49 protein-coding genes, 1 pseudogene and 1 riboswitch (2 of these 51 only partly in view) are annotated in these 55,613 nt (G+C 67.3%); of the genes and pseudogenes, 29 read left to right on the top strand and 21 right to left on the bottom strand.

Going from position 1 to position 55,613, the window contains the following annotated elements; translation table 11 throughout:
- Positions 1 to 516: the 5' portion of an NAD(P)/FAD-dependent oxidoreductase gene (locus ACYJSS_RS17065; RefSeq protein ID WP_111260973.1), read on the bottom strand. The gene continues 474 nt to the left of window position 1, outside the view; 516 of the gene's 990 nt are visible here — the first part of the coding sequence; the start codon lies at positions 514 to 516; its stop codon lies beyond the left edge, outside the window.
- A 200-nt stretch (positions 517 to 716) separates the two neighbouring features.
- On the opposite strand from ACYJSS_RS17065, the gene ACYJSS_RS17060 reads away from it, so the two are divergent.
- The 3 genes from ACYJSS_RS17060 to ACYJSS_RS17050 all read left to right on the top strand — a co-directional run bounded on the left by ACYJSS_RS17060 (position 717) and on the right by ACYJSS_RS17050 (position 4,134).
- The gene (locus ACYJSS_RS17060) at positions 717 to 1,628 is read left to right on the top strand and encodes a TIGR01777 family oxidoreductase (protein ID WP_111260972.1); all 912 of its coding nucleotides are present in this window, start codon (positions 717 to 719) and stop codon (positions 1,626 to 1,628) included.
- Positions 1,625 to 2,650 (top strand): ferrochelatase, encoded by a 1,026-nt coding sequence (gene hemH / locus ACYJSS_RS17055; protein WP_236205798.1) that lies wholly within the window; start codon positions 1,625 to 1,627, stop codon positions 2,648 to 2,650. Before ACYJSS_RS17060 ends, hemH begins: the two co-directional genes overlap by 4 nt.
- A 125-nt stretch (positions 2,651 to 2,775) precedes the next feature.
- The gene (locus tag ACYJSS_RS17050) at positions 2,776 to 4,134 is read left to right on the top strand and encodes a spinster family MFS transporter (RefSeq protein ID WP_111260970.1); all 1,359 of its coding nucleotides are present in this window, start codon (positions 2,776 to 2,778) and stop codon (positions 4,132 to 4,134) included.
- Positions 4,135 to 4,190: 56 nt separating this feature from the next.
- On the opposite strand, the gene ACYJSS_RS17045 is transcribed toward ACYJSS_RS17050, so the two are convergent.
- Positions 4,191 to 5,468, bottom strand: a complete 1,278-nt coding sequence (locus ACYJSS_RS17045) for a uracil-xanthine permease family protein (RefSeq protein WP_111260969.1) — start codon at positions 5,466 to 5,468, stop codon at positions 4,191 to 4,193.
- 3 nt (positions 5,469 to 5,471) lie between these two features.
- Complete coding sequence (gene upp / locus ACYJSS_RS17040; protein WP_236205797.1) at positions 5,472 to 6,110, bottom strand: uracil phosphoribosyltransferase; 639 nt, start codon at positions 6,108 to 6,110, stop codon at positions 5,472 to 5,474.
- 269 nt (positions 6,111 to 6,379) lie between these two features.
- Here upp and ACYJSS_RS17035 point away from each other — a divergent pair, with 269 nt between their 5' ends.
- Complete coding sequence (locus tag ACYJSS_RS17035) at positions 6,380 to 6,937, top strand: hypoxanthine-guanine phosphoribosyltransferase (protein WP_021222255.1); 558 nt, start codon at positions 6,380 to 6,382, stop codon at positions 6,935 to 6,937.
- Between the two features lie 4 nt (positions 6,938 to 6,941).
- A complete protein-coding gene (locus tag ACYJSS_RS17030; protein ID WP_236205796.1) occupies positions 6,942 to 7,412 on the top strand; it encodes a WbuC family cupin fold metalloprotein in 471 nt (156 codons plus the stop codon).
- Here the strand turns inward: ACYJSS_RS17030 and dauA are convergent.
- On the bottom strand, positions 7,400 to 9,124 hold the full coding sequence (gene dauA, locus ACYJSS_RS17025; protein ID WP_111260966.1) for a C4-dicarboxylic acid transporter DauA: 1,725 nt from the start codon (positions 9,122 to 9,124) through the stop codon (positions 7,400 to 7,402). The genes ACYJSS_RS17030 and dauA overlap by 13 nt on opposite strands.
- Before the next feature lie 129 nt (positions 9,125 to 9,253).
- Between dauA and ACYJSS_RS17020 the strand changes: the two genes are divergently transcribed.
- From ACYJSS_RS17020 to ACYJSS_RS17010, 3 genes are all read left to right on the top strand, one after another.
- Positions 9,254 to 9,775, top strand: a complete 522-nt coding sequence (locus ACYJSS_RS17020; RefSeq protein ID WP_236205795.1) for a hypothetical protein — start codon at positions 9,254 to 9,256, stop codon at positions 9,773 to 9,775.
- Between the two features lie 63 nt (positions 9,776 to 9,838).
- Complete coding sequence (locus tag ACYJSS_RS17015; protein WP_111260964.1) at positions 9,839 to 10,126, top strand: PA4642 family protein; 288 nt, start codon at positions 9,839 to 9,841, stop codon at positions 10,124 to 10,126.
- Positions 10,127 to 10,226: 100 nt separating this feature from the next.
- Entirely contained in the window at positions 10,227 to 11,534 is a 1,308-nt protein-coding gene (locus ACYJSS_RS17010; RefSeq protein ID WP_111260963.1) for a WD40 repeat domain-containing protein, read from the top strand.
- A gap of 137 nt (positions 11,535 to 11,671) precedes the next feature.
- Here the strand turns inward: ACYJSS_RS17010 and mqo are convergent, their stop codons facing one another.
- Positions 11,672 to 13,195 carry a malate dehydrogenase (quinone) gene (gene mqo / locus ACYJSS_RS17005; protein WP_111260962.1) on the bottom strand — a complete coding sequence of 508 codons (1,524 nt, stop codon included), beginning with the start codon at positions 13,193 to 13,195 and terminating at the stop codon, positions 11,672 to 11,674.
- Positions 13,196 to 13,536: 341 nt separating this feature from the next.
- Positions 13,537 to 13,773 (bottom strand): hypothetical protein, encoded by a 237-nt coding sequence (locus ACYJSS_RS17000; protein ID WP_309296188.1) that lies wholly within the window; start codon positions 13,771 to 13,773, stop codon positions 13,537 to 13,539.
- A 170-nt stretch (positions 13,774 to 13,943) separates the two neighbouring features.
- Here ACYJSS_RS17000 and ACYJSS_RS16995 point away from each other — a divergent pair, with 170 nt between their 5' ends.
- On the top strand, positions 13,944 to 14,528 hold the full coding sequence (locus tag ACYJSS_RS16995; RefSeq protein ID WP_111260961.1) for a YajG family lipoprotein: 585 nt from the start codon (positions 13,944 to 13,946) through the stop codon (positions 14,526 to 14,528).
- Between the two features lie 179 nt (positions 14,529 to 14,707).
- Positions 14,708 to 14,995 carry a hypothetical protein gene (locus ACYJSS_RS16990; protein WP_111260960.1) on the top strand — a complete coding sequence of 96 codons (288 nt, stop codon included), beginning with the start codon at positions 14,708 to 14,710 and terminating at the stop codon, positions 14,993 to 14,995.
- A 75-nt stretch (positions 14,996 to 15,070) separates the two neighbouring features.
- Here the strand turns inward: ACYJSS_RS16990 and ACYJSS_RS16985 are convergent, their stop codons facing one another.
- Positions 15,071 to 16,234 carry a 1-acyl-sn-glycerol-3-phosphate acyltransferase gene (locus ACYJSS_RS16985; RefSeq protein ID WP_111260959.1) on the bottom strand — a complete coding sequence of 388 codons (1,164 nt, stop codon included), beginning with the start codon at positions 16,232 to 16,234 and terminating at the stop codon, positions 15,071 to 15,073.
- 104 nt (positions 16,235 to 16,338) lie between these two features.
- Here ACYJSS_RS16985 and ACYJSS_RS16980 point away from each other — a divergent pair, with 104 nt between their 5' ends.
- Genes ACYJSS_RS16980 through ACYJSS_RS16970 form a run of 3 tightly spaced genes read left to right on the top strand, consistent with a single transcriptional unit; the run spans position 16,339 to position 17,418 of the window.
- A complete protein-coding gene (locus tag ACYJSS_RS16980) occupies positions 16,339 to 16,521 on the top strand; it encodes a CPXCG motif-containing cysteine-rich protein (RefSeq protein WP_021222266.1) in 183 nt (60 codons plus the stop codon).
- Entirely contained in the window at positions 16,521 to 16,781 is a 261-nt protein-coding gene (locus ACYJSS_RS16975; RefSeq protein WP_021222267.1) for a putative signal transducing protein, read from the top strand. The genes ACYJSS_RS16980 and ACYJSS_RS16975 overlap by 1 nt, the downstream gene beginning before the upstream one ends.
- Before the next feature lie 22 nt (positions 16,782 to 16,803).
- Positions 16,804 to 17,418 (top strand): SOS response-associated peptidase, encoded by a 615-nt coding sequence (locus tag ACYJSS_RS16970; protein ID WP_236205794.1) that lies wholly within the window; start codon positions 16,804 to 16,806, stop codon positions 17,416 to 17,418.
- A gap of 201 nt (positions 17,419 to 17,619) precedes the next feature.
- On the opposite strand, the gene ACYJSS_RS16965 is transcribed toward ACYJSS_RS16970, so the two are convergent.
- Both ACYJSS_RS16965 and ACYJSS_RS16960 read right to left on the bottom strand, forming a co-directional pair.
- The gene (locus tag ACYJSS_RS16965; RefSeq protein ID WP_371877108.1) at positions 17,620 to 18,462 is read right to left on the bottom strand and encodes a methyl-accepting chemotaxis protein; all 843 of its coding nucleotides are present in this window, start codon (positions 18,460 to 18,462) and stop codon (positions 17,620 to 17,622) included.
- A 15-nt stretch (positions 18,463 to 18,477) separates the two neighbouring features.
- Positions 18,478 to 18,678 (bottom strand): annotated as a pseudogene (locus ACYJSS_RS16960) (HAMP domain-containing protein); the annotation flags it as partial.
- Between the two features lie 1,250 nt (positions 18,679 to 19,928).
- Here ACYJSS_RS16960 and ACYJSS_RS16955 point away from each other — a divergent pair.
- Both ACYJSS_RS16955 and ACYJSS_RS16950 read left to right on the top strand, forming a co-directional pair.
- Positions 19,929 to 20,744, top strand: a complete 816-nt coding sequence (locus ACYJSS_RS16955) for a M48 family metallopeptidase (protein WP_236205792.1) — start codon at positions 19,929 to 19,931, stop codon at positions 20,742 to 20,744.
- Positions 20,745 to 20,829: 85 nt separating this feature from the next.
- Positions 20,830 to 21,813: an NAD-dependent epimerase/dehydratase family protein gene (locus tag ACYJSS_RS16950; protein ID WP_236205791.1), complete on the top strand. Its 984-nt coding sequence runs from the start codon at positions 20,830 to 20,832 to the stop codon at positions 21,811 to 21,813.
- A gap of 41 nt (positions 21,814 to 21,854) precedes the next feature.
- Here the strand turns inward: ACYJSS_RS16950 and ACYJSS_RS16945 are convergent, their stop codons facing one another.
- From ACYJSS_RS16945 to ACYJSS_RS16925, 5 genes are all read right to left on the bottom strand, one after another.
- The gene (locus tag ACYJSS_RS16945) at positions 21,855 to 22,301 is read right to left on the bottom strand and encodes a ketosteroid isomerase-related protein (protein WP_111260954.1); all 447 of its coding nucleotides are present in this window, start codon (positions 22,299 to 22,301) and stop codon (positions 21,855 to 21,857) included.
- 113 nt (positions 22,302 to 22,414) lie between these two features.
- Positions 22,415 to 22,993 carry a TMEM165/GDT1 family protein gene (locus ACYJSS_RS16940; RefSeq protein ID WP_236205838.1) on the bottom strand — a complete coding sequence of 193 codons (579 nt, stop codon included), beginning with the start codon at positions 22,991 to 22,993 and terminating at the stop codon, positions 22,415 to 22,417.
- A gap of 93 nt (positions 22,994 to 23,086) precedes the next feature.
- A riboswitch (yybP-ykoY riboswitch) is annotated at positions 23,087 to 23,206 on the bottom strand.
- Positions 23,207 to 23,256: 50 nt separating this feature from the next.
- Positions 23,257 to 24,729: an amino acid permease gene (locus ACYJSS_RS16935; protein WP_236205790.1), complete on the bottom strand. Its 1,473-nt coding sequence runs from the start codon at positions 24,727 to 24,729 to the stop codon at positions 23,257 to 23,259.
- A gap of 88 nt (positions 24,730 to 24,817) precedes the next feature.
- Positions 24,818 to 25,813, bottom strand: a complete 996-nt coding sequence (locus ACYJSS_RS16930; protein ID WP_236205789.1) for a class I SAM-dependent methyltransferase — start codon at positions 25,811 to 25,813, stop codon at positions 24,818 to 24,820.
- Between the two features lie 49 nt (positions 25,814 to 25,862).
- A complete protein-coding gene (locus ACYJSS_RS16925; RefSeq protein ID WP_236205788.1) occupies positions 25,863 to 26,828 on the bottom strand; it encodes a 2-hydroxyacid dehydrogenase in 966 nt (321 codons plus the stop codon).
- A 77-nt stretch (positions 26,829 to 26,905) separates the two neighbouring features.
- Here ACYJSS_RS16925 and ACYJSS_RS16920 point away from each other — a divergent pair, with 77 nt between their 5' ends.
- On the top strand, positions 26,906 to 27,535 hold the full coding sequence (locus ACYJSS_RS16920; RefSeq protein ID WP_236205787.1) for a LysE family translocator: 630 nt from the start codon (positions 26,906 to 26,908) through the stop codon (positions 27,533 to 27,535).
- A gap of 78 nt (positions 27,536 to 27,613) precedes the next feature.
- On the opposite strand, the gene ACYJSS_RS16915 is transcribed toward ACYJSS_RS16920, so the two are convergent.
- On the bottom strand, positions 27,614 to 28,396 hold the full coding sequence (locus ACYJSS_RS16915; protein ID WP_236205786.1) for an AraC family transcriptional regulator: 783 nt from the start codon (positions 28,394 to 28,396) through the stop codon (positions 27,614 to 27,616).
- Between the two features lie 89 nt (positions 28,397 to 28,485).
- On the opposite strand from ACYJSS_RS16915, the gene ACYJSS_RS16910 reads away from it, so the two are divergent.
- Entirely contained in the window at positions 28,486 to 29,670 is a 1,185-nt protein-coding gene (locus tag ACYJSS_RS16910) for an MFS transporter (RefSeq protein ID WP_236205785.1), read from the top strand.
- Positions 29,671 to 29,746: 76 nt separating this feature from the next.
- Here ACYJSS_RS16910 and ACYJSS_RS16905 read toward each other — a convergent pair whose 3' ends face one another.
- Positions 29,747 to 30,922, bottom strand: a complete 1,176-nt coding sequence (locus ACYJSS_RS16905; RefSeq protein ID WP_236205784.1) for an acetyl-CoA C-acyltransferase — start codon at positions 30,920 to 30,922, stop codon at positions 29,747 to 29,749.
- A gap of 181 nt (positions 30,923 to 31,103) precedes the next feature.
- Here ACYJSS_RS16905 and ACYJSS_RS16900 point away from each other — a divergent pair, with 181 nt between their 5' ends.
- The 4 genes from ACYJSS_RS16900 to ACYJSS_RS16885 all read left to right on the top strand — a co-directional run bounded on the left by ACYJSS_RS16900 (position 31,104) and on the right by ACYJSS_RS16885 (position 39,179).
- The gene (locus ACYJSS_RS16900) at positions 31,104 to 32,786 is read left to right on the top strand and encodes a fatty acid--CoA ligase (protein ID WP_111260946.1); all 1,683 of its coding nucleotides are present in this window, start codon (positions 31,104 to 31,106) and stop codon (positions 32,784 to 32,786) included.
- Positions 32,787 to 33,030: 244 nt separating this feature from the next.
- On the top strand, positions 33,031 to 34,899 hold the full coding sequence (locus ACYJSS_RS16895; protein WP_111260945.1) for a DUF1302 domain-containing protein: 1,869 nt from the start codon (positions 33,031 to 33,033) through the stop codon (positions 34,897 to 34,899).
- 25 nt (positions 34,900 to 34,924) lie between these two features.
- Positions 34,925 to 36,292: a DUF1329 domain-containing protein gene (locus tag ACYJSS_RS16890; protein WP_236205783.1), complete on the top strand. Its 1,368-nt coding sequence runs from the start codon at positions 34,925 to 34,927 to the stop codon at positions 36,290 to 36,292.
- A 148-nt stretch (positions 36,293 to 36,440) separates the two neighbouring features.
- Positions 36,441 to 39,179, top strand: a complete 2,739-nt coding sequence (locus ACYJSS_RS16885) for a LuxR C-terminal-related transcriptional regulator (protein ID WP_459480190.1) — start codon at positions 36,441 to 36,443, stop codon at positions 39,177 to 39,179.
- Between the two features lie 4 nt (positions 39,180 to 39,183).
- On the opposite strand, the gene ACYJSS_RS16880 is transcribed toward ACYJSS_RS16885, so the two are convergent.
- Positions 39,184 to 40,038, bottom strand: a complete 855-nt coding sequence (locus ACYJSS_RS16880) for a hypothetical protein (RefSeq protein ID WP_236205781.1) — start codon at positions 40,036 to 40,038, stop codon at positions 39,184 to 39,186.
- An 89-nt stretch (positions 40,039 to 40,127) separates the two neighbouring features.
- Between ACYJSS_RS16880 and ACYJSS_RS16875 the strand changes: the two genes are divergently transcribed.
- A complete protein-coding gene (locus tag ACYJSS_RS16875) occupies positions 40,128 to 40,793 on the top strand; it encodes a TetR/AcrR family transcriptional regulator (RefSeq protein ID WP_236205780.1) in 666 nt (221 codons plus the stop codon).
- Between the two features lie 70 nt (positions 40,794 to 40,863).
- Positions 40,864 to 41,805 (top strand): alpha/beta fold hydrolase, encoded by a 942-nt coding sequence (locus tag ACYJSS_RS16870; RefSeq protein WP_111260940.1) that lies wholly within the window; start codon positions 40,864 to 40,866, stop codon positions 41,803 to 41,805.
- A 391-nt stretch (positions 41,806 to 42,196) separates the two neighbouring features.
- Here ACYJSS_RS16870 and ACYJSS_RS16865 read toward each other — a convergent pair whose 3' ends face one another.
- Complete coding sequence (locus ACYJSS_RS16865; RefSeq protein ID WP_111260008.1) at positions 42,197 to 43,030, bottom strand: metal-dependent hydrolase; 834 nt, start codon at positions 43,028 to 43,030, stop codon at positions 42,197 to 42,199.
- Between the two features lie 123 nt (positions 43,031 to 43,153).
- Here ACYJSS_RS16865 and ACYJSS_RS16860 point away from each other — a divergent pair, with 123 nt between their 5' ends.
- The 6 genes from ACYJSS_RS16860 to ACYJSS_RS16835 all read left to right on the top strand — a co-directional run bounded on the left by ACYJSS_RS16860 (position 43,154) and on the right by ACYJSS_RS16835 (position 52,164).
- The gene (locus ACYJSS_RS16860) at positions 43,154 to 44,173 is read left to right on the top strand and encodes an AraC family transcriptional regulator (RefSeq protein ID WP_111260009.1); all 1,020 of its coding nucleotides are present in this window, start codon (positions 43,154 to 43,156) and stop codon (positions 44,171 to 44,173) included.
- Positions 44,174 to 44,221: 48 nt separating this feature from the next.
- Positions 44,222 to 44,866, top strand: coding sequence for an MBL fold metallo-hydrolase (locus ACYJSS_RS16855; protein WP_236205779.1), 645 nt, complete (start codon positions 44,222 to 44,224; stop codon positions 44,864 to 44,866).
- A gap of 82 nt (positions 44,867 to 44,948) precedes the next feature.
- Positions 44,949 to 45,653 (top strand): OmpA family protein, encoded by a 705-nt coding sequence (locus ACYJSS_RS16850; protein ID WP_111260013.1) that lies wholly within the window; start codon positions 44,949 to 44,951, stop codon positions 45,651 to 45,653.
- Positions 45,654 to 45,846: 193 nt separating this feature from the next.
- A complete protein-coding gene (locus tag ACYJSS_RS16845) occupies positions 45,847 to 49,593 on the top strand; it encodes a response regulator (protein WP_111260014.1) in 3,747 nt (1,248 codons plus the stop codon).
- Positions 49,574 to 51,709, top strand: coding sequence for a putative bifunctional diguanylate cyclase/phosphodiesterase (locus tag ACYJSS_RS16840; RefSeq protein ID WP_111260015.1), 2,136 nt, complete (start codon positions 49,574 to 49,576; stop codon positions 51,707 to 51,709). Before ACYJSS_RS16845 ends, ACYJSS_RS16840 begins: the two co-directional genes overlap by 20 nt.
- A gap of 143 nt (positions 51,710 to 51,852) precedes the next feature.
- Entirely contained in the window at positions 51,853 to 52,164 is a 312-nt protein-coding gene (locus ACYJSS_RS16835; protein WP_236205778.1) for an EthD family reductase, read from the top strand.
- A 223-nt stretch (positions 52,165 to 52,387) separates the two neighbouring features.
- Here ACYJSS_RS16835 and ACYJSS_RS16830 read toward each other — a convergent pair whose 3' ends face one another.
- The 3 genes from ACYJSS_RS16830 to ACYJSS_RS16820 form a co-directional block, all read right to left on the bottom strand.
- Positions 52,388 to 53,296, bottom strand: coding sequence for an acyltransferase (locus ACYJSS_RS16830; RefSeq protein WP_236205777.1), 909 nt, complete (start codon positions 53,294 to 53,296; stop codon positions 52,388 to 52,390).
- A 164-nt stretch (positions 53,297 to 53,460) separates the two neighbouring features.
- Positions 53,461 to 55,539, bottom strand: a complete 2,079-nt coding sequence (pta, locus tag ACYJSS_RS16825) for a phosphate acetyltransferase (RefSeq protein ID WP_459480184.1) — start codon at positions 55,537 to 55,539, stop codon at positions 53,461 to 53,463.
- Positions 55,540 to 55,548: 9 nt separating this feature from the next.
- Positions 55,549 to 55,613, bottom strand: partial view of an acetate kinase gene (locus tag ACYJSS_RS16820; RefSeq protein WP_111260019.1) — the 3' portion only. It continues 1,120 nt past the right edge of the window; 65 of the gene's 1,185 nt are visible here — the last part of the coding sequence; its start codon lies off the right edge, out of view; the stop codon is at positions 55,549 to 55,551.

The raw sequence follows: 55,613 nt of genomic DNA, 5'->3' as shown, positions 1-55,613 counted from the left end.
CTTGGGGGCCGCTGCCAGCAGGGCCGTGGCCTGGGGCGCGGGGGTGGCGATGATGACGTGGCTGAAGGGCCCGTGGCTCAGCCCCTCGGCATCCTGCAGGCCCCAGTGCTGCTCGCCACGGAAGACCTCGGTGATGCGGCAGGCGAAGTTGACCGGCAAGGCGCCGAGCAGGGCACGGGTGATGGCACTCATGCGCGGCGTGCCGACCCAGCGCACCTGCTCGTCCGGCGAGGGCGTCAGGCCGCCGTTGCGGAAGTTGTACAGGGTGGGCGTCCACTCGGCGACCCAGCCGCGGTCGCGCCATTGCTGGACGACTTCGGTGAAGCGGCGGTCGCGGGCGGTGAAATACTGCGCGCCGAGATCGAGCGAACCGGCGTCGCTGCGCTTGCTGGCCATACGACCGCCACTGCCGCGGCTCTTGTCGAAGAGCTGCACGGCATGCCCGGCGGCATGCAGCGCCTGGGCGGCGGAAAGGCCCGCGAGGCCGGTTCCGATGATGGCGATGGGAGTGCTCATGGTTACCTCTTTACCTTGTGCTGTGGCGACTGCTGATCAGGTGTTCGATAAACCTATACACTTTTGTTGCGTTGTACAGGGCTATCGGTTCCAATTCGAGTGCCGCTCATAAAGGTGTGACCATGGCGGACTCAACCCGTGCCCTGTCTTGATTCAGACTAGGGCGATATCTCCACTTAGCACCATGCGAGGAGGATGCCATGCACATATTGCTGACCGGCGGTACTGGCCTGATCGGTCGCGAACTCTGCCGGCTGTGGAGTGGGCAGGGCCACCAGGTCACCGTGCTCAGCCGCACACCGCAGCGTGTGGCCGGGCTGTGCGGGCCCGCAGTGCGGGCCATCGGCAGTGTCCATGAATATGGCGACGGCCCGCTGGACGCCCTGGTCAACATGGCCGGCGAACCGGTGGCCGGTGGGCTCTGGACCCGCGCCCGCAAGGCGAAGATCCTCGACAGCCGGGTAGCCTTCACCGAGCGCCTGCTGGCCTGGCTCGAGACCCGCGAGCAACGCCCGGCGCTGTTGCTGTCCGGCTCGGCGGTGGGCTGGTACGGCGATGCCGGCGAGCGCGAGGTGCGCGAGGATTCGGCTCCCGGCAACGGCGATTTCGCCAGCGCGCTGTGCATCGCCTGGGAGGAGACCGCGCAACGTGCCGAGGCATTGGGCATCCGCGTGGTGCTGCTGCGCACCGGCCTGGTGCTCGCCGAGCACGATGGCTTCCTGAGGGACATGCTCCGGCCCTTCCGCCTAGGCCTGGGTGGGCGCCTGGGCAGCGGCCGCCAGTGGATGCCGTGGATTCACCTGCAGGATCAAATCGCCGCGATGGATTTTCTTTTGCATCAGGAGGGGGCCAGCGGTCCCTATAATGCGTGCGCTCCGCACCCCGCGCGCAATCGTGACTTCACCCGCAGCCTGGGCCGCGCGCTCGGCCGTCCGGCCATCCTGCCGGCACCGGCATTCGCCCTGCGCCTGTTGCTGGGGGAGATGTCGATCCTCCTGCTGGGTGGCCAGCGCGCCTTGCCGACGCGTTTGCTGGAGGCGGGATTCACCTTTCGTTTCACCGATCTGGATACGGCGCTCGCCGATGTGCTGAGGCCTAAGGACGTTGCATGACTGATCACGCGCTGCTGCTCGCCAACCTGGGTTCTCCGTCGTCCACTTCGGTTGAGGACGTGCGTCGCTACCTGAACCAGTTCCTCATGGACCCCTACGTCATCGACCTGCCCTGGCCGCTGCGTCGCCTGCTGGTCTCGCTGATCCTGATCAAGCGTCCGGCGCAGTCGGCCCATGCCTACGCCTCCATCTGGTGGCCCGAAGGCTCGCCGCTGGTCGCTCTCAGCCGCCGCCTGCAGACCGCCACCCAGCCATTCTGGCCCCACGGGCCGGTGGCCCTGGCGATGCGTTACGGCGAGCCCTCCATCGAGAACACCCTGCAGGAGCTGGTGCGCCAGGGCGTCAAGCGCGTGACGCTGGCACCGCTCTACCCGCAGTTCGCCGACAGCACCACCACCACCGTCGAGCAGGAGACGCGCCGGGTCATCGCCGCCCACGGCCTCAAGCTCCAGGTGCAGGTGCTCGACCCCTTCTACGACCAGCCCGAGTACCTCGACGCCCTGGTGGCCAGCGCCCGCCCGCACCTGGAGCAGGGCTTCGACCACCTCTTGATGAGCTACCACGGGCTGCCCGAGCGTCACCTGCACAAGGCCGACACCAGTGGCAGCCACTGCCTCAAGGGCGCGGACTGCTGCCAGCGTGCCGAGGGCCAGGTGCTCGCCCGCTGCTACCGTGCCCAGTGCTACCGCACCAGCGAAGGCTTCGCCGCGCGCATGGGGCTGCAGCCGGGGCAGTGGTCGGTGTCCTTCCAGTCGCGCCTGGGGCGCGCCAAGTGGATCGAGCCCTACACCGAGAGCCGCCTCGACGAGCTGGCGGCCCAGGGGGTGAAGAAACTGCTGGTGATGTGCCCGGCCTTCGTCGCCGACTGCATCGAGACCCTGGAGGAGATCGGCGACCGCGGGCGCGAGCAGTTCATCGCCGCTGGCGGCGAGGACCTGGTACTGGTGCCCTGCATGAACGACCACCCGCAATGGGCCCAGGCCCTGGCCAGCCTTTCCGGCAAGGCCCAGCGCCTGCTCTGAGCATCAGCCCGGGGACAGCCCGGGCATTCGCCTGGCCTATAAAGCCGCTGCTTCACCCCGCCTGCACCTAAGCTGGGCGCTTCTTCCACCGTCGTGCGCCGCACCGGCGGCGCCGAGGAGAGCCCATGCAGAACAACAACAATGGCTATCCCTCGGGCCTGCGAGCCTGGACCACCGTCGCCATCCTGATGGTGGCCTACGTGCTTTCATTCATCGATCGGCAGATTCTCAACCTGCTGGTGGAGCCCATCCGCCGCGACCTGGTCATCAGCGACACGCAGATGAGCCTGCTGATGGGCCTGTCCTTCGCACTGTTCTACACCGTCTGCGGCATCCCCCTCGGGCGCCTGGCCGATACCCGCAGCCGCCGCGGGCTGATCGCCATCGGCGTGCTGTTCTGGAGCGCCGCCACCGCCGCCTGCGGCATGGCCAAGCTGTACTGGCAGTTCCTCGTCTGCCGCATCGGCGTGGGTGTGGGCGAGGCGGCATTGTCGCCGGCGGCCTATTCGCTGATCGCCGACAGCTTCCCCCAGGAGCGCCGCGCCACTGCCATCAGCGTCTATTCCATGGGGGTCTACCTGGGTTCCGGCCTGGCCTTCCTGCTCGGCGGGCTGGTGATCAAGTTCGCCTCCGCCCAGGGCGACGTGCACCTGCCGCTGCTGGGTGACGTGCGCCCCTGGCAATTGATCTTCCTCATCCTCGGCGGTGCCGGCGTGCTCTTCACCCTGCTGATGCTGGCGGTGCGCGAGCCGGCCCGGCGCGGCGTGGGCGCCGGTGTCGCGGTGCCTTTCTCTGAAGTGGGGCGCTACATCCGCGCCAACCGCCGCACCGTGCTCTGCCACAACTTCGGCTTCGCCGGCCTGGCTTTCGCCGGCTATGGCAGTGCGGCGTGGATACCCACCTTCTTCATCCGCACCTATGGCTGGGATGCCGGCCACGTGGGCGTGGTCTACGGCAGCATCGTCGCGGTGTTCGGCTGCCTCGGCATCGTCTTCGGCGGCCGCCTGGCGGACCGCATGGCCAGGCGCGGGCGCTGCGACGCCAACATGCGGGTCGGGCTCATCGCCGCGCTCGGCGCGCTGCCGCTGGTGCTGGTGTTCCCGCTGCTGGACAACGCCAACTGGGTGACCGTGCTGATGGCACCGACGGTGTTCTTCCTCAGCATGCCTTTCGGCGTGGCGCCGGCGGCGATCCAGGAAATCATGCCCAACTCCATGCGCGGCCAGGCCTCGGCCATCTACCTGTTCGTCATCACCCTGATCGGCCTGGGCCTCGGCCCCACCGCCGTGGCGCTGGTGACCGACTACGTGTTCGCCGACGACAAGGCGCTGCGCTATTCGCTGCTGATCGTCACGTCGCTGGCGGTGGCAAGCTCGGTGGTGCTGCTGTGGATGGGCCTCAAGCCGTATCGCGAGAGCGTCGAGCGCCTGAAGCAGTGGGTGGCGCCGAGCCCGCTGACGGGCGCCAAGCTGGTGGATGCCTAATCGGCGGCACCAATGAAAAAGCCCCGCGATCGCGGGGCTTTTTCGTGGAGCGGGACTCAGATGTCCGGCGCGTCGTCCGCCGCCTTGTGCTTCCAGGCGTCGTGGCCGGGAAGGATCAGGTTGAGGGCGATGGCGACGATGGCGCAGAGGGCGATGCCCTTGAGGCCGAAGTCGTCCGGGCCGGTGCCGGTGCCGATCAGCACGCCGCCGATACCGAATACCAGGGTCACCGAGACGATCACCAGGTTGCGCGCCTCGGCCAGGTCGACCTTGTGGCGGATCATGGTGTTCATGCCCACGGCGGCGATGGAGCCGAACAGCAGGCAGAGGATGCCGCCCATGACCGGTACCGGGATGCTCTGCAGGATGGCGCCGAACTTGCCGATGAAGGCCAGGCCGATGGCGAACACCGCTGCCCAGGTCATGATCTTGGGGTTGTAGTTCTTGGTCAGCATCACCGCGCCGGTGACTTCGGCATAGGTGGTGTTCGGCGGGCCGCCGAACAGGCCGGCGGCCGAGGTGGCCAGGCCGTCGCCCAGCAGGGTGCGATGCAGGCCAGGGGTCTTCAGGTAGTTCTTGCCGGTGACGCTGCCCACCGCGATCACGCCGCCGATGTGCTCGATGGCCGGAGCCAGGGCCACGGGGACGATGAACAGGATGGCCTGCCAGTTGAACTCGGGGGCGGTGAAGGCCGGCAGTTCCAGCCAGGGCGCGGCGAGGATCCTGGCGGTGTCGACCACGCCGAACCAGAACGACAGGGCGAAGCCCACCAGCACGCCGGAGATGATCGGCACCAGGCGGAAGATGCCCTTGCCGAACACCGCCACCACCAGGGTGGTCAGCAGCGCGGGCATGGAGATCCACATGGCGGTGGCGTAGGGGATCAGCTCAGTGCCGTCGCCGGCCTTGCCCATGGCCATGTTGGCGGCGATGGGGGCCATGGCCAGGCCGATGGAGATGATCACCGGGCCGATCACCACCGGGGGCAGCAGGCGGTCGATGAAGCCGGTGCCCTTGATCTTCACCGCCAGGCCCAGGAAGGTGTAGACGAAGCCCGCCGCCACCACGCCGCCCATGGTCGCCGCCAGGCCGAACTGGCCCTTGGCGAGGATGATGGGGGTGATGAAGGCAAAGCTCGATGCCAGGAACACCGGCACCTGGCGCCCGGTCACCAGCTGGAACAGCAGGGTGCCGACACCGGCGGTGAACAGCGCCACGTTCGGGTCCAGGCCGGTGATCAGCGGCATCAGCACCAGGGCGCCGAAGGCCACGAAGAGCATCTGCGCGCCGGACAGCACCTGGCGCCAGAGCGGATCGTTGTAGTCATCGCTCATCGATCAGGTGTCCTTCTGCTTGGTGCCGAAGATCTTGTCACCGGCATCGCCCAGGCCCGGGATGATGTAGCCGTGTTCGTTGAGCTTTTCGTCGATCGAGGCGGTGAAGATCATCACGTCCGGGTGGGCGTCGTTGACCACCTTGATGCCTTCGGGCGCCGCCACCAGCACCATGGCGCGGATCTCCTTGCAGCCGGCGCGCTTGAGCAGCTCGATGGTGGCGACCATGGAGCCGCCGGTGGCCAGCATCGGGTCGATGATCAGCGCCAGGCGCTCATCGATCTCGGGGGCCAGCTTCTCCAGGTAGGTGTGCGCCTCGAGCGTCTCCTCGTTGCGGGCCACGCCCACGGCGCTGACCTTGGCGCCGGGGACCAGGCTGAGCACGCCGTCGAGCATGCCGATGCCGGCGCGCAGGATGGGCACCACGGTGATCTTCTTGCCGGCGATCTTCTCCACCTGCACCGGGCCCGCCCAGCCCTGAATCTCGTAGTTTTCCAGGGGCAGGTCGTTGGTCGCTTCATAGGTGAGCAGGGCGCCCACTTCCTGAGCCAGTTCGCGGAAGTTCTTCGTGCTGATGTCGGCGCGGCGCATCAGGCCGATTTTGTGGCGGATCAGCGGGTGGCGGATCTCTCGGATAGGCATGGGGTGTTACTCCGGCGGGCTGGCAAAAAAATTGCGTTAGATTAAAGCATTGCCCGTGCCATGTCGTGACTGACTGGCGGGTCGCACGACGTTCGGGGCGGCACATCAGCAGGCTCCCGGCGCTGCGACAAACTATCCTCCGACACTCGTCCGGCGGGGCTTGCTCCGGGACAAGCGGATGAGTACCTTTGCCGACTTTTATCTTGACGCCCCGATCAACTTCCCTCGGGAAGACAGGGCCAACGCCGCTCAAAAACAGAGGAAAAGCCATGCCCGCCGATCTCGCCCACATCCGCCAGGTAATGGCCGAAGCCGACTGCCTGTACACCGATGCCCAGGTCGAAGCCGCCATCGACCAGATCGCCGGCGCCATCAATGGCGAGCTGGCCGAGCGCAACCCCGTGGTCTTCTGCGTGATGAACGGCGGCCTGATCTTCGCCGGCAAGCTGCTGCCGAAGCTGGATTTCCCGCTGGAGCTGTCCTACCTGCACGCCACCCGCTACCGCAACGAAACCAGCGGCGGCGAGCTGTTCTGGAAGGCCAAGCCGGAGATCTCCTTCATCGACCGTGACGTGCTGATCATCGACGACATCCTCGACGAAGGGCACACCCTCGCCGCCATCATCGACTTCTGCAAGCACGCCGGCGCCGCCCACGTGCACACCGCCGTGCTGATCGACAAGACCCACGACCGCAAGGCCCGCCCGGACCTGAAGGCCGACTACGTGGGCCTGCCCTGCGTGGACCGCTACATCTTCGGCTACGGCATGGACTACAAGGGCTACTGGCGCAACGCCGCCGGCATCTTCGCCGTCAAGGGACTCTGAGCCCGTGGCCGCGCGCTTCCTCGACCAGTCGCTGTTCACCGAACTGGCCGCAGGGGCCGCAGCCAGCCCGCGCCAGCGGCTGCACCACAACTTCCACGAGATGGAAGAGCCCTGCCACCGCATGGCGGTGGGGCTGCAGCCCGGCACCTACCTCGCGCCCCATCGCCATCTCTCTGCCGACAAGGCCGAGACCCTGTTGGTCCTGCAGGGCCGCCTGGGCCTGCTGCTGTTCGCCGACGACGGCGAGCTGGAGGCGACCCGTGAACTGGTCGCCGGGGGCGAATGCGTCGGTGTCGATCTCCCGCCCGGGCAGTACCACGCCCTGGTGGTGCTGGCGGCCGACAGCCTGCTCTTCGAATGCAAGGCCGGCCCCTATCGTGCGCTCGTCGAGGCTGAGTACGCGCCCTGGGCGCCACGCGAAGGCGAGCCCGCCGCCCTCGACTACCTGGCCTGGATGCGCGCTCAGTTCGACTGAGGCTCCAGCCAGCGCAGGGCCTTGGCGCGCGCCTGCTCCAGGTCGCGCACATAGGCCAGGCGCCCTTCCTCGCGGAGGATGCCGGCGCGGCGCAGCTTCAGCCGCACCCGCGTGGTGGTGCCCACCAGGACCAGGCCGATCCCCTGCCTGCGGTAGTCACCCAACAGGTTCTCGATGGCCGCCAGGGCGGTCATGTCCAGCAGCGGCACCGCGCTGATCTCGACGATCACCACCTTCACCTGCGGGTTGAGCCGGCGCAGCACGCTCAATGCCTTCTCCGCCACGCCGAAGAACAGCGGGCCGCGGATCACGTAGGGCATCACCTGTTCCGGCAGGCCGTCCAGCGCCTGGTGGAAGCGCGGCGGCAGCGGCAGGGCGTCGGTCAGGTCGCTCATGCGCTTGATGAACAGGGCGGCGGCCAGCAACAGGCCGACGCCCACCGCCAGCACCATGTCGAAGAGCACCGTCAGTACCAGGCAGGTGAGCAGCACCAGCACGTCGTTGCGCGGGGCGATGCGCAGCGTGTGGGCGACGTGGCGCGCCTCGCTCATGTTCCACGCCACCATCAGCAGCAACGCCGCCAGGGCGGCCATCGGCAGGTAGCTGAACAGCGGCGCGAGCAGCAACATGGCCAGCAGCACCACGCCGGCGTGGATCACCGACGCGATGGGCGATACGGCACCGGCGCGCACGTTGGCGGCGCTGCGGGCGATGGCGGCGGTGGCGGTGATGCCGCCGAACAGCGGGGCGACCAGGTTGCCCAGGCCCTGGCCCAGCAGCTCGGCGTTGGGGTCGTGGCGGGTGCCGGCCATGCCGTCTGAAACCACGGCGCAGAGCAGCGATTCGATGGCGCCGAGCATGGCGATGGCGAAGGCCGGTGCGAGCAGCTGGCGCACCAGTTCGAAGGACAGCACCAGCGGCGCGCCGCTGGCCCCTGGCAGTTGCCAGGGCCAGGCGAAGCTCGGCAGGAATGGCGGGATGCCCGGGTGCACCACGCCGTCCAGTTCGTAGGTGAAGCGTTCGCCCAGGGTGGCCACCGGCAGGCCCATGCCTTCGAGGGCGAGGCCCAGCAGGGCGCCGACCGCCAGGGCTACCAGGTGCCCCGGCACCTTGGGCACCAGGCGCGGCCACAGCAGCAGGACGCCGAGGCAGGCCAGGGCCACCAGTGCATCGCCAAGGTGCGCACCGGGCAGCGCCCGGGCCAGCAGGCCGATCTGCTCGACGTAGTTCTGCGGCGGGTGCGCCAGTTGCAGGCCCAGCAGGTCCTTGACCTGCAGGGTGGCGATGACGATGCCGATGCCGGCGGTGAAGCCCAGGGTCACCGGGTAGGGGATGAACTGGATCAACCGGCCGAAGCGCGCCAGGCCCATGGCGATGAGGATCATCCCGGCCATCATGGTGCACAGCAGCAGGCCGCCGAGGCCGAACTGCTGGGTGATCGGCAGGAGGATGACCACGAAGGCGGCGGTGGGGCCGGAGACGTTGAAGCGCGAGCCGCCGGTGAGGGCGATCAGCGGGGCGGCCACCAGCACCGTGTAGAGGCCGTGCTGCGGGGCGACCCCAACGGCGATGGCCAGGGCCATGGCCAGCGGGATGGCGACTATACCCACCGTCAGCCCGGCACCCAGGTCGTTGCGCAGGGATCTCCAGGAATAACCGCTGCGCAGGCTCTGGCGCAGGGCGGCGAACAAGGGCGGCAGGGGTAGTGACATGGCGGGCTCCTCGGCGGAAGGCACCGAGTATAAGGGCTGCACGGCGCCAGGCACCTTGACCTGAGTCCAATGACCAAGGGCCAGGAGCCCGTGCTAGAGTGCTGCGCTCGTTCGTACCGGGAGTTGCCGATGTCTCGCCGTAGCCGTTTCGCCGCCGTCCTCCTGCTCGCCGCCAGCCTGCCCCTGGCTGCCGCCCCGGGCGAGGCGCCCAAGGGCACAGCCACGCCATTGCACGCCGAGTTCCTGCCGCCGGACGAGCAGGGCCTGCGCCAGGAACAGCCCGAACAGGTGGTGCTGCTGAAGGTGGCCAGCTACCGCGTCACCCTGGGCAACCAGCGCCAGTCCAACCAGCAGCCGATCCCGATCACCACGCCGATGCTGATCCAGCTGCGTGCCACGCCCGTAGGCAAGGCGGTCGGCAAGGGCTCGGAGGCGGTCGATGTACAGATCGATTTCGAGGTCGACGGCAAGAGCCTGAAGAAGGCGACCTACGACGAGGCCGCCCGCAAGCTGACGCTGCACTATCCACAGTCCCAGTACCGCGCGGTGCTCGATCTGCTGCGCAACGGCGCGGTGTTCTGCCAGTTCGCCGCCTACCCCAATGGCCATGTCTGGGCCGACCTGCACCAGGGGCCCGTACGCCTGCGTTGAGCCGCGTCGGCCTGCGGGGGTAAACTTCGGGCCCCGTGTGTTCCGGCCAGAGAGTAGTGAGCGATGCGCAAAGACAAGAAGCAGGTGATCGGCGAAGAGATCACCGAGGACTCGATCAAGCTGTTCCTCGAGGTGGAGCCGGCCGATGACACGCCGCCGTCCCTGCACAAGCTGGTCAAGGCCTACCGTGGCCTGCGCATCGACGACTTCGAGCGTTTCCTGCAGTTCTTCCTCGAGGCCGGCTACGACCTCGCTGCCAAGGACGCCCAGGGCAACGACTTCATCGCCCTGATCAAGGACCAGCGCCTGGCCGAGCCCTACATCGAGGCGGTACAGGCCGCCCGGGGCTGATCCGGCACGAACCCATCCACAGGAACCCGCCTTCGAGCGGGTTTCTGCTTTTCTGGGCCTGGCGAAAACAGTGACCCAGCGCACGCACGAGGAGGTGCACATGAGCAAGGAAGACGCATCGCAACGCTGGCAGCGGCAGACCATCGCCTATGCCCGCGCGATCAACGCCTATGTCGAGAAAGGCCTGCGCGAGGGCTGGGACAACGTGGGCGACGAACCCAGTTCCGCCGGGCGCGAGAAGCTGGTCCCGGCGCTGCTGGAGGCGCTGCGCGAGGCCAACCGCAACGGCCGGCTGGACGGGCTGCAGGCGACCTGGCCGCCGGCCCATGCGCCACTGCACGAGGTGCTCGACGAGAAGGGCCAGGCGATCCCCCTGCTGGCGCTGCTCGATGATGGCTCCATCGTCGCGCGCATCGGCGCCACCTGGGAGCCGGGGCGGGTGGTGCGCATCGTCGGTGATCGGGTCGAGGAGGTGCCTGGCCTGGCGTTCTTCGGTGCCTGCCCCAACCGCCGTTTCTACGCGCTGGCGCGGGAGACGGGTGTGGAGGTGCATGACGGCTGGGACGGCCCGGTCGTGCTGCGCTGCCCCTGGCCGCGAGGTGATGAGGACGCGCCCGAGGGCGTGGCGCTGGAAGCCTTTGCCGAGACGCCGCGCCCCACGCGCCTGCAGCCCTTCCCGGACGGCCGCCGGGTGCTGCTGGTGAGCGGCTCCGGCATCTTCGTGCTGGAGCCGGAAGGCGCGCGCCGCCTGTACCCGGACAACGCATCGCTCAGGGAATACGCCGAGAGCACCGACTACGAGCCGCCGTATTCCACCGGCCTGAGCATGGAGCACGGCGCGGTATCGGCGGACGGACGCTGGATCGCGGTGGGCGCCCAGGACGGACGTCATCACTTGTTCGATGCCGACCTGCAGCCCGTCGCGGCCATCGGCCCCCATGGCGAGTACCCGCACTTCGCGCTGTTCAGCGGTGATGGCCGCAGCGTCGCCTTCAACGCCTGTCACTTCTACAACGGCGGCACCATCGCCGTGGACCTGGCCCGGGCGCCGGGCCTGGATTCGGACCACTACGAGGAGGTGGACGGGGTGACGCTGGTGGAGGCGGGCGCGCGGGTCTACGCCGGCGCCTCCCAGGGTGACCGATTCATCCTTGGCGACGCCTACGGCTACCTGCGCTGCGTCGATGCGGCGGGTAACCCCGTCTGGCAGCACTTCCTCGGCTCGACCCTCTGCGCCATCGACCTGTCCGCCGATGGCCGCACCCTGGTGGCCTCCAGCTACGCCGGGATCATCGCCATCATCGACCTGGACGCCGGCCGCCCCGAATGGCAGATCGGCACCGGCGAACACCACGAGCGCCGGCGCTGGCTGTTCTGGAAGGGCGAGGAAACACCGTTGGCCTGGTGAGTGGCGTTGTGGGGGCGAATTCATTCGCGATCAGGGTGCCCGGACCTTCGCGGTTGAAACCGCTCCCACATGGCCTGGAGGCTCAGCCCAGAACGAAAAAACCGCCCCGAGGGGCGGTTCTTTCATGGCGCTGAAGCTCAGCCCGCAGTGGCGGCGCTGGCTTCGGCCGGCTTGGCGGTCGCGATACCCAGGCGGGCGTCCGACTCCTGGCTGACACGGTGGTAGAGCTCGGCGTCGACTTCCAGCTCCTTCTCCCGGGCGGGGAAGATTTCCTTCAGCTTGGCGCTCCACTCGGCCGAGCGGGCCTGCTCGGCGAAGCAGCGTTCGATCAGGTTGAGCATGATCGAGACGGTCACCGAGGCACCCGGCGATGCGCCGAGCAGGGCGGCGATGCTGCCGTCCTCGGCGGCCACCAGCTCGGTGCCGAACTGCAGGATGCCGCCTTTCTTGGCGTCCTTCTTGATGATCTGCACGCGCTGGCCGGCCACTTCCAGGCGCCAGTCGGCCGGATCGAGCTCCGGGTAGAACTTGCGCAGGGCATCGAGGCGCTGTTCCTGGGACTGCATCACTTCCTTGATCAGGTAGCGGGTCAGGTCCATGTTGTCGCGCGCCACGGCCAGCATCGGGCCGAGGTTGCTCGGGCGGACCGACAGCGGCAGGTCGAGGAAGGAGCCGTGCTTGAGGAACTTGGTGGTGAAGCCGGCGTAGGGTCCGAACAGCAGGGACTTCTTGCCGTCGACCACGCGGGTGTCCAGGTGCGGCACGGACATCGGCGGGGCACCCACTTCGGCCTGGCTGTAGACCTTGGCCTGGTGGTGCTTGACCACCTCGGGGTTGTCGCAGCGCAGCCACTGGCCGCTCACCGGGAAGCCGCCGAAGCCCTTGCCTTCCGGGATGCCCGACAGCTGCAGCAGCGGCAGCGCGCCGCCGCCGGCGCCGAGGAACACGAAGCGCGCGGAGACTTCACGGCTGGCGCCGCTCTGGGTGTTCTTGATGCTGACCTTCCAGCCCTCGTCGGTGCGCTTGAGGTCGGTGACCTTCTGGAAGTAGCTGACGCGGGTATCCGCCTGGGTGGCGAGGTACTGCAGCAGCTGGTTGGTCAGGGCGCCGAAGTTGACGTCGGTGCCATTGGCCGCGCGGGTGGCGGCGACCGCTTCGTCCGCAGGGCGGCCGGGCATCATCAGCGGCATCCATTCGGCCAGGGTGGCTCGGTCTTCCGAGTACTCCATGTGGGCGAAGGCGTGGTGCTTGGTGATGGCCTCGAAGCGCGTCTTGAGGAAGGGGATGTCCTTGCCGCGCACGAAGGACAGGTGCGGCACGGCGTTGATGAAGTCACGCGGCGAACCGAAGCCTGGCTTGCCGCTCAGGTAGGACCAGAACTGCTTGGAGACTTCGAACTGGGTATTGATGAGGACCGCTTTCTTGATGTCGATGGAGCCATCGGCGGCCTGGGGGGTGTAGTTCAGCTCGCACAGGCCGGCATGGCCGGTGCCCGCGTTGTTCCAGGGGTTGGAGCTCTCGATGGCACCGGATTCGCGGAGTTCCGCGATTTCCAGCTTGATGCCCGGGTCGAGTTCCTTCAGCAGGACCGCCAGTGTGGCGCTCATGATGCCGGCCCCGACCAGCAACACGTCCACTGCTTGGTAATCGTCTTGCGCCATTTGCTCGCCACTCTCTCGTGAAGTAGTGAAAAACCGTCATCTCACGCTCTTTTGGAGACGTGAACCTCAAAAGAATCGCCTACCGGGGGCAGGCCGCTTCCATCAGCGCGGAGTTGCGCTGCGTCCATGCAAAAGAATTGCACTTCGGGCGGAAGGTGCGGCAGGCCAGCAATGGCAGCGCGAAAGTGGACGGCTCTCTGTGGGGCTGTGCGGGTGCCGAGCGAGTGCATCGGCCGGTGTTGCGAGGCCCGATCAGGAGACGACCTTATAATCGGGGGGCGATTGTAGCGAAGAAATCGTGGGAAATGAGCGTTTGTACGTGACTTTTATTCATCCATCGGTCAGGCCGCCAACGCTCGCGCTCCGCGCGCCTGCCGGACGACCCGCTTGAGCGGGGCGGCGGCCGGAAGGGGCTGGCCGATCCAGGACAGGCGAGGCTCGCGGACCTCGACCCAGTTGCCACGGGCGGGGGCTTCGGCGCTCTGGTGGAAGCCACGGCAGGCGCCCTTGTCGTCGAGCAGGGCGAAGCAGCGGATCTTGGGGCGGGGGGCGAACAGGGACCAGAGCAACATCATCATGGCTTTCTCCTTGGTTACGCCGCTTTATCCCACCCCCGCGTGACAGGGGCATTACAGGAACCCGGCAAGCTTCCCGGCGGTCTCAATCCAGGCCACCGGCAGCGCTCTGTCAGTAGGCGTGCCGGCTGGTTATACTCCCGGCCTTCCGCGTCCAACCTGGAGAAACAAGCATGCTGAATCGCGCGTTGCTCGGCCTGCTGGCCGGCCTCAGCCTGACCCTGGTCGGCTGTGCCCTCAGCCCGCAACAACTCAGCCCGCAACCCAAGCTCACCGGCCCGCTGACCCCCGTCGGCCAAGGCCAGCCGGTGGTGGTTCGTGTCGCCGATGGCCGTTCCTCGCCCATCCTCGGCACCCGTGGTGGCCTCTATGCGGACACCAGCAACATCACCGTGCAGGGCCAGGACATCCTGCCGCGCCTGCAGACCGAGGCCGAAGCCGCCGTGCGCCTGCTGGGCTTCACGCCGTCGCCCAACGCCTTCAACGCCCCGCAGCTGACCCTGACCCTGGCCGACCTGAAATACCAGTCGCCCAAGGAAGGTGTCTACGTGACCAAGGCCGACATCAGCGCCACCTTCCGCGTCGACGTGCAGAACGCCAGCCGTCGCTACAGCGGCCGCTACAGCGCCTCGCTGGCCCAGCAGTTCGGCACTGCGCCGAACCAGGAAACCAACACCAAGCTGGTTTCCGGCGTGCTCAGCGATGCCCTGACCCGCGCCTTCAAGGACCCGACCATCGGGCAGATGCTGGCGCAGTAAGGCGCTTCCCGTTGTGAAGGAGCCCGGCCCTCGCGCCGGGCTTTTTCTTGCCCGCGCGATTCGTCGGAAACGCAGCAGGGAGGCGGGGTGCTCGGGTAGACTCGCCGCCGAATCCGGATGGCCCGCTCCCCGCGCGGCCGTATTTCCACCTCGCAGGCCGCGCCTGCTCGGAGTTGAAGATGTCCCTGCAGGACCTCTGGTCTGCCTACCTCGTCCATCCCCACCAGGTGGTCAACGCCCTGGCGCTGTTCTTCGCCCTGGTCGGTGCGTGGCTGCTGGTCGCCACCCGCCTGCGCGAACAGCGTGTCGCCGGCCGCCTGGCTGCCGACAGCGAACTGGAGGACGTGGCGCAGCCAACGCTGATGCCGGACGAGTCCACCCTGCGGCTCAACCGCTTCTTCTACGCCTTCGGCTATTTCAGCCTGGCGGTGGCACTGGGCGTTTCCTGGGCCAGCACCCAGCTCTGAGGCCAAAGCGGGCAATGCCCCGATGCACATGAAAACGGCGACCCTGGGGTCGCCGTTTTGCATGGCGCGGAACGATCAGAGCGGCAGGCCTGCCTTGATGCGGTACTGGTTGCGCACGGGCGTCGCGTACTGCAGCACCAGCCAGGGGCGCTGTTCCTCGGGGCAGGCATCAAGGCGCTTCTGCCATTCGGCACGGGCGCGGGCGATCTCGTCGCTGCCGAACAGGCTTTCCAGTTTCGGCACCGCCAGCGCCGGGTCGCGCTCGCTCCACAAGGCATAGGCCAGGTAGTGCACGGGGAACAGGCGATAGCCGCCCAGGATGCGGCGATCCATCTCCGCGGCCAGCAGCTTGGCGTCGCCGATGTCCTCGCGGATCTCGTCGTTGAAGGCGATGTGTACCCGGCCTTTGTAGCCGGTGATGCCCAGGGCGATGCTGGTGTCGTCCTCGCCCGGTGCCTTCTCGTAGCTGCCGGTGGTGGCGCGGATGTAGAGCTCGCGAGCCTTGGCCAGGTCGCAGGGGTCGTATTCGTAGCTGATCGACACCGGCACCACGTGCAGGTCGTGGATCACCGCCGCGAAGGGCTCGTCCTTGCGGCTCATGTGGAACATCTTGAGGATCGCCGAGTCGGTGCGGTCGTCGCCGTCCTTCGCGCGGCCCTCGGCCTGGGCGATCCAGATCGACTGGCCGTCCACGCGGATCGAATGATTGATGTAGGCGGACAGCAGCTGGAAGGCCGCCAGCTTCTCGCGCCGGCCCGCCAGGTTGCGGTGCACGATGAAGCTCTTGTTCAGGCGCATGAGGTCGCTGACGAAGGGCTTCTGCAGCAGGTTGTCACCGATGGCGATGCGCGGCGTGGGCACCCCGGCGTGGTACACGGCGTAGTTGACGAAGGCCGGGTCCATGACGATGTCGCGGTGGTTGGCGACGAACAGGTAGGGGCTGCCCGGTGTGAGCTTGTCCACGCCCGAGTAGGTCACGCCGTCGGTGGCGCGCTCGATGGTGCGGTCGACATAGGGTTCGATCTTGTCCTGCAGCGCGGTGACCGAGGCGATGCCACGAAACTCGCGGCGCAGGCGATGAGCTATAACAGGCTTGAGCAGCCAGCCGAGCGGGCCTGCCAGGCGGGGGAAACGAAAACGGGTGAGGGCGCCGAGAAAGGCCGGGTCGGCGGACAGGCGCGCGAGCACCTCGGCCACCTCGGCATCGTCGTAGGGTCGGATGGCTTCGAATTCGCCCATCGTGTTCTCTTGTTGTGCTGCGGCTGGAGATAAGGGTGGAGCCCCGAATCACGGGGCCTGAAATAGACCGGCGATTATACAGCCAAGTCACACGGGAGTTTCGCATGCTGGAAACCCAGGCCTATGAATGCCCCTATTGCGGCGAACCGGTGGAAGCGCTGCTCGACCTTTCCGCGGGCGACCAGCAGTACATCGAGGATTGCCCGGTGTGCTGCCGGCCCATCGTCTTCGCGCTGGCCACCGACGGCGAGGACTGGAGCCTGGACGTGCGCCGGGAGGACGACTGATGCAGCGCATCTACGAGCCGGGTGATCTGATCGAGGCGCAGCTGCTGCTGGGCATGCTCGCCAGCGAAGGCGTCGAGGCCCACCTGGCGGGCGGGCACCTGCTGGGCGGTATCGGCGAACTGCCGCTGATGGGGCTGCTGGGCCTGCTGGTAGAGGACGAGGACGCCGAGCGGGCACGGCTGCTGATCGCCGCGTACAATGCCGCGCAACCCGTGCCGGGCGACGAGCCCGACAGCTACCCCGGCACCCTGCTGTGCTGAACCTGCCCGAGTCCCTCGCCCCATGTCCGGACGCTTCGCCCTGTTCCGCTGGTCGCCCGCTTTCGCCGCGCTGCCCGGCTTCCCTGCCGAGCAGCAGCCGCACTGGAACCTGGCGCCCGGCGCGCGGGTGCTGATGCTGCGCGAGCAGGCCGGCGAGCGCCGCCTGGACCTGGCCCGCTGGGGCCTGACCCCGGCCTGGCTCACCGATCTTTCGAAGACCCCCGCCCACGCCCGCGCCGAAACCCTGGTCGAGCAGCCGATGTTCCGCGATGCCTTCCGCCAGCGCCGTTGCCTGATCCCGGCCAACGGCTTTTATGAATGGCGTGGCGTGCGCAAGCGGCCGTACTGGATCAGCGGCGAGACCTCGCTGCTGCATTTTGCCGCGCTCTGGGAGCCCTTTCCGGTGGGTGATGCCGAGTACCTGAGCCTGGCGATGATCACCCGCCCCGCCGCCGACCTGCGCCGCCCGCTGGTGCTGGATGAGGCCGGCCAGCAGGCCTGGCTGGCCGCCGATACGGTCCCCGGCGACCTGCGTGCGCTGCTCACCGCCGCCTCGCCAGCCCTGCGCGAACGGGCGCTGGCCACCCTGGTCAACGACCCCAAGCTGGATGGTCCGGAGTGCCTGACGCCGGCGTGATCGGATCTTCCCGGGCTGAAGCCCGGGCTACAGGGCGTGCCTTGCTGGAGCGAATTCATTCGCGAATGAACGGCACGGACCCGAAGGGCTGCTCAACGGAGTCATGCGGGACAGGCGAATGGAAGGGGGCGACTGAAGTCGCCCCTACAATCCATTCTCCCTGCGTCATCCCCGCGGGCGCGGGGCCCCGACCGAGTAGATCTACACCCTGAACTGATTGATCAGCCGGCGCTGCTGCTCGGCCAGCTTGGTCAGCTCGGCGCTGGCCTGGGAGGCCTCGTCGGCGCCGCCGGCCACTTCGTTGGCCACCTGGCCGATGTTGGTGACGTTGCGGTTGATGTCCTCGGCCACCGCGCTCTGTTCCTCGGCGGCGCTAGCGATCTGGGTGTTCATGTCGTTGATCACCGATACAGCCTGGGTGATTGATTCCAGCGCATGGGCCGCCTCGCTGGCGGACTGCACGCTGGTGTCGGTCTTGTCCTGGCTGTCCTGCATCACCTTGACCACGTCCCGCGTGCCCTGCTGCAGCTGCTGGATCATGGTCTGGATCTCTTCTGTGGCCTGCTGGGTCTTCTGCGCCAGGTTGCGCACCTCGTCCGCCACCACGGCGAAGCCGCGGCCCTGCTCGCCGGCGCGGGCGGCCTCGATCGCGGCATTCAGAGCCAGCAGGTTGGTCTGCTCGGCGATGCCACGGATGGCGACCAGGATGGCGTTGATGTTCTCGCTGTCCTTGGCCAGGTTCTGCACCACGCCCACGGCGCGGCTGATCTCGCCGGCCAGGGCGGTGATGGCCTCGGTGGTGCTCTGCACGATGCGCTTGCCGTGGTTGGCGGCCTGGTCGGCATGGCTGGCGGCCTCGGCGGCGAGCGTGGCATTGCGCGCCACGTCCTGTGCGGTGGCGGTCATCTCGTGGACGGCGGTGGCCACCAGCTCGATCTCCGCCAGCTGTTTCTGCACGCCCTGGTTGGTGCGGATGGCGATGTCGGCGGTGTGCTCCGAGGAGTCGCTGACCTTCTGCACCGAGCTCACCACCTGGCTGATCATGGTCTGCAGCTTGGCCAGGAAGGTGTTGAAGCCGCTGGCGATGGAGCCCAGCTCGTCGGCGCGATCGGAGTGCAGGCGGCGGGTGAGGTCGCCTTCGCCCTGGGCGATGTCGTCGAGCATGGTCACCATCTGCCGCAGCGGGCTGGCGATGCCGAAGCCGACGAACCAGATCACCACCAGGCCGAGGGCGGCGATCAGCAGGCCCACCACCGTCATGCCGAAGATGTCCTCGTCACGCTGGGCGGAAAGGTCCGCTTCCAGTTTGTGCAGGTCCGCCATGACGGTTTCCAGCGGCATGTTCAGGCTCAGCGTCCAACTGGCATCGGTGCCCGCTACCTTGAAGGGGACCAGCAACAGGATGCGGCCACTGTCGCGATCGACGCGATAGACGGGCTGGTCGCCCTGCAGGGACTTGAGGCTCTCCGCCACTGCGCTGCCCAGCACCCGGTCGGCCGGCTCGCTGTTCTTGCTGGCATCGGCGGTGTAGGCCACCAGGCGCCTGTTGCTGGAGAGCAGGGCCATCTCGCCGACGCCGCCGTAGAGTTTCTGGTTGGCGCTGGTGAGCAGTTGCTGGATGAAGTCGAGGGAAAGGTCGGCGCCGGCGATGCCGCGGAACTGGCCTTTGACCATGATCGGCGCGTTGAAGGAGGCCAGCATGACCATCTTCCCGCCCATCTCGTAGGGGGCCGGGTCGACGACGCAGGGGCGCTTGGTGTCGCGCGGGCACAGGTAGTATTCGCCCTCGCGTACGCCGGTGGGCAACACCTTGGTGCTTTCCAGGGTGTCCCCCATGGGCTCCATCACCAGCTTGCCGGCGGCGTCGCGGTACCACCAGGGCATGAAGCGGCCGCCCTCGTTCTGCCCGGGCTGGCCGATGGAAGCGGCGTCATCGCCGAAGGCATTGGGCTCCCAGCCGATATAGGCGTCCAGCAGCTTGGGGTTGTTGGCGAGGATGTGCTGCAGCAGGTTGATCATCTCCTTGCGGCTGCTTTCCATCGCCACGGCACCGCTCTCGTCGGTCTCGCCGGCCAGGGCGTTGGTCTGCGCCAGGCTGCTGGCCACGGTCATCGGGTAGGCCAGTTCGCGCTGGATGTCCGCGACCTGGGAGGCGGCCAGGCTCAGCAGGCGTTCGCTGATGATCTGTTCCAGCAGTGACTGGGTGCGTGTCTGTACCAGCTCCTGGGTCCGTGCACCGGCGAACAGCGCATAGAGCACGAGGGCCACAACCACGGCGAGCACGCTGGCGCCGGCCAGCGTCGCGACCGAAAACTGGATCGATCTGAATTTCATGGGAACTCCCGGAGTCTCAGGTACAGCCTGTGTCCATGGCATATCGGCCGACAGTCGCCGAAGCATGAGCCTGCTTCACAAGAAAAGAACGCAAGTCGCTGGATGGCAAGGGATGCGGTTGCTCCGGGTCGTGGCGCGGGCATAGAGTACGGCGCAGTTTTCAAAGGAGAGTCACAGTGGCGAAGTCTCACATCATCGGCAGCCTTGCACTGCCCCTGCTGCTGGCGGGATGCCAGGCGGTCAATACCACCAGCGGCGGTGCGGTCGGCGTCGAGCGCAAGCAGTACATGTTCAGCATGCTGTCCGAGCAGCAGGTCAACCAGATGTACGCGCAGTCCTACCAGCAGACCCTGTCCGAGGCCTCGCAGCAGGGCGTGCTGGACAAGGACAGCGCGGACGCCAAGCGCGTCTCGGCCATCGCCAAGCGACTGATCGCCCAGACCACGGTGTTCCGTCCCGATGCCGGCAGCTGGGCCTGGGAAGCCAACGTGATCGACAGCGAGGAGCTCAACGCCAACTGCGGCCCGGGCGGCAAGATCATCGTCTACAGCGGCCTGATCGATCAGCTCAAGCTCACCGACGACGAGCTGGCGGCGGTGATGGGCCACGAGATCGCCCACGCCCTGCGCGAGCACGGCCGCGAGGCGATGTCCAAGGCCTATGGCGTGCAGATGGCCACCCAGCTCGGCTCCCTGCTGGGCGCCGGCGACCAGAGCCTGCAGATGGCCAACCAGGGCGTCGAGTACCTGATGACGCTGCCCAACAGCCGTGGCAACGAGAACGAGGCGGACCTGATCGGCCTCGAACTGTCCGCCCGTGCCGGCTACAACCCCAACGCCGCCATCACCCTGTGGCAGAAGATGAGCAAGGCCAGCGAAGGCGCACCGCCGGAGTTCATGAGCACCCACCCGTCTTCCAGCTCGCGCATCGCCTCCCTCCAGGCGGCCATTCCCAAGGTCATGCCGTTCTACCAGCAAGCCAGGGGCAAGTGACGCTGGCGGCCCTGCAGAGGCCGTCCTAGACTGCTCGCCGCCGCCTGCATGATGCAGGCGGCGTGCTTCGGATCGAGGGGTTCCCGTGAAGATCGCAGTCCTTGGCGCCACCGGCCTGCTGGGCCACCATACGGCCCGCGCCATCCGCGCGGCGGGCCACGAGCTGGTGCTGATCCATCGCCCCGCGTCGCGCATCGAGCGCCTGGGCTATCTCCACCCCCAGCTTCGCTCGGTCGAGCCCCTCGACCATCCTCAGCTCACCCGTGCCCTGGCCGATGTGGATGGCGTGGTCTTCTGCCGCCAGGATGCCCCCATCCGCCCTCGACGCTGGCAGGACGTCGTGGCCGGCGCGCTCGAGGAAACCAACCACTTCTATGCCGCCTGCCTCGCGGCCCATGTGCCGCGCATCCTGCTCGTCGGTGCCTCGGTCGTGCTGCCGCGCAATCCCGATGGCTCGCCGGGCCACGAAGGGTTGTTCTACGACGAGATGCCGCGCTGGAAGAACCCCTACCTGCTGAGCCAGTGGGCCCTGGACCGACAGGCCCGCGAGCAGGCCCGCGCCGGGTTGCCGGTGGTGATCGGCATCCCCGGCATGGCGTTGGGCGAGTTCGACGCCGGCCCCGGCCCGGGGCGCATCGTCACCGCCATCGCCAGCGGAGCCATGAGCCGCTACGTGGTGGGCCGGCGCAATGTCGTCGATGCCGCCGAAGCGGGGCGCGGGCTGTTGCTGGCGCTGGAGAAGGGAAGGGCTGGCGAGCGCTACCTGATCACCGGCCACGACATCGAGATGGCCGAGCTGACCGCGCACATCGCACGCCTGCTGGAAGTGCCGGCACCGACACCGATGCCGCTGGCGGTCGCACGGGGCATGGCGGCCCTGCAGCGCCTGCGTCAGCGCATGAGTGGCGAGGCTGCGAAAATCGACCCGACCTGCATCGCCGTGATGGCTGGCGGGCAGTTCCTCGACGGCACCAAGGCCGAGGCGGAGCTGGGCTTCAGGGCCGAGGTGGCGCTGGACGATACCCTGCGCCGGACCATTCGCTGGTTCGGTGAGAACGGCTATTTCTGAGGGCGTGCGGTGACGCATTCCGGGCTGCGGGAGGCCGTGGATCAGGGCAGTGCCTTCTCCGCGTAGGCGCGATTGCTCAGGCCGAGCTGGGCGCGGAAGCTTTCCATGTCGAACATGGTGCAGATCTCCTGCACCTCGCCCCGGCTGTTGAAGGTCCAGAAGGCCATGGCGGAAATGCTGAGGATGCGGTCGCTGGGCGGGTAGCCGAGGGCCGGCTTGTGGATGCTGCCGATCAGGGTGCACCAGGTGAAGACGTGGCTGTCCTCGGCGATGCACTCCTCCACCACCACTTCCAGGTCGGGCATGGCGTCGCGGATCTTCAGCACCATCTCGCGGTAGCCCTCGCCGTCCAGCGGGCCGGGCATGAACGAACTCTTGTAGAGGAAGTCCTTGCTCTGCAGCTGCTCGGCCAGCGCCACGCGCCCCTTGTTCCAGGACAGGTCGATATGCTGGCGCGCCACGCGCTTGCGGTCGTCGGTCGACGTCATCTGCTTTTCCTCCTCCCTGGCCGGGCCGGCAGTAGGGCGAGAAATCTACCAGTTGGCGCGGCGCTGCCATTGGCCGAAACGCCAGCGAACTGGCGTCAGGCCGGTGACGCGGCTCAGGCCGCGCCGAGGGTCAGCGCCTTGTACACGGCGTAGAGGGCCAGGGCACCGAAGGCCAGGGCGGCGAGGCGGCGGATCAGGGTCAGCGGCAGCTTGTCGGCGGCGAAGTTGCCGGCCAGCACCACCGGCACGTTGGCCAGCAGCATGCCCAGGGTGGTGCCCGCCACCACGAGGATGAAATGCGGGTACTGGGCGGCCAGCATCACCGTGGCGACCTGGGTCTTGTCGCCCATCTCGGCGAGGAAGAAGGCGATCAGGGTGGTGAGGAAGGGGCCGTATTTCTTCAGCCCGGACTCCTCGTCGTCGTCCAGCTTGTCGGGTACCAGGGTCCACAGCGCCACGGCGACGAAGGAGGCGGCGAGGATCCAGCTCAGGGTGGCGGCGGAGAAGAAGCTGGCGACCCAGTTGCCCACGGCGCCGGCGGCGAAGTGGTTGGCGAGGGTGGCGGCGACGATGCCCCAGATGATCGGCCAGGGCTTGCGGAAGCGCGCGGCCAGCAGCAGGGCGAGCAGCTGCGTCTTGTCGCCGATTTCCGCCAGGGCGACGATCAGTGTGGGGACGAACAGGGATTCCAGCATCGGGGTTCCTACGGGGGCGGGTCGACTAATCACCATGACACACGCAATCTGCCCGCCCCGGGTCAGGTTGTGTGTGTCATAGGTCTTGTCAAACCGCTGGCCTGTCTAGGCAGGCTTGGGTCGCACGCGCCATGGTCTGTGGACCAAGTATGTTGACGCGTGCCTGGCGAGCAGGGCGCTCGCGGGAGACTACTCCCCTAGGACGGGGCGCATTCTGCACAAGGCGGGCGTGCCGGGCAAGCCCGCCGTTGCGCTGTTCGTCAGTTGTCCGTGGCGCGCACGTCCATCTCGGCGTAGCGCACGGTGCGGCTGCCGTTCTTCAGGCGATAGCCGAGCCAGATGGCGAGGAACAGCGGCAGGCTGATGTAGGTGGCGGCCAGCCCGGCCCAGTCGATGCGCTCGCCCACCAGGGCCTCGTAGTTCTGCCCGAGGGTGATCACCAGGCACAGGGCGAAGGCGAACAGCGGGCCGAAGGGGAACAGCTTGGCGCGGTAGGGCAGGTCTTCCAGGCGGCCGCCCTGCAGCAGGTAGCCCTTGCGGAAGCGGTAGTGGGAGATGGCGATGCCCAGCCAGGCGATGAAGCCGCACATGCCCGAGGTGTTGAGCAGCCAGGTGTAGAGGGTCGACTCGCCGAAGGCGGCGGTGAAGAAGCACAGCGCGCCTACCAGGGTGGTGGCGTAGAGGGCGTTGCGCGGCACGCCGCTGGCGGAGACGCGGGCGAACAGGCGCGGCGCCTTGCCCTGCGTGGCGAGGGTGTAGAGCATCCGCGTCGAGGCGTACATCCCGGAGTTGCCGGCCGAGAGGATGGCCGTGAGGATCACCGCGTTCATCACGCCGGCGGCCGCGGCGAAGCCGGCGCGCTCGAACAGCAGGGTGAAGGGCGAGACGCTGATGTCGCTGGCGTCGTTCTGCAGCAGGCTCGGGTCGGTGTAGGGGATCAGCATGCCGATCACGAAGATCGCCAGGATGTAGAACATCAGGATGCGCCAGAACACCTGGCGGATGGCGATTGGGATGTTCTTGCGCGGGTTCTCCGACTCGCCGGCGGCGATGCCGATCAGTTCGGTGCCCTGGAAGGAGAAGCCGGCGATCATCGCCACCCCGACCATGGCCTGCAGGCCGCCGACGAAGGGCGCCTCGCCCTGGGTGAAGTGGCTGAAGCCAGGGGACTGGATGCCGCTCATCACGCCGAAGATGGTGGCCAGGCCGATGATGATGAAGATCACCACCGTGACCACCTTGATCAGCGCGAACCAGAATTCGCTCTCGCCGAAGCCCTTCACCGAGATGACGTTGAGCAGGAACATCAGCGCCAGGAACAGCCCGCTCCAATAGATGCCCGGCACGTCGGGGAACCAGAAGCTCATGATCAGTTGCGCGGCCACCAGCTCGGCGGCAATGGTCACCGCCCAGTTGTACCAGTAGTTCCAGCCCAGGGCGAAACCGAAGCCATCGTCGACGAATCGGCTGCCATAGGTGCTGAAAGAGCCGGAAACCGGCATGTGCGCGGCCATTTCGCCGAGGCTGGTCATGAGGAAGTACACCATCACCCCGATCAGCGCGTAGGCGAGCAGGGCACCGCCCGGGCCGGCGTTGGCCACGGTGGCGCCCGAGGCGACGAACAGGCCCGTGCCGATGGAGCCGCCGATGGCGATCATGTTCAGGTGGCGGGGCTTCAGCGAGCGGTGCAGGCCGCTGCTGGCGGTGGGGGCGGCAGTGTCGAGGTCAGTCAAGAAAAACTCCAGGTGCCCGGTTCTTCGCCGGGCGTGTTGCGGCTAACGGGGGCCGCTCGAGTATGGATGGTGCGCGAGTGCCCGCCTGTCAGCGGCGGGCGCTGTAGATGCGGAAACCCTCCCCTTCGGCCAGGGTGCGGCAACCGCCGAACGCCTGTTCGATCAGGGGTTGGTACTTGAGGAAGCTGTTGGCCACCAGGCGCAGTTCGCCCCCCACCAGCAGGTGGCGTCCGGCTTCGCGCAGCAGCGTCTCGCTGGCCTGGTAGTCGGTGTGCACGCCCTGGTGGAAGGGCGGGTTGCTGACGATGGCCGAGAGCAGCCTGGGCGCCGCGTGGATGCCGTCTCCGGCGATCACTTCGGCTTCCAGGCCGTTGGCGGCCAGGGTCAGGCGGCTGGCGGCGATGGCGAAGGCGTCGACATCCAGCAGCACCAGCTGGCTCTGTGGATAACGGCGCTTGAGCGCGGCGCCGAGAACCCCGGCGCCGCAGCCGAAATCCAGCACCTTGCCGGTGGGCAGTTTGGCCAGGTTGTCCAGCAGCAGCGCGCTGCCGCGATCCAGGCGGCCATGGCTGAACACGCCGGGCAGGCTCACCACCTGCAACGGGCCGTCGGCCAGCTCGAGGCTGTAGCGCTGGGCCAGGGCCTCCAGCTCCGGGATCGCCGGTGCCTGTTCCACCTGCACCTGCCACAGCTGGCAGTGGCGGGCGCTGTCGAGCTTGCGCGGCTTGCCGAAGGGTTCCAGCTGGCGGGCGGCGCGTTCGATGCCGGCGCGCTTCTCGCCCACCAGGTACAGCGGCTTGCCGGGCAGGCGCGCAGCCAGGGCGGTGAGCAGGTAGTCGGTCAGCTCGCGGGACTTGGGCAGGAACAGCACGGCGGCTTCGAAGGGGGCGTCGGGGGCGTTGACGGTGAATTCGCAACGCCCGGGGAAGCGGGCTTCCAGGGCGGCCTGCTCACCGGCGTGCCAGGTCCAGCCGCGTGCCTGGGGCAGTTCGCCCAGCAGGTCGTCGGCGGGAAGGCCCGCCAGGAGCAGCGGGCCGAGGAACAGGTCAGCCTGTCGAAGCAGTACTTCGCTGCGCGGGTCCATGGGGTAGATCCTGATAAAAGCCGCGCATTTTATCAGAATCTTGTAGGCCTTAGCTTACCGTGCGGCGAGGCGTTTCCTTCAGCCACGCATCAAGGTTTTCCGCCATCTGTACGACGATGCGCTGGCGCGCCTCCCGGCTGCCCCAGGCGTTGTGAGGGGTGACGATCAGGCGCGGGATGTCCACGGCCAGCAGTGGGTTGCCGTCCTTCGGTGGCTCCTGGGTCAGCACGTCGGTGGCGGCACCGCCCAGGTGGCCGCTGCGCAGGGCGTCGGCCAGGGCATGTTCGTTGACCAGGCCGCCGCGCGCGGTGTTGACCAGGAAAGCGCCGGGCTTCATCAACGCCAGTTGCTCGGCGTCGATCAGGTTGCGGGTGTGCTCGTTGAGCGGGCAGTGCAGGGTCAGGGCGTCCACCTGGGGCAGCAGTTCCGCCAGGGGCAGGCGGTCGGCGCGAGGCGGGCGGCCGGGCAGGGCGCCGAGCAGCACGCGCATGCCGAAGGCCTCGGCCAGGCGTGCCACGGCGCTGCCCAGTTCGCCGTGGCCGAGCAGGCCGAGGGTCTTGCCCTCCAGTTCGACGATGGGAAAGTCCAGCAGGCAGAACTGGGTCGCCTTCTGCCAGTGGTCGTGGCGCACGGCTTCGCGGTAGTCGACGAAGCGGGTGGCCAGGTTGAGCAGAAGCATCAGGGTGTGCTGGGCCACGGACGGGGTGCCGTAGCCCTGGCAGTTGCACACGGTGATGCCACGGGCGCGGGCGGCGGCGAGGTCGATGTTGTTGGTGCCGGTGGCGCTGACCAGGATCAGCTTCAGATCCGGCAGCTCGGCGATGGCGGCGGCATCGATGGTCACCTTGTTGCTGATGGCGACCTGGGCGCCGCGCAGGCGCTCGACGACGTCGCGGTGGCCGGTCTGGTCGTGCAGTTCCAGTTCGGCGAACTGCTGGCGCAACGGCGTGAGGTCGAGATCGCCGAGATCGAGGGAGGCGTGGTCGAGGAAGACCGCGCGGAGGCTGTTGGTCATCAGCTGTACCTTTTTCCGAGACAGATGTAGGCGTAAGGTTGCCAGCCTATCAGCTCAACCCATTCTCAGGAGGTCGCATGTACTGGGCGGAATTCCTCACCGTTGCCTTGATCCACCTGCTGGCCGTGGCCAGCCCCGGCCCGGATTTCGCCATCGTGGTGCGCGAGAGCGTCGCCCATGGTCGCCGTGCCGGCACCTGGACGGCGATCGGCGTGGGCACCGGCATTTTCGTCCACGTGGCCTATTCGCTGCTGGGCATTGGCTTGATCGTTTCCCAGTCCATCGTGGCCTTCAACGCCCTGAAATGGCTGGCGGCGGCCTACCTGCTGTACATCGGCATCAAGGCGCTGCGCGCCAAGCCGGCTGACCCGGTCGCCACCGAGGCCGAGCCGACCGCCGCCGAGCGCAGCCCGCGCGGCGCCTTCGTCACCGGTTTCATCACCAACGGGCTGAACCCCAAGGCGACGCTGTTCTTCCTCTCGCTGTTCACCGTGGTGATCAACCCCCACACCCCGCTGGCCATCCAGGCCGGCTACGGCCTCTACCTGGCCTGCGCCACGGCCATCTGGTTCTGCCTGGTGGCGATGCTGTTCAGCCAGCAGCGCGTGCGCAGCGGTTTCGCCCGCATGGGGCACTGGTTCGACCGGTTGATGGGCGCGGTGCTGGTGGGGCTCGGGGTCAAGCTGGCGTTCACCTCGATGAAGTGAGGGGCTGCGCTTCGCAAAGCCATCACCGCAACGCAGGGCACAGGTATACGTAGGATGGGTAGAGCTCCGCGAAACCCATCACGCCTTCTCCAGCGTCGCCAGCAACCCCAGGCTGGCGACGTATTCCCTCGGGTTCTCCCCCAGCAGGCGGCGGAACATGGCGCTGAAGGCGCGGCCGCTGCCGTAACCCAGGTCGCTGGCGACCTTCTGCACACTGTGCCCGGCCAGCAGGCGCGGCAGGGCTTCGGTGAGGCGCAGTTGCTGGCGCCAGTCGTTGAAGCTCATGCCCAGCTCCTGGGCGAACAGCCGGCTCAGGGTGCGCGTGCTGGCGCCCACCTCCAGGCTCCAGTCGTCGAGGGTGCGGGTGCTCTCCGGGGTTGCCAGCAGGGCCAGGCAGATGGCTTGCAGGCGTCGGTCCCGGGGCATCGGCAGGTGCAGGGGCATGCGCTCCAGGGCGGCGATCTCGTGAAGGATCAGGCGCTGCACCAGGCTGCGGTGTTCGTCGTCGGTATCGCCGGCCTCCAGCGCCACCAGGCGCAGGATCAGTTCCCGCAGCAGCGGCGGTACCGCCAGCACGCAGCAGGCATCGAGATTCGGCGGTGCGGCGTCGGCGGCGATGAACAGGGTGCGCATCTGCACCTGCCCGGACATGAAGATCTGGTGCTCGATGCCCGGTGGGATCCACACCGCGCGGGTCGGCGGGATGACCCAGGCGCCGGCCTCGGTGACCAGGCGCATCAGCCCCTGCGCCGCGTAGAGGAATTGCGCCTGGCTGTGCAGGTGCAGGTCGACATGGGCGCCGTCGGGGTAGTCGAGGGCGACGGCGCCGATCCGGCCCTGGGGCAGATGGTCAATGAACATGGCTGTTCCGATGATCTTTTTGGCAGAACGTTGCTGGGCGGCCAACCTAGCATGGCGGTCCACAACAACCAAACAGCAGCGAAACTGCCATGAACCGACCGCGTACCGTCATCCGTTTCATCAACGCCGCCCACATCATCGACCACATGTTCATGCTCATCTTCCCTGCCGCCGTGCTGGGCATGACCGCCACCTTCGAGCTGTCCTACGCCGAGCTGATCGGCCTGTCCCTCGGCGGCTTCATCGCCTTCGGGGCCTGCTCGCTACCGGCCGGCTGGCTGGGTGACACATGGAGCCGCCGCCACATGATGCTGGTGTTCTTCCTCGGCATCGGCGGTGCGGCGATCTTCACCGGGCTGAGCCGGAGCACGCCGATGCTGGTGCTGGGGCTGACGCTGATGGGCGTGTTCGCCGCCATCTACCACCCGGTGGGCACGGCGATGCTGGTGGCCCATGCGCAGAACCGTGGCCGCGAGATCGGCATCAACGGCATGTGGGGCAACCTGGGCGTGGCGTTCTCGGCGCTGGTCACGGGTTTTCTCACCGCCCATTTCGGCTGGCGCGCGGCGTTCATCCTGCCGGGCGCGCTGTCGGTGGCCATTGGCGTGTGGTTCGCCCTCTGCGTGCGGGATGAGGCATCTCCCGTCGCCGCGGCCGGCACCCATCGGACTGGCGGGGCGGGGCAGGTTTCGATGCGCCTGGTGTTCGGTGTGCTGGCGCTGGTGACGGCCACGGGCGGGGTGATCTTCAACGCCTCGACCATGACCTACCCGAAGCTGTTCCAGGAGCGCCTGGTGGACCTGTTCGCCTCGCCGGAAAGCCTCGGCATCGTGGTCAGCATCGCCTACGCCTTCGGTGCCGTGGCGCAGTTGCTGATGGGCCGCGTGCTGGATCGCTACAGCCTGAAGCTGCCGTTCGTGGTGATGACCCTCTGCCAGGGGCCGTTGCTGGTGGCCATGGCCTATGCCGATGGCTGGATGGTGATCGCCCTGGGTGCCGCTTTCATGTTCGCGGTGTTCGGCCAGGTGACGGTGAACGATGCGATGGTGGCCAACTTCGTCGCCCCGCAATGGCAGGCGCGGGTCTTCGCGCTGCGCTACTTCCTGTCCTTCGGCGCCAGTGCGGCGGCCATCCCGATGATCGCCTTCATCGAACCGCGCCATGGGCTGGTGGGGCTGTATCTTGTGCTGGCGGTGTTCGGTGCGCTGACCTTCGCGGCGGCGCTGGCCTTCCCGAGGACGCCGGCCCACGCGCCCAAGGCGGTGCCCGCCTGAGGCGCGCCTGGGCTGAATGAAAAGGGGCTCCCGGACCTTGGTCCGGGAGCCCCTTTTCATTGGCCGCGCGGGCGGGTTACAGCAGTTCCACCGCCACCGCAGTGGCTTCGCCGCCGCCGATGCACAGCGAGGCGACGCCGCGCTTGCCGCCCTTGTTACGCAGGGCGTTGATCAGGGTGAGGATGATGCGCGAGCCGGTGGAACCGACCGGGTGGCCCTGGGCACAGGCGCCGCCGTAGACGTTGACCTTGGCGTGGTCGAGGCCGTGTTCGCGCATGGCGAGCATGGTGACCATGGCGAAGGCTTCGTTGATCTCGAACAGGTCCACGTCGTCCTTGCTCCAGCCGGTCTTCCTGAACAGGTTGGTCATGGCGCCGATGGGGGCGAGGGTGAATTCGCTCGGGTCCTGGCTCTGGGTGGCGTGGCCGACGATCTTCGCCAGGGGCTTGAGGCCACGGCGCTGGGCTTCCTCGGCGGTCATCAGCACCAGGGCGCTGGCACCGTCGGAGATGGAGCTGGCGTTGGCGGCGGTGATGGTGCCGTCCTTGCGGAAGGCCGGGCGCAGGGTCGGGATCTTGTCGAGGTTGGCGGTCAGCGGCTGCTCGTCGTCCTTCACCAGGGTCTCGCCCTTGCGGGTGGTGACGGTGACCGGGACGATCTCGGCGGCGAGGGCACCCTCGGCGATGGCGGCCTGGGCACGCTTGAGGGACTCGATGGCGTAAGCGTCCATCTCCTCGCGGGTGATGCCGTGCTTGTCGGCGGTCTCCTGGGCGAAGGAGCCCATCAGGCGGCCGGTGCGGGCGTCTTCCAGGCCGTCGAGGAACATGTGGTCCTTGATCTCGCCGTGGCCCATGCGCAGGCCGGTGCGGGCCCTCTCCAGCACGTAGGGGGCGTTGGACATGCTCTCCATGCCGCCGGCGACCATGACGCTGTTGGTGCCGGCCTTGAGCAGGTCGTGGGCCAGCATCACGGCCTTCATGCCGGAGCCGCAGAGCTTGTTGATGGTGGTGCAGCCGGTGGCAGCGGGCAGGCCGGCGTTCAGCGAGGCCTGGCGGGCCGGGCCCTGCTTGAGGCCGGCGGGCAGCACGCAGCCCATGATCACTTCCTGCACGTCGGCGGCGTCGATACCGGCGCGGGCCACGGCTTCGCGGATCGCCACCGCGCCCAGGTCCACGGCGGAAACGCCGGAAAGGCTGCCCTGGAAACCGCCCATCGGGGTGCGGGCGCCGCTGACGATTACGATCTCAGACATCTTGTTCCTACCTCTTCGGGTGATGGGCCGAGACTGGCCGATGGGGTGGATTCTATCTCGTGACCGAAAGTGGCCAAAGGGTCACGTGCAAATCATTCTTTTGACTGATTTATGCCTGGACGCAGGGCCCTAGAGTGCGGAGAAATCAATAACTACATCCCTCGCGCGCAGGTGCATTTCCATGGTGCAGACCCGAGTCATCAAACCGGCCGACAACGCCTACCAATATCCCTTGCTGATCAAAGGCCTGCTGCTCTCCGGCAGCCGCTACGAGAAGACCCGGGAAATCGTCTACCGCGATCTGGTCCGCTACAGCTACGCCACCTTCAACGAGCGCGTCGCGCGCCTGGCCAACCTGCTCACCGAGGCCGGTGTGAAGGCGGGTGACACGGTGGCGGTGATGGATTGGGACAGCCACCGTTACCTGGAGTGCATGTTCGCCATCCCGATGATCGGCGCGGTGCTGCACACCATCAACATCCGCCTCTCGCCGGACCAGATCCTCTACACCATGAACCACGCCGAGGACCGCTTCGTGCTGGTCAACAGCGAGTTCGTGCCGATCTACAAGGCCATCGAGGGCCAACTGACCACGGTCGAGAAGACCCTCCTGCTGACCGACGCCGCCGACAAGAGCGCCGACCTGCCGAACCTCGTCGGTGAATACGAAACCTTGATGGCCGCCGCCTCCACTCGCTACGACTTCCCCGACTTCGACGAGAACTCCCTCGCCACCACCTTCTATACGACCGGCACCACCGGCAACCCCAAGGGCGTGTACTTCACCCACCGCCAGCTGGTGCTGCACACCATGGCCATGGCCAGCATGATGGGCTCGGTGCACAGCCCGAGCCTGATGGCCAACGACGATGTGTACATGCCCATCACCCCGATGTTCCACGTGCATGCCTGGGGCGTGCCGTACGTGGCCACCATGCTGGGGGTCAAGCAGGTCTACCCCGGGCGTTACGATCCGGAACTGCTGGTGGAGCTGTGGCGTCGCGAGAAGGTCACCTTCTCCCACTGCGTGCCGACCATCCTGCAGATGGTGATGAACGCCAAGGCCGCGCAGGGCGTGGACTTCGGTGGCTGGAAACTGATCATCGGCGGCAGTTCGCTGAACCGCTCGCTGTACGACGCCGCCAAGGCACGCGGCATCCACCTGACGGCCGCCTACGGCATGTCCGAGACCTGCCCGATGATCTCCTGCGCGCACATGAACGACGAGCTGCTGGCCGGCAGCGAGGACGAGCGCACCACCTACCGCATCAAGGCCGGCGTGCCGGTGCCGTTGGTTGATGCCGCGATCATCGACGCCGAGGGCAACTTCCTTCCCGCCGACGGCGAATCCCAGGGCGAGCTGGTGCTGCGTGCGCCCTGGCTGACCCAGGGCTATTTCCGCGAGCCGGAGAAGAGCCTGGAGCTGTGGGAAGGCGGCTGGCTGCACACGGGCGATGTCGCCACCCTCGACGGCATGGGTTTCATCGACATCCGCGATCGCATCAAGGACGTGATCAAGACCGGTGGCGAATGGATCTCCTCCCTGGAGCTGGAAGACCTGGTCAGTCGCCACCCGGCGGTGCGCGAAGTGGCGGTGGTCGGAGTGCCCGATCCGCAGTGGGGGGAGCGCCCGTTCGCCCTGCTGGTGCTGCGTGACGGCCAGGCCCTGGATGCCAAGGCGCTGAAGGAGCACCTCAAGCCTTTCGTAGAGCAAGGTCACATCAATAAGTGGGCCATTCCCAGCCAGATCGCCGTTGTTACTGAAATTCCCAAGACCAGCGTCGGCAAACTGGACAAGAAACGCATCCGCGTCGATATCGCCCAGTGGCAGGCCACGGGCAGTACCTTCCTCTCCGCTCTTTGAGCCGCTGTAGGCCGGGTCCTACAAGGCCCGGCCTGTCTACCAAGCAAACGCTTGGCTTGTTTATTGCTGGCTCCGCGCCAGCTCACCCCGGCTTTACCAATCGCCAGATCGGGCTAGTCTGCAAACCTGCGGGCCAGAGTGCTCGCCGGACTGCAAATCACACTTTAGAGGGATCAAGCACTACTACCTCCTGGCTATAGTCCGCACCAATCCATAACAAAAAAACACACATGGAGTAGCGTCGATGACAACAAGAAAACCGTTCTGGCGCCTGGCCCGACTGCCAATGGCCGTCAGCCTCGCATCCACTCTCGCCGCCCCGGCATTCGGCGTAACGTTCAATATCGGCGAGATCGAGGGGCAGTTCGATTCCTCGTTGTCGGTCGGTGCAAGCTGGTCCATGCGCGGTGCGGATGCGGACCTGATCGGCAAAAACAACGGTGGCCAGGGGTTGTCGCAGACTTCTGACGATTCCCACCTGAACTTCAAGAAAGGCGAGACCTTCTCGAAGATCTTCAAGGGCATTCACGACCTCGAGCTGAAATACGGTGATACCGGCGTCTTCGTCCGTGGCAAGTACTGGTATGACTTCGAGCTGAAGGACGAGAGCCGCCTGTTCAAGGACATCGACGACCACAACCGAAAGGAGGCCGCGCAGTCTTCCGGCGCGCAGATCCTCGACGCCTTCATCTACCACAACTACGACATCGCAGATAAACCGGGCTCTGTGCGCCTGGGCAAGCAGGTCGTAAGTTGGGGTGAGAGCACCTTCATCCAGGGCGGGATCAACTCGATCAACCCGATCGACGTCTCCGCCTTCCGCCGTCCCGGCGCCGAAGTGAAGGAAGGCCTGATCCCGGTCAACATGTTCTACGTCTCTCAGAGCCTGACCGACAATCTTTCCGCAGAAGCCTTCTATCAATTGGAGTGGGATCAGACCGTCACCGATAACTGCGGCACCTTCTTCGCCCAGCCGGATATCGTTGCCGATGGCTGCAACGGCAACCTTGCCGTTCTGACCCCGCCCAGCGCCCTTCAACTTGCCACCATCAATGGCGGTATCGCGGGCCTACCGGCTTTCCTGGGCGTTTCGCCCGTCACCGCCACCAGCGAAGGCGTGATCGTTCCTCGCAGCGGGGACCGCGATGCCCGTGATGGCGGCCAGTGGGGTACCGCGTTGCGTTACTTCTCTGAAGAACTGGACACCGAGTTCGGCGCCTATTTCATGAACTACCACAGCCGCGCGCCGATTTTCAGCGCTACAGCCGCCGGCAATGGTGTCTATACAGCCGCCCCAGGTTTTGGCGCTGCCGCTCCCCTGGTCGTGGCCGCCAACTCCAAGTACTTCATCGAGTATCCGGAAGACATCCGACTCTATGGCTTGAGCTTCTCCACCACCTTGCCCACCGGCACGGCATGGTCGGGCGAGGTCAGCTACCGTCCGAATGCCCCGGTGCAGATCAACTCCACCGACGTTCTTTATGGCGGCGTCAAACTGCTGGGTGGTGCCTACGCAAACGCTTCGCTGCTCAATGGCCAGCGCGGCCAGGATCTGCATGGCTATAACCGCAAGGAAATCACCCAGTTCCAGACGACCTTCACTCATTTCTTCGATCAGGTGATGGGTGCTGAGCGTCTGACTTTGGTCGGTGAAGTGGGCTTCACCCACGTAGGTGGGCTGGAAAGCACCAGCAAGGTTCGCTACGGACGTGACCCGATCTATGGTCCTGGTCCGCTGCCGCCGACCGCTGCGCTGGGTGGGAACACTTGCGCAGCGCTTAACGGTGCCGGGGAAAACCAGCGCAAGTACTGCGAAGACGACGGCTTCGTGACCAGCAACTCCTGGGGTTATCGCGCTCGCGCCATCTGGGACTACAACGACGCTTTCGCCGGTGTGAACCTCAAGCCGAACATCGCCTGGTCGCACGACGTCAATGGCTACGGCCCCAACGGCACCTTCACCGAGGGCGCCAAGGCCATCAGCCTGGGTCTGGACGCCGAGTACCAGAACACCTACACCGCCAGCCTGTCCTATACCGACTTCTTCGGTGGCGACTACAACACCCTGATCGATCGCGACTTCCTCGCGCTCAGCTTTGGCGTGAACTTCTAAGCGGCCCGGAATTAAGGAATCACCTATGAAAACAACAAAGAACCTGCTGCAAACCGGTGCGCTGGCGCTGTCCCTGCTGGCCACCGCCGTCATGGCGGCGGCACCCGCCGACCAGGTGGCCAAGATCGGCACCACCCTGACCCCGCTGGGTGCGGAGAAGGCCGGCAATGCCGATGGCACCATCCCCGAGTGGACCGGCGGCCTGCCGCAGAACGCCGGCCCGGTGGACGACAAGGGCTTCGTTTCCGATCCCTTCGCCAGTGAGCAACCGCTGTTCACCATCACCGCGCAGAACGTCGAGCAGTACAAGGACAAGCTGACCCCCGGCCAGTACGCGATGTTCAAGCGCTACCCGGAAACCTACAAGATGCCGGTGTTCACCACCCACCGTACGGCCACCGTACCGGCGAACGTGATCGCGGCAGCCAAGGAAAACGCGGCCAACACCAAGCTGGTGGAGGGCGGTAACGGCCTGGAGAACTTCAAGACCGCCAACCCCTTCCCGATCCCGCAGAACGGCCTGGAAGCGATCTGGAACCACATCACCCGCTACCGCGGCGGCAGCGTGCGCCGCCTGGTGACCCAGGCGACCCCGCAGCCCAACGGCTCCTACAGCCTGGTGTACTTCCAGGACGAGTTCACCTTCCGCGACAAGCTGAAGGACTACGACCCGAGCAAGCCGAGCAACGTGCTGTTCTACTTCAAGCAGCGCGTGACCGCTCCGTCGCGCCTGGCCGGTAACGTGCTGCTGGTGCACGAGACCCTCAACCAGGTGAAGGAGCCGCGCCTGGCTTGGCTGTACAACGCCGGCCAGCGTCGTGTTCGCCGTGCCCCGCAGGTGTCCTACGATGGCCCGGGTACCGCCGCCGACGGCCTGCGTACCTCCGACAACTTCGACATGTACAACGGTGCGCCGGACCGCTACGACTGGAAGCTGGAAGGCAAGAAGGAGATCTACATCCCCTACAACAGCTACCGCCTGGACTCGCCGAAGCTGAAGTACGCCGACATCATCAAGGCCGGCCACATCAACCAGGACCTGACCCGCTACGAGCTGCACCGCGTGTGGCATGTCGTCGCGACCCTGAAGGCCGGCGAGCGCCACATCTACGCCAAGCGTGACTTCTACATCGACGAGGACACCTGGCAAGCCGCCGCCATCGACCACTACGACGGCCGTGGCACCCTGTGGCGCGTCGCCGAGGCCCACTCGGAGTACTACTACGACAAGCAGGTGCCCTGGTACGCCGTGGAAACCCTGTACGACCTGCTGTCCGGTCGCTACCTGGCCCTGGGCATGAAGAACGAGGAGAAACAGTCCTACGACTTCAACTACAGCGCTTCGGAAAGCGATTACACCCCGGCGGCCCTGCGTCAGGCTGGCGTCCGTTGATCCTGTAATACCGCGTAAACAAGCCGGCCTTCGGGCCGGCTTTTTCTTGTCTGTACTTTCCCAAGGGACTACAAATGGGCGGACCGAAAGGCTAGGCTGCCTCAGCGCTCACGCCCCCGCGGCATAACCATTCCTAGAAGCCGGGTTGATGACCGATCTATCCAGTTCGCGTTCCTTCGCGCCCGCTGCCGTCCCGGTAGCCGGCGAACGCTTTTTCCGTCCACCGCTGCCGGCCGGGCACCTTTCGCGCCCGCGCCTGTGCGACCGCCTGGCCGCAGGCCTCGGAGGGCGCCTGCTGCTGGTCAGCGCGCCCGCCGGGTTCGGCAAGAGCTCGCTCGCCATCGAGTTCTGCGAGGGCCTGCCGGATGGCTGGCAGGCGCTCTGGCTGGGATTGGGGCGACGCGACATCGACCCCGGGCGTTTCCTCGAGCGGCTGCTCGATGGCTTGCGCCAGTTCTTCCCGGGGATGGGCGAGGAGGCCATGGGCCTGCTGAAGATGCGCCAGCGCCACCAGCCCTTTGCCTTCGAGGAATGGCTCGACGGCCTGCTCGACGAGCTGGGCCAGCGCCTGGATCGCCAGCAACCGCTGCTGCTGGTGCTCGACGACTACCACCTGGCCCAGGGCGCGGTGCTCGACCGCTGCCTGCAATTCTTCCTCAACCACCTGCCCGAAGGGCTGGTGTTGCTGGTTACCAGCCGCCAGCGTCCCGACTGGCACCTGGCCCGCCTGCGCCTGTCGCGGCAACTGGTGGAACTCAATGAACACGACCTGCGCCTGACCGATGCCGAGAGCACCGCGTTGCTCCAGGCCCAGGGCGCACGCCTGGATGGTGCACACCTGGAGAACCTGCTGCAGCGCAGCGAGGGCTGGGCCGCCGGCCTGCGCCTGTGGCTGCTGGCGAGCCAGGACGAGGGCGACGCCCATGCCCTGGCGCGCGGCCCCCACGGCGACGAGGGGCTGATCCGCGAATACCTGCTGGAGGAGGTGATCGACCGGCAGAGTGCCGAGGTGCAGGCCTTCCTTTATGAAACGGCCTGCCTCGACCGCTTCTGCGCCGAGCTGTGCGATGCGGTGCGCGACGGGCACGGCAGCGCCGGCATCCTCCAGCACCTGCAGGCTCACCAGGTGTTCCTGGTGCCGCTGGACGAGCACGGCCACTGGTTCCGCTACCACCACCTGTTTTCCGACCTGCTGCGGGCCCGCCCGGCCCACGCCGCGACCATTCCCCTGGCCAGCCTGCACCTGCGTGCCTGTCGCTGGTTCAGCGCCCAGGGCCTGCTGGACGAAGCCATCGAGCAGGCCCTGCGCGCCGGCCAGCCGGACGTGGCCGCCAGCCTGGTGCAGAACCTCTCCGAGGAACAACTGCTGGCCGAGCAGAACATCGCCATGCTGCTGCGCTGGAAGATGGACCTGCCCGACAGCCTGCTGGTGAGCACGCCACGCCTGATCATGCTCTACAGCATGGCCCTGGCCCTGGCCTGCCAACTGGACGCCGCCGAGGAGCTGGGGGCCCAGCTCGCGCGCTTCCTGCCGGCGCCCAACGCCCAGGCCCAACAGGGGCTGATCGCCCAGTGGCTGGCCCTGAGCGGCGTCATCGCCCGGGGCCGTGGCGACATCGTCCTCGCCGAACGGCATTGCGCCGAGGCGCTCACCGCCCTGTCCCAGGAGCGCTATGGCCAGCGCCTGCTGTGCCTGTCCACCCTGGCCAACATCGCCGTCGCCCGGGGCGACCTGTGGCGCGCCCGTGGTCTCAATCGCGAGGCGCTGGAGCTGGCGCAGCGCATCGGCAACCCGCTGTTCGAGGCCCTGGCCCACTACGACCGCGCGCGGGTGCTGCAGGCCCGTGGCGAAATCCTTCGCGCGCTGGAGGAAGTACGCCAGGGGCAGGAGCGCCTGCGTGGCCTGCCGTCCCAGCGCTTCTACGCCGCCCGTGCGCGGCTGATGATCTACGAGGGCTATCTGCTCTGCGTACGCCTGCAACCCCAGGCCGCGCGCAGCCGCCTGCTGGCCGGGATCGCCGAGGCGCGTGCCTGCCGCGACATCAGCCTGCTGATCGGCTACAGCGTGCTGGCCAGCCTGGAAGGCCGTGAAGGGCGCCTGTCGTCGGCCTTCGCCCTGCTCGCCGAGGCGGAGCGGCTGATGCACATCTGGGATGTGCCGCCGGTGTACTACCTGGCCATGGTCACCCTGGTGAAGTGCGAACTCTGGCTGGTGCAGGGGCAGGTCGAGCTGGCCTCGGCCTGGCTTTCGCGCCTGGCGGAAACCTACAGCGGCGAGCAGGCCGCCGCTGCCCCCGAATTCCATCCGCAGCTGCCGCTGCACATCGAATTGCAGCAGGCCGCCCTGGCCCGGATCGAAGGGCGCAGCGGCGAAGCCGAACGGCGTTTGCGTGCGCTGGTGCAGCGGGCCAAGGAAAGTGGCGGCGCGCTCATGGCGCAGGTGGCACAGCTGCACCTGGCGCAATTGCTGCGTGTCGGAGGGCGCGACAAGGACGCGCTCGCATTGCTGGGCAGTGCCCTGGAATCGCTGCCCGGTGGCGCGTTGCTGCCCTTCCATGAGCTGTTGTCGCACCAGGGCCCCTGGCTGCGTGAGCAACTGCTGGTGCGCTCGGCCCCTGAGGCCGCGGCATTGCTGGCGTTGTTGCCGGAAGCGCAAGCGCCGGCTGCCAGCGAGGCGCCACTGGCCGGCAGTGATGCGTTGAGTACGCGTGAGCTGGCGGTGCTGCAACTGATCGCCCAGGGCTGTTCCAACCAGGAGATCAGCGAGCGGCTGTTCATCTCCCTGCACACGGTCAAGACCCACGCCCGTCACATCAACGGCAAGCTCGGGGTGGAACGGCGCACCCAGGCGGTGGCGCGGGCCAAGGCCCTCGGCCTGTTGCGCTGAACCGCTACTGCAGCGGAGCCGGCGCGGAGAGATCCAGCGCCGGCTTCGGCTTGCCGGCCGGCACGGGTTTGGCCAACTGCTGCTCGACGTCCTGCTGGATGGCAGCCAGTACCGGCAGCAGGTCGGCCATGCTGCTGCGCACCTCCGTATAGGGGTGCTTTTCCGCCAGCTCGCCCACGCGCGCCATCAGTTGCGCGCGCACGTCGCTACGCAGGTGGATGAACAGCTCCGGCATCTGCTTGCCCAGCTCGGCGGCATAGAGCACCAGGTCCTCGCGGTTGAACTGCCTGGTCAGCCCCAGGTAGTCCAGCGCGCTGGAAGTGAGCATCGCCGCCGCCTCCTTGGTTTCCTGCAGGCCCTGCAGGCGCACCGGCTTGCTCTGCTCGCTCTCCGACAGGGTCATCCAGAACTCCACCGTGAGGGTGAAGAGGATCGCCTGCTGGCGCATCGAATAGCTCATCAGCCCCAGCGCCTCGGCGCCATAGGGTTGCTGCGCGGCCTTGAAGTCGAAGTACAGGCGCATCAGCTCCTTGAGGCGGAACAGCACCTCGCGCGCCTCGTTCTGGCGCAGCTCCAGGGGCGCGTAGATGTTCAGCTGCGGCTTGAAGTTCTCCTCGCTGACCATGCGCGTGTAGATGGGCCCGGTGAATTCGCCGCTGCGCCGGGGCAGGGCGTTGACCTGGGTGCGGTCGACCTTGTCCAGGGCATCGATCAGTTGCTGGTAGTCGTGGCTGTTCCACGGGCGCTGGATGTCGGGAATCTTCTGCCCCAGGTAGAACAGTTCGGCGGCCGGGGCAGGCAGCGCCAGGACCAGCAAAAGGATGGCCAGCGGCCACGGCAGGCGGCGTGATAGCTTCATCGACACGGAAGATTCCAGCGGGAAGGGGCGCGCCAAGAGTAACGGGGCGGTGGCGCCCCGTCACCCGCGCCTTGGTTGGGGGACGGGTGATGGACGAGAGCGAGCGCGGGGCGATCTTCGCGGTGTTCGAGGACCTCGGCGGCTATGGCGCCGTGGCGCGCCAGCAGGCCGAGGCGGAAGGCCCGCTGGTGGGGCATCTGCTGCGCACCAATATCCAGTTGGCGGCCATCCCGGTGTTCGCCCGCAAGGGCATCGGCGAGACCACGGTGAACGACCTGCTGGACGCCGCGCAGGTATCGCGGCGCACCTTCTACAAGTACTTCTCCAACAAGATGGATGTCCTTGAAAGCATCTACCAGACCGCCGTGGTGCTGCTGCTCAACCGCTTCCGCGGCATGCGTGCCGCCGCTGGCAGCGACGAGGCCTGGCTGCGCGACATGGTGCGCTGCTTCTTCGACTACCACCTGGCCGTGGGGCCGATCATCCGCCTGATGCAGGAAGAGGCCATGCGCACCGACTCGCCCCTGGCCGCCCACCGCCAGCGCGCTCACCTGGAGATGGCCGCGCTGCTCGACGAACGCCTCCAGGCCACCGGCCAGGTGGTGGACCCGCTGACCTTCCGCGCACTGATCTGGGCCCTGGAGGCCGCCTCCATGGACCTGCTCGGCGGCGCCGCCAGCCGCCAGCGCATCGAACACGCCCGCGCGGTGCTGGGCGACCTGCTGATCGCCGCCCTGCGTCCACGCTCTACCTAGGTTGGGGCGCGTGGCACGCGACCCCGTGATCTGATAAGGCCCTCGACAATAACAATCACGAGGTGCCCGCATGTCCGCTACCAGCCTGCCGATGTCGCCACCGCTCGCGGTCGGGTTCTCCCGCCTGGGCTTCGGTTCCCTGCCCCTGGACCGCCTGAAGGCGCGCTACGCCAGCCCCGACAGCGGCTCGCGCTTCATCGAACTGGACGGCTTCAACGTCCACTACCGCGACGAAGGCAGCCGCGACAAGCCGGTGCTGGTGATGATCCATGGCGTGGTCGCCTCCCTGCACACCTGGGACGGCTGGGTGCAGGCCTTCGCCCCGCACTACCGCATCATCCGCTTCGACGTGCCCGGCTTCGGCCTCACCGGCCCCAAGCGCAGCGGCGATTACTCCGGCGAGCGGATGATCCGCATCTTCGGCCTGCTGCTGGACCACCTGCGTATCGACAAGGCCTCCATCGCCGGCAACTCCCTGGGCGGCTACATCGCCTGGAACTTCGCCCTGGCACAGCCTTCGCGGGTGGAAAAACTGGTGCTGATCGACCCGGCCGGCTACCAGATGCGCAAGGTGCCGTGGATGATCGCCTCCGCCGCACTGCCCGGCTCCACCGTGGCCATGCCCATGTGGATGCCGCGCGCGCTGATCGCCCAGGGCATCAGGGAAGTCTATGGCGAGCCCGGGCGGATCAAGCCCGGCGTCGTCGATCGTTACTACGACCTGAGCCGCCGCCCGGGCAACCGCCGCGCGATGATGGAAATCTTCCGCGTGCTGCTGAAGGTGAACAGGGACGAACTGGAAGGCACCGGCCAGCGCGTCGCCGCGATCAAGGCGCCGACCCTGCTGATGTGGGGCGAGCGCGACCGCTGGATCTCGCCCAAGCACGTCCCGCTATGGCAGCGCGACCTGCCGGGCATCCAGGTGCGCACCTACCCCGGCGTCGGGCACATCCCCATGGAAGAGATTCCCGAGCAGACGGCTGCGGATGCGCTGCGCTTCCTGCAGGGCTGACGCCCGCTAGCTAAGACTCGCCGAACGCTGCTCCCGGCTTTGGATAACATCCCGGTGAGCAGCGTTTCTGCGTGGGCGAAGAATCGCAGTATGGTGTGGGGTGGGCGTGGGTGGGCGTAGGGTGGGCTTCAGCCCACCGTTCTCTCTCTGCTCCAACTTCTTCGCCTGGTTCTGGATAAGTGTGCGCTCCAATTTCCCGGTGCGCGCAGCACACCCTACGACGGGGCTTCGAGCTCTTTGTAGGCACGACCTACCCATAGGAGCGAGCTCCGCTCGCGAAGCCCTTCGAACGAACCGCAAAAAGAGCGGTGGGCTGAAGCCCACCCTACGATCCCCTTCCACTCCAGAAACGACAACGGCCCCGAAGGGCCGTTGCGTTAACACCGAGGAATCACGCCGCCGCAGGCACGCCGTCGAACTCCTCGCGGGTCTTGTGCAGCAGTTCGAGGTTGTCGTGCTGCCAGGGGTGGAAGCCTTTCTTGAAGAAGTCCATGTACGCCGGGATCAACTGGCGGAACATGCCGTTCTTGCCCCACATCCAGCTCAGGCCGTCGCGCCAGACGCGCCAGTTCCACAGCAGGCCGTCGCGCTTGAGCATGTGGATGAGGCCGCGGTGGGTGTCGAGCATGAAGAAGAAAGTGCCCATGATCATCGCCCGGCGCAGCAGTTTGCGGCTGCCGCAGACCTGGTTGTAGACGTCGAAGGCCACCGCCTTGTGCTCGGTTTCCTCCAGCGCGTGCCAGCGCCACAGGCGGGCCAGGGTCGGGTGAGCGCCGGCGATGTGCTCGGGGTTCTTCAGCAGGCCGTCGGCCATGATCGCGGTGATGTGCTCCAGGGCGGCGGTAGCGGCCAGCTGGCGGCGCTTGGAGAACTTCTTCTGGGTGTAGCGGATGCGCGCCTGGGCGCGGCGCTCAATGCGGCCGATGTCGTAGCCGAGGTCGCGCAGGCGGTTGCTGTATTCCAGGTGCTCGCGGCTGTGGTGGCCTTCCTGGCCGATGAAGCCGCGGATCTGCTCCTTGAGCACCGGGTCGGTGATCTCCTCGCGGAAGTTGCGCACCGAGTCGATGAAGAAGCGCTCGCCATCGGGGAAGAGCACCGACATGGCGTCGAACAGGTGGGTCTTGAAGGCATTGCCACTGTGCCAGTGGCGCGGCAGCGGATTGGGTAGGTCGAAATCCATGTGTCGCGGTCGGATTACCAATCCTTCTGGGGTCGTGCTGGTCATGGGGACTCCCTGAGTCTATGCAGAAACCACGCTCCAACTTTGGCTTGCCGGGTTTTGTCGGACAAGGTTATCTTCTGCCAATCATCGGGTCATATCTGGCCACGGCCGACAACAAGAATACTCATGAAGCAACCGCTGACCTTCTCTGCCGAACTGGTGCCCGTCGCCTATGCCGAGGCGCTGCTGGCCCTCGCCGAAGAGCTGGGCGTAGCCCGCGAAACCCTGCTCGCCCAGGCTCGGGTGCGACCGGAACTCCTCCAGAGCCCCAATGGCCGCCTGTCCTTCATCGACTTCAACCTCCTGGCCAGCGCCGCCCTGGTGCTGTGCGACGAGCCGGCGCTGGGGCTGGTGCTCGGCCAGCGGCTGAATGTCTCCACCCACGGCATCCTCGGCTACGCGGTGCTCTCCAGCGCCAACCTGGGGCGTGCCCTGCAGTTCGCCATGAAGTACTACCGGGTGCTGGGCCTGGCCTACGAACTGGAGCTGGTGGAGCAGGGCGACGACCTGCAGATGCGTGCCGTCGAATCCTTCCCCATGGGGCCCCTCGGGCGTTTCGCCGGGGAGGGGCTGATGACCAGTTTCTGCACCATCGCCCGCTTTCTCCTGGGCGAGGAACTGCACGGCCTGCGCGTGGGCTTCGCGCACCCGGCGCCGGCCTACGCCGCCCGCTATGTCGAGGTGTTCGGCGCCCCGGTGGAGTTCGAGCAGCCGTACCACTGGATGACCCTGCCCAAGCACTACCTCGACCGCCCCATGGCCCTGGCCAACCCGGCGACGGTGCAGATGTGCGAGCAGCAGTGCGAGGCGCTGCTGGCCACCCTCGACGTGCAGGACGCCCTGCTGACCCGCGTACGCCGCCTGCTGCTGGCCCGCCCCGGCGACTTCCCCGACCTCGACAGCGCCGCGCGCTCGCTGCACACCAGCGGGCGCAGCCTGCGCCGCCACCTGGCGTCCATGGGCACCAGCTACCAGCAGGTGCAGGACGAGGTGCGCAAGGGCCTGGCCCTGCAGTACCTCACCACCACCCACCTGCCGCTGTTCGAGATCGCCAGCCTGCTGGGCTTCAGCGACCCCTCCAACTTCCGCCGTGCCTTCAAGAAATGGACGGGCAAGCTGCCCAGCGATTATCGTGCTGACCCCTGATCCGACCGGCCCGCACAGAGGCCGGCGACCTGGCCTGGAGGACCGGCAATGACCGCAGCGCAACCCACCCTGATCCGCGAGACCTTCCCCGTCGGCCCGTTGCAGTGCAACTGCACGCTGATCGGCGACCCCATCAGCAAGAAGGCCATCGTGGTCGACCCGGGCGGCAACCACGAGCAGATCATCGCGCGGCTGGAGGCCCACGGCCTGAAGCTGGTCAGCATCATCCACACCCACGCGCACCTGGATCACTTCCTCGCCTCCGGCGAGCTGAAGAAGGCCACCGGCGCCACCCTGCACCTGCACAAGGAAGACCAGTTCCTCTGGGACAACCTGGAGATGCAGTGCCGCATGTTCGGCGTCCCCTACAAGCCGGTGCCGGCCCCCGACCAGTGGCTGGCCGACGACGAGGAGCTGGCCTGCGGCTGCGGCGTCGCCCTGCACACCCCCGGGCACACGCCGGGCTCGATGAGCTTCTGGTTCCCCGAGGCGCGCCTGCTGATCGCCGGCGACACCCTGTTCCGCCGTGGCATCGGCCGCACCGACCTGTGGGGCGGCGACTACGCCACCATCGAACGTTCCATCCGCCAGCGGCTGTACAGCCTGGACGAGGAGGCCACGGTGGTCACCGGCCATGGCCCCGATACCCGCCTGGGCGACGAGATGCGCGAAAACCCGTTCATCCGTGCCTGAGGCCACGGAATTTCCACAATGGGCCATGCTCTAATCCTCGTCAGTCCACCGGGACTGACGAGCATTCAGGAGTAGAAAGTCCATGTTCACCACGCGTCGCCTGATCATCGCCGCTACCGCCGTCGCCTTGCTGTCAGGCTGTGCTTCGCAGAACCCCTACGAGAACCAGAGCCAGGCGCCCCGTCAGGGCATGAGCAAGACAGCCACCTACGGCGGCCTGGGCGCGTTGGCCGGCGCCGTCGCCGGCGCCGCGATCAACCATGACAAGCGTGGCAAGGGTGCGCTGATCGGTGCGGCCGTGGCCGGCGCCGCCGGTGCGGGCTACGGCTACTATGTCGACCGGCAGGAAGCGGAGCTGCGCCGCAGCATGGAAGGCACCGGCGTGCAGGTGCAGCGCCAGGGCGACAACATCAACCTGGTGATGCCCGGCAACATCACCTTCGCCACCAACTCGGCGGACATCGCCAGCAACTTCTATACCCCGCTGAACAACCTGGCCAACTCCTTCAAGCAGTACGACCAGAACAGCATCGAGATCGTCGGCCACACCGACAGCACCGGTAGCCACCAGTACAACGTCAACCTCTCGCAGTTGCGCGCGCAGAGTGTGGCCAACTACCTGATGGCCCAGGGCGTCAACGGTGCGCGGCTGAGCTCGCGCGGCATGGGACCGGACCAGCCGGTGGCGAGCAACGCCACCGAGGCCGGCCGTTCGCAGAACCGCCGCGTGGAAATCAAGCTGACCCCGCTGCCCAACGCCCAGGTGCCCCAGCAACAGGGCTACTGATCCACCGCTCGCGTGCAGGGCCCCCGTTCGGGGGCCTTGTCGTTTCTTGCCGTCCGTCGTATCCCTGCTGGCGCAAGGCCATGCTGCAGATTCCTGACTAGACTGCCGAAACAGGGCGCCTCACGCGCCCCGTTTGGCCGGTCGGAGGCTCTGGAAAAGTGCGCCTCCGGAGAAGGAACGGACAGGAGCATGCATGGACGAGCGAACCGGCACCGCCGCGAGGAAACCCTGGCTGCCCCTGGCTGTGGCCCTGGCGTTGCTGGTGGGGCTCGGGGGCCTGGTGCTGTGGCAATGGCTGTCCCTCGAAAGCAGCCACCAGGCGGAGTACCAGCGGCGTTTCAGCCTGGAAAGCGAAGAGATCGCCGAGCGCCTCGCGACCCGCATGAGCGCCTACGAAATGGTGCTGCGGGGGATGTCCGGCCTGCTGGTGGGCAGCTCCGACGTCCAACCGGACGAGTGGGCCAAGGCGGCCGACCAGCTGCACCTCCAGGACCGCTACCCCGGCATCCAGGCCCTGGCCTGGAGTCGCTTCCTCAGGCGCGACGAGCTCAATGACTACGTCGGCTCCACCCAGGCCGATGGCCGCCGCGACTTCCGCGTCTTCCCGCCCGGCCCGCGCGAGGAGTACCTGATCGTCGACTACACCAGCCCGCTGGACTGGCGCAACCGCCGCACCCTGGGCTTCGACATGCTCAGCGAGCCGGTGCGTGCCCAGGCCATCCAGTCGGCCCGGGAGAGTGGCGAGGCGCGCCTCAGCGGCCCGCTGCGGCTGAAGCAGGAAACCGAACAGGACCAGCAGAGCGGCGTATTGCTCTACATGCCGGTGTACCGTCCCGATGCGCCGGCCACCACGGTCGAGGAGCGGCGTGAAGCCTTCATCGGCGCGGTGGCCGGTGCCTTCCGCCTGCACGACCTGATGGAAGGCATCCTCGGGAGCCGGGGACGCCTGTATCGCGTCGGCCTCAGCGACCTCGAGGCCCAGGTTCCCCTGCTCGCGGCGGCCGACGACCGCGGCCCGCCACCGCGTTTCGAGGAACGGCGCCAGCTCCGGTTGTTCGGCCGCACCTGGATGATGACCCTGAGCAGCACTCCCGAATACGAGGCGCTGCTGGTCGACGGCCGGCTCAGCTACAGCCTGTGGACGGGGCTCGCCGCCGTGATGCTGCTGTCCCTGCTGGTGGGGGGCTATCTCTACCTGCGCGAGCGTGAGCTGAGCGCCAGCGACCAGGCGTCGGGACTCCTGCGCGAGCGGGAGGAGCGCTTGCGCATCCTGGTGGAGCGCCTGCCGGTGGCGACCCTGCTGTGCGACATGCAGGGGCGTATCGAAATGGCCAACCGCAGCGCCGGCGAACTGCTCGGCTGCGAGTCGGAGCTGCTGTCCGGGCAGCGCGTGCGTCGCTTCCTGCCGCGCCTGGAGACGCTCGACGATGAGCGCCTGCGGGGAGAGGGCGATGGCGATGGTGCCGCCGAGTTCGTCACCCAGCGCGACGATGGCAGCCAGGGGCTGGTGGCCCTGAGCCTGACCTCGCTGCAGCAGCGCGACGGCACGCGCTACCTGATCAACCTGGTGGACCTGCAGGCGCGCCGCACCGCCGAGGAGCGTTTCCGCCTGGTGGTGGAGGCCTCGCCCAACGCCATCATCCTGGTGGACCTGCGCGGCAGCATCGTCATGGTCAACCGCCAGGCCGAGCACATGTTCGGCTACAGCCGCCAGGAGCTGCTCGGTGCCACCGTCGAACGCCTGCTGCCCGAGGCCCTGCGCGAGGCCCACGTAGGGCTGCGCGAAGGCTTCCAGCGCAACCCCGAGCCACGCCGCATGGGCAACAACCGCGAGCTGTTCGGCCAGCACCGCGACGGCCGCATGATCCCCCTGGAGGTCGGCCTGTCGCCGATCCGCAGTGGCCGCGAGACCTGGGTGCAGGCGGTGGTCATCGACATCAGCGAGCGCAAGGCCGCCGAGCAGCGCCTGCGTGACCAGGCGGAGCAACTGATACTGGCCAACCGCTACAAGTCCGAGTTCCTCGCCAACATGTCCCACGAGCTGCGCACGCCGCTCAACAGCATCCTCATCCTCAGCGACCAGTTGCGCCAGAACGCCGCCGGCAACCTCACCGAAAAACAATCCCGCCACGCCGATATCGTCCACCGCGCCGGCAGCGACCTGCTGCAACTGATCAACGACGTGCTCGACCTGGCCAAGGTCGAGGCCGGGCGCATGCAGCTCAAGCTGGAGCCGCTCAACGTCCAGGACATGCTGGTGGAGCTGGACGCCAGCCTGCGGCCGATGGCCGAGATCAAGGCCCTGCGCCTGATCACCCAGGTGGAGGCGGGCGTGCCGCGGGTCATCCACAGCGACCGGGTGCGCCTGCACCAGATCCTGCGCAACCTGCTGTCCAACGCCCTCAAGTTCACCGAGCAGGGCGAGGTCGAACTCAGCATCGGCCTGGTCGACAGGACGGACGGCGATGGCCGCGAGATCATCCGCTTCACGGTGCGCGACACCGGTATCGGCATCCCGCCCGAACAGCACGAACGCATCTTCCAGGCTTTCCAGCAGATCGACGGTTCCACCAGCCGGCGCTTCGGCGGCACCGGCCTGGGCCTGGCCATCACCCGCCAGCTGGTGCTCGCACTCGATGGCGAGATCCGCATCGTCAGCCAGCCGGGGCAGGGCTCAAGCTTCATCGTCGAGCTGCCGGTGGCGGTCGCCATCGAGGTGGAGAAGGACGCCCCCGGCGAGCACGGGCCGGTGCGCGCCGGCGAGGGGCCGGCGGTGCTCATCGTCGAGGACGACGACGGCTTCGCCAGCGTCATCGCCGAGGCCGCCCAGGGGCACGGCTACGCCACGGTGCTCTGCGGCAGCGGTCGCCAGGCCGTCACCCTGTTGCAGCAGGAGCGCTTCGCGGCGGTGATCCTCGACATCCTCCTGCCCGATGTCAGCGGCTGGCAGATCTTCCGCCGCCTGCGTAGCCAGCCTCTGCACCGCACCACGCCGGTGCACATCATCTCCTGCGTACCGCAGCCGACCGATTGGTTGGACGATTCCACCCGTTACCTGGTCAAACCCATCGGACGCGAGGACCTGGAGCGGGTCTTCGACGACCTGGAGGCCAGCGCGCCGCCGGACCCACATCGCCTGCTGCTGGTGGAGGACGTCGCCATCGAACGTGATCACTACCGCGACCACCTGGAGGAGCTGGGCTTCTCCGTGACCGCCACCAGCAGCGCCGAGGGGGCGCGCCAAGCCTATGCGGACGGGCATTTCTCCGCGCTGGTGGTGGACCTGAACCTGCCCGACCAGGACGGTTTCGACCTGCTCGACAGCCTCGATCGACAGCGTCCGCTGGCCGACTCGCGTGTGGTGATCAACACTGGGGTGGACGTCACCCTGCAGAGCCTGCAGCGCCTGCGCCGCTATTCGGCGGTGGTGGTGCGCAAGTCGGGTGACGACCTCCAGGAGCTCGGTTCGGCGGTCCAGGGATTCCTCGGCAGCGTGCGTGCCCTGGCCGGTGAGGCGCCGGGCAGCGCGGGGCGCACTTCGCTGCAAGGCCTGCGGGTGCTGCTGGTGGATGACGACGTACGCAATATCTATGCGCTCAGTGCGCTGCTGGACGAGGTCGGCCTCGAAGTCAGCGCCGCGCGGGATGGCCTGGAGGCCATCGAGTGTTACCAGCGTGAACCCTTCGACCTGATTCTGATGGATATGGCGATGCCCAACATGGACGGATATACCGCAACCCGCCTGCTCAAGGACGAGCACGGCTGCAACATCCCGATCATCGCGCTCACGGCCCATGCGATGAAGGGTGACCGGGAAAAATGCATTACCGCAGGCGCCGACGACTACCTGGCCAAGCCAGTGAGCCGCCAGGAACTGATCGACCTGCTCCATCGCTGGCTGGACGTATCCGGAGGCGGCAATGACGCAGCCACTGCCTAAGCTCAAGGGGCCCGAGAACATCCTCCTGGTGGTCGACGACCGCCACGAGAACCTGGCCGCCATGGAAGCGGTGCTGGAAGACTCCACCTGGGACGTGCGCACCGTCGATTCCGGCGAGGCGGCCCTGCAGGTGCTGCTGGAGGAGCAGGTGGGGCTGGTGCTGCTCGACGTGCAGATGCCGAAGATGGACGGCTTCGAGGTCGCCCGGCTGATGCGCGGCAGCCCGCACACGCGCTACACCCCGATCATCTTCATCTCCGCCATCGCCCACACCCAGGAGGCCGTGCTGCGCGGCTACGCCAGCGGCGCGGTGGACTTCATCCTCAAGCCCTTCGACCCGCAGGTGCTGCGGCACAAGGTGCAGTCCCTGCTGGAGCACGAGCGCAACCGCCGCGACCTGCTGCAGCTGACCCAGCAGCTGGACAGCGCGCGCGCCTTCAACGCCTCCGTGCTGGAGAACGCCGCCGAAGGCATCCTCGTGGTCGGCGAGGACGGTATCGTCAACTTCGCCAACCCGGCCATGGCGCTGATGCTGCAGGGCTCGGTCACCGACCTGGAGGGCGGCAGCTTCCTCTCGTTGATCGCCAGCCCCGAGATCGTCGGCGACTGGCGCCTCTCCGAGTTCTATCGCCACTGGAAGCGTGGCGAGCCCTATCGCCTGCACGACGCGGTGCTCAACACCCTCAATGGCAGCACCTTGCCGGTGGCGCTGTCCTGCGCGCCGCTGCCACGGGCGCAGCGCTCGATGGTGGTGATCAGCCTGGACATGTCCACCGTGCGCCAGCTGCACGCGCAGCTGGAATCCCAGGCCATCACCGACGCGCTCACCGGCCTGCTCAACCGGCGCGGTTTCCACCAGGCACTGGACGCCGCCCTGGCGCGCATCGAGCGCAGTGGCAAGCGCATGGCGGTGCTCTATCTGGACCTCGACGGCTTCAAGCGCATCAACGACTCCCTCGGCCACGATGCCGGCGACCAGGTGCTGCGGCGCGTCTCCGAGCAGCTCAAGACCTGCCTGCGGCCCTACGACATCCTCGCGCGCATGGGGGGCGACGAATTCACCGCGCTGATCGACTCCCTGGAGCACCCGGAGGACGCTGCGCGGGTGGCCGAGAAGCTGATCGAGCTGGTCTCGGTGCGCTACCGCATCGACGGCATCGACATCACCCTCGGCGCCAGCGTCGGCATCGCCTGCTTCCCCGAGTGCGGGCAGACAGTGGACGGCCTGCTGCGCGCCGCGGACATCGCCATGTACGAGGCCAAGCGCGCCGGGCGCCAGCAGTACCGCTTCTTCTCCCCGGAGATGAATGGCCGCGCCCGTTCGCGGCTGATGCTGGAGGAAAGCCTGCGCAACGCCATCGAGCAGGATGATTTCGTGCTCGTCTACCAGCCGCAGATCTACCTCGACAGCGGCCGCCTGCGCGGCTTCGAGGCGCTGCTGCGCTGGGAGCACCGGGTCGCCGGGACGGTCGCGCCGAACGTGTTCATCCCGCTGCTGGAGGAGACCCGGCTGATCAACCGTCTGGGCGACTGGATCCTCGAGCAGGGGGTCAACCAGTGCACCCAGTGGCGCGAGCGTTTCGGCGAGGACCTGGTGATCAGCATCAACTTCAGCCCGGTGCAGTTCGGCATGCCGACCCTGGTGGACGCCCTGCGCGAGGTGCTGGCGACGCACGGGCTGAAGCCGTCGCAGATCGAGGTGGAGGTCACCGAGAGCGCGCTGATGCAGGACCTGGACAACACCCGCGAGCAGTTGCGCCAGCTGCGCGAGCTGGGCGTGCGCATCGCCATCGACGACTTCGGCACGGGCTATTCGTCGCTCGCCTACCTGCGCCACTTCGAGCTGGACACGCTGAAGATCGACCGGCTGTTCATCTCCAACATGCTGGAGTCGCCGCGCGATGCCGCCGTGGTCAGCACCATCATCGACCTGGGCAGCCACCTGGGCCTGGAGGTCATCGCCGAAGGGGTGGAGACCCTGGCCCAGCGCGACTGGCTGATCGACCATGGCTGCTCGATCATGCAGGGCTTTTTGGTCTCCCCCGGGCTGCCGGTGGCCAAGGCGGAGAACTTCCCGCTGCAGGTGGACTGGGCGAGCCTCAAGCCGCAGGGCTGAAACCGAGGGGCGGCGCCCGGCGCGGGCGCCGCTCACATGCCCATCCGCGACGACGACCCCATGATGGCAAGCGCCCCTCAGGGAGCGTCCTACACTTGCCCCACGGCGCGCCCGTGCAGCCGGCCAACCCAAGGAGTTTTCCCATGTATTGCCTGTTTGTGGCCTATCCGAACAACGAGGGCGGCACCTTCGATTTCGACTACTACCTCAAGACGCACATCCCCATGGTGAGCGAGATGCTGGGGGACAACCTGGTCAGGGTCGAAGTGCGCAAGGGGCTCGCTTCCGGCGATGGCTCGGCCGCGCCCTTCCTGTGCATGGCCAACATCTGGATCAGGTCCATCGACAGCCTGCAGGCGACGCTGCGCAAGAACGGCCAGGCGATCAACGAGGACATCCCGCGCTACACCAACATCGCCCCGCTGCTGCAGGTGGACGAGGTGTTGTCGGGCTGAAAGGGAACACCGTAGGTTGGCGCCGAGCGCAGCGAGGCCCAACGGTGCCGGGCTCGGTCCGCCGCGCGGGGCTTTTAGTGGGGCCCCGCGTGCGCGGGGATGACGGCGTTGCGGGATGCTCCGCATGGCCAGCCACTCCCGCAAACGCGGAGACCATCGAACAGACGTATCCACGACGAGAAAGCCCGCCGATAGGCGGGCTTTCTCATTCCGGGGCGATGCCTCAGCGGCTCGGCGGGAACTGCCGGTGCAGCTGCTCCAGCTCGGCGTCCTTGGTTTCCCACAGCTGGTTGACCCAGAGCTGGAAGGTCTTGCGGTAGTTCTCGTCCTGGTCGTAGCTGCGGCCGATGAATTCCTGGGGAATCGGCATCGCCTGGATGCGCACGATCACCTCGGGGATGTCGCCGGCCATCAGCGTCCAGAAGCTGGGGTTGCCTTCCGGGTAGTGGATGGTGACGTTGAGCAGCGCCTGCATCTGTTCGCCCATGGCGTCGAGGACGAAGGCGATGCCGCCCGCCTTGGGCTTGAGCAGGTACTTGAAGGGCGAGGCCTGTTCGCGGTGCTTGCCCTCGGTGAAGCGCGTGCCTTCGAGGAAGTTGAAGATGCCCACCGGGTTGTCGCGGAACTTGTCGCAGGTGCGCCGGGTGGTTTCCAGGTCCTTGCCCTTCTTCTCCGGGTGCTTGGCCAGGTAGGCCTTGGAGTAGCGCTTCATGAAGGGGAATTCCAGCGCCCACCAGCACAGGCCGATCACCGGGACCCAGATCAACTCCTGCTTGAGGAAGAACTTCAGCGGGCGGATGCGGCGGTTGAGCACGTACTGCAACACCAGGATGTCCACCCAGCTCTGGTGGTTGCTGGTGACCAGGTAGGAATGCTGGTAGTCGAGGCCGTCGAGGCCCTCCACCTTCCAGCGGGTATCGCGCACCAGGTTCATCCAGCCCTTGTTGCAGGTCACCCAGGCTTCGTGGATGAAGTTCACCACCCAGTTCAGCGCCAGGCGCGCCGGGCGCAACGGCAGGATCAGCTTGAGCAGGGTGACGGCGAACAGCGGCCAGCACCAGAACAGGGTGTTGAGCGCCAGCAGCAGGGAGGCGAGTACGCCGCGAACGAAGGCGGGAAGAAAGCTCAGCATGAAGGTCGGGACCTCGTTTCCGGGCGGTCTGTGCCGCCCTGTTGAGGGGATGCCGCGCACGCGGCGGGGCCAGTGGTGGCACAGGTTAACGCCTGTTCACTGAACTGCAAGCGGCAAGGGTGACCACCCGGTCGGGCAGCGTGGCCACCCGCCGGGCGCGGTGCTCAGCCGCGGGTCGCCGCCTGGATGGCGGTCAGGGCGATGGTGTAGACGATGTCGTCCACCAGGGCGCCACGGGAGAGGTCGTTCACCGGTTTGCGCAGGCCCTGCAGCATCGGCCCGACGCTGATCACCTGGGCGCTGCGCTGCACCGCCTTGTAGGTGGTGTTGCCGGTGTTCAGGTCGGGGAACACGAAGACCGTGGCGTGGCCGGCCACCGGGCTGTTTGGCGCCTTCTGCCGGCCGACGCTGTCGATGGCGGCGGCGTCGTACTGCAGCGGGCCGTCGATCAGCAGGTCGGGGCGCGCGGCACGGGCCAGGCGGGTCGCTTCGCGGACCTTCTCCACTTCCTCGCCGCTGCCGGAGTCGCCGGTGGAGTAGCTGATCATCGCCACCTTGGGCTCGATGCCGAAGGCCGCGGCCGAGTCGGCGCTCTGCAGGGCGATCTCGGCCAGCTCGGCGGCACTCGGGTCGGGGTTCACCGCGCAGTCGCCGTAGACCACCACCTGCTCCGGCAGGAGCATGAAGAACACCGAGGACACCAGCTTGTAGCCGGGCGCGGTCTTGATCAGCTGCAGGGCCGGGCGGATGGTGTTGGCGGTGGTGTGCACGGCGCCGGAGACCAGGCCGTCGACCTCGTCCAGGGCCAGCATCATGGTGCCCAGCACCACGCTGTCCTCCAGCTGTGCGGCGGCCATGGGCGCATTGAGGCCCTTGCCCTGGCGCAGCTCGACCATGGGCTCGACGTAGCGCGGGCGGATCAGGTCGGGATCGAGGATCTCCAGCCCCTCGGGCAGGACGATGCCCTGGGCGACGGCGACCGCCTGCACGTCCTCGGGTTTGGCCAGCAGCACGCAACGGGCGATGCCCCGGGCCTGGCAGATGGCGGCGGCCTGCACGGTGCGAGGTTCGGCGCCCTCGGGCAGGACGATGCGCTTGTCGGCCAGCTGCGCGCGCTTGACCAACTGGTGGCGGAAGGCCGGGGGCGAGAGGCGCAGCTCGCGCGGGGTGCCGCAGCGGTCGCGCAGCCAGTCCTGGTCGAGGAAGCGGGCGACGAAGGCGGTGACCTTCTCGGCGCGCTCGCGGTCGTCCACCGGGATTTCCTTGTTCATGCGGTTGAGGTTGGTGGCGGTGTCGTAGGAGCCGGTGGCCACGGCCAGCACCGGCAGGCCGCCCTGCAGGGCGCCACGGCACAGCTCCATGATGCGCGGGTCCGGCGGGAAGTCGCTGCACAGCAACAGGCCGGCCAGGGGCACGCCGTTCATGGCGGCGAGGCTGGCGGCGAGGATGATGTCGTCGCGGTCCCCCGGGGTCACCACCAGCACGCCGGGCTTGAGCAGCGGCACGGTGTTGGGCACGGCGCGGGCGCAGAGGACGATGGTCTGCACGCGGCGCTGGTCGTAGTCGCCGGCGTTGATCACCCGGGCGCCGAGCAGGTCGGCCACATCGCGGGTGCGTGCAGCGTTCAGTTCGTCTTCCCAGGGGATGCAGCCGAGCAGGCGGAAGTCGTCGCTGCGCAGGAGCGAGGAGTTCTCGCGGATCTGCTCGGCGAAGTCGGCCTCGCGCACCTTGTTGAGGATCACCCCGAGCACCTTCGGATCACGCGGCCCGCCGAACAGCTGGGCCTGGATCTCGATGCGGTCGGAGAGCTCGGTGATGGTCTCGTTCTCCGGCGCGGAAACCAGGATCACCTCGGCGTCGAGGCTCTTGGCCAGGTGGAAGTTGACCCGTGCGGCGTAGCTGGCGTGGCGGGTGGGCACCATGCCCTCGACTATCACCACGTCCTTGCCCTCGGCGGCCTGCTGGTAGCGGCTGACGATCTCTTCCAGCAGTTCGTCGAGCTGGCCGTCGCCGAGCATGCGCTCGACCTGGGACAGCTCCAGCGCCTTGGGCGGGGTGAGGCCGTGGGTGCGGGCGATCAGCTCGCTGGAGCGCTCGGGCCCGCGATCGACCGGGTGGGGCTGGGCGATGGGTTTGTAGAAGCCGACCTTGAGGCCGGCCAGTTCCAGGGCACGCACCAGGCCCAGGCTGATGGAGGTGAGGCCGACGCCGAAACCGGTGGGGGCGATGAAGAATGTATGCATGGAGCCGCCTTAGTTGAGCAGGGCGAGGGTGTCGAGGGCGATCTGCCGCTCCTCGTTGGTCGGGACCACGAGGA

This window comes from Pseudomonas sp. No.21 (assembly GCF_054558415.1).
Note: the sequence above shows the minus strand (reverse complement) of the source record. Positions and strands in the feature narration are given on the sequence as shown.

What these genes read in the sequence shown, in the direction of transcription:
- ACYJSS_RS17060 (WP_111260972.1), top strand. Translation starts at nt 717, where the DNA reads ATGCACATATTGCTGACCGGCGGTACTGGCCTGATCGGTCGCGAACTC.
- hemH (WP_236205798.1), top strand. Translation starts at nt 1,625, where the DNA reads ATGACTGATCACGCGCTGCTGCTCGCCAACCTGGGTTCTCCGTCGTCC.
- ACYJSS_RS17050 (WP_111260970.1), top strand. Translation starts at nt 2,776, where the DNA reads ATGCAGAACAACAACAATGGCTATCCCTCGGGCCTGCGAGCCTGGACC.
- ACYJSS_RS17045 (WP_111260969.1), bottom strand. Translation starts at nt 5,468, where the DNA reads ATGAGCGATGACTACAACGATCCGCTCTGGCGCCAGGTGCTGTCCGGC.
- upp (WP_236205797.1), bottom strand. Translation starts at nt 6,110, where the DNA reads ATGCCTATCCGAGAGATCCGCCACCCGCTGATCCGCCACAAAATCGGC.
- ACYJSS_RS17035 (WP_021222255.1), top strand. Translation starts at nt 6,380, where the DNA reads ATGCCCGCCGATCTCGCCCACATCCGCCAGGTAATGGCCGAAGCCGAC.
- dauA (WP_111260966.1), bottom strand. Translation starts at nt 9,124, where the DNA reads ATGTCACTACCCCTGCCGCCCTTGTTCGCCGCCCTGCGCCAGAGCCTG.
- ACYJSS_RS17020 (WP_236205795.1), top strand. Translation starts at nt 9,254, where the DNA reads ATGTCTCGCCGTAGCCGTTTCGCCGCCGTCCTCCTGCTCGCCGCCAGC.
- ACYJSS_RS17015 (WP_111260964.1), top strand. Translation starts at nt 9,839, where the DNA reads ATGCGCAAAGACAAGAAGCAGGTGATCGGCGAAGAGATCACCGAGGAC.
- ACYJSS_RS17010 (WP_111260963.1), top strand. Translation starts at nt 10,227, where the DNA reads ATGAGCAAGGAAGACGCATCGCAACGCTGGCAGCGGCAGACCATCGCC.
- mqo (WP_111260962.1), bottom strand. Translation starts at nt 13,195, where the DNA reads ATGGCGCAAGACGATTACCAAGCAGTGGACGTGTTGCTGGTCGGGGCC.
- ACYJSS_RS17000 (WP_309296188.1), bottom strand. Translation starts at nt 13,773, where the DNA reads ATGATGATGTTGCTCTGGTCCCTGTTCGCCCCCCGCCCCAAGATCCGC.
- ACYJSS_RS16995 (WP_111260961.1), top strand. Translation starts at nt 13,944, where the DNA reads ATGCTGAATCGCGCGTTGCTCGGCCTGCTGGCCGGCCTCAGCCTGACC.
- ACYJSS_RS16990 (WP_111260960.1), top strand. Translation starts at nt 14,708, where the DNA reads ATGTCCCTGCAGGACCTCTGGTCTGCCTACCTCGTCCATCCCCACCAG.
- ACYJSS_RS16985 (WP_111260959.1), bottom strand. Translation starts at nt 16,234, where the DNA reads ATGGGCGAATTCGAAGCCATCCGACCCTACGACGATGCCGAGGTGGCC.
- ACYJSS_RS16980 (WP_021222266.1), top strand. Translation starts at nt 16,339, where the DNA reads ATGCTGGAAACCCAGGCCTATGAATGCCCCTATTGCGGCGAACCGGTG.
- ACYJSS_RS16975 (WP_021222267.1), top strand. Translation starts at nt 16,521, where the DNA reads ATGCAGCGCATCTACGAGCCGGGTGATCTGATCGAGGCGCAGCTGCTG.
- ACYJSS_RS16970 (WP_236205794.1), top strand. Translation starts at nt 16,804, where the DNA reads ATGTCCGGACGCTTCGCCCTGTTCCGCTGGTCGCCCGCTTTCGCCGCG.
- ACYJSS_RS16965 (WP_371877108.1), bottom strand. Translation starts at nt 18,462, where the DNA reads ATGATCAGCCAGGTGGTGAGCTCGGTGCAGAAGGTCAGCGACTCCTCG.
- ACYJSS_RS16945 (WP_111260954.1), bottom strand. Translation starts at nt 22,301, where the DNA reads ATGACGTCGACCGACGACCGCAAGCGCGTGGCGCGCCAGCATATCGAC.
- ACYJSS_RS16930 (WP_236205789.1), bottom strand. Translation starts at nt 25,813, where the DNA reads ATGGACCCGCGCAGCGAAGTACTGCTTCGACAGGCTGACCTGTTCCTC.
- ACYJSS_RS16925 (WP_236205788.1), bottom strand. Translation starts at nt 26,828, where the DNA reads ATGACCAACAGCCTCCGCGCGGTCTTCCTCGACCACGCCTCCCTCGAT.
- ACYJSS_RS16920 (WP_236205787.1), top strand. Translation starts at nt 26,906, where the DNA reads ATGTACTGGGCGGAATTCCTCACCGTTGCCTTGATCCACCTGCTGGCC.
- ACYJSS_RS16915 (WP_236205786.1), bottom strand. Translation starts at nt 28,396, where the DNA reads ATGTTCATTGACCATCTGCCCCAGGGCCGGATCGGCGCCGTCGCCCTC.
- ACYJSS_RS16910 (WP_236205785.1), top strand. Translation starts at nt 28,486, where the DNA reads ATGAACCGACCGCGTACCGTCATCCGTTTCATCAACGCCGCCCACATC.
- ACYJSS_RS16905 (WP_236205784.1), bottom strand. Translation starts at nt 30,922, where the DNA reads ATGTCTGAGATCGTAATCGTCAGCGGCGCCCGCACCCCGATGGGCGGT.
- ACYJSS_RS16900 (WP_111260946.1), top strand. Translation starts at nt 31,104, where the DNA reads ATGGTGCAGACCCGAGTCATCAAACCGGCCGACAACGCCTACCAATAT.
- ACYJSS_RS16895 (WP_111260945.1), top strand. Translation starts at nt 33,031, where the DNA reads ATGACAACAAGAAAACCGTTCTGGCGCCTGGCCCGACTGCCAATGGCC.
- ACYJSS_RS16890 (WP_236205783.1), top strand. Translation starts at nt 34,925, where the DNA reads ATGAAAACAACAAAGAACCTGCTGCAAACCGGTGCGCTGGCGCTGTCC.
- ACYJSS_RS16885 (WP_459480190.1), top strand. Translation starts at nt 36,441, where the DNA reads ATGACCGATCTATCCAGTTCGCGTTCCTTCGCGCCCGCTGCCGTCCCG.
- ACYJSS_RS16880 (WP_236205781.1), bottom strand. Translation starts at nt 40,038, where the DNA reads ATGAAGCTATCACGCCGCCTGCCGTGGCCGCTGGCCATCCTTTTGCTG.
- ACYJSS_RS16875 (WP_236205780.1), top strand. Translation starts at nt 40,128, where the DNA reads ATGGACGAGAGCGAGCGCGGGGCGATCTTCGCGGTGTTCGAGGACCTC.
- ACYJSS_RS16870 (WP_111260940.1), top strand. Translation starts at nt 40,864, where the DNA reads ATGTCCGCTACCAGCCTGCCGATGTCGCCACCGCTCGCGGTCGGGTTC.
- ACYJSS_RS16865 (WP_111260008.1), bottom strand. Translation starts at nt 43,030, where the DNA reads ATGACCAGCACGACCCCAGAAGGATTGGTAATCCGACCGCGACACATG.
- ACYJSS_RS16860 (WP_111260009.1), top strand. Translation starts at nt 43,154, where the DNA reads ATGAAGCAACCGCTGACCTTCTCTGCCGAACTGGTGCCCGTCGCCTAT.
- ACYJSS_RS16855 (WP_236205779.1), top strand. Translation starts at nt 44,222, where the DNA reads ATGACCGCAGCGCAACCCACCCTGATCCGCGAGACCTTCCCCGTCGGC.
- ACYJSS_RS16850 (WP_111260013.1), top strand. Translation starts at nt 44,949, where the DNA reads ATGTTCACCACGCGTCGCCTGATCATCGCCGCTACCGCCGTCGCCTTG.
- ACYJSS_RS16845 (WP_111260014.1), top strand. Translation starts at nt 45,847, where the DNA reads ATGGACGAGCGAACCGGCACCGCCGCGAGGAAACCCTGGCTGCCCCTG.
- ACYJSS_RS16840 (WP_111260015.1), top strand. Translation starts at nt 49,574, where the DNA reads ATGACGCAGCCACTGCCTAAGCTCAAGGGGCCCGAGAACATCCTCCTG.
- ACYJSS_RS16835 (WP_236205778.1), top strand. Translation starts at nt 51,853, where the DNA reads ATGTATTGCCTGTTTGTGGCCTATCCGAACAACGAGGGCGGCACCTTC.
- ACYJSS_RS16830 (WP_236205777.1), bottom strand. Translation starts at nt 53,296, where the DNA reads ATGCTGAGCTTTCTTCCCGCCTTCGTTCGCGGCGTACTCGCCTCCCTG.
- pta (WP_459480184.1), bottom strand. Translation starts at nt 55,539, where the DNA reads ATGCATACATTCTTCATCGCCCCCACCGGTTTCGGCGTCGGCCTCACC.